The sequence below is a fragment of the Neobacillus niacini genome (genome assembly GCF_019749295.1).
Classification (GTDB): Bacteria; Bacillota; Bacilli; order Bacillales; family Cytobacillaceae; genus Neobacillus; species Neobacillus niacini_D.
Map to the genome: position 1 here is coordinate 57672 of NZ_JACWFG010000020.1, position 57671 is coordinate 115342.

Here is a 57671-nt window from a genome sequence, read left to right on the forward strand (position 1 = left end):
AATGTGAAATTTTCATACTTCATTTCTAAAGAACACCGAAATTAGAACTCTTACGATATTAATCCCCAGTCCCTTTTCTTCGCAAAGAAGGTATTTATGAACCAATTCGAGAAATATTTCAAATACCCTTCGAACGGAGTTGATAGAAATGTATATTCCCAAACATTTTAATATTGATAATGCTGAAGAAATGTATGAATTTATTGAAAAGAATAGCTTTGCTATATTGTTTTCTCAGCACAATGGTGAACCATACGCTACACATCTGCCGCTGCTTTTGAACAAAGAAGAAGGATTTTTGTATGGACATTTTGCCCGTCCAAACGAGCAGTGGAAGGATATTGCGAATCAGGAAGTACTTGTTATTTTTCAAGGTCCACATTGTTATATTTCACCCTCCTGGTACGAGACTAATCTAGCAGTGCCCACTTGGAATTATGCTGCTATTCATGTATATGGACAGTTGGAGATTGCCCGAGATGAGCAGGAAGTTTTTGAAGCATTGTCAGACATGGTGAAAAAATATGAAAGACCAGATAGTCCCTATCAATTAGAGAATGTTGATGGAAACTTTATTAAGGGGATGAGTAAAGGTATTGTAGGTTTTAAAATTAAGATTAACAAAATAGAGTGAAAAGCCAAACTAAGTCAAAATCATCCTATAGCTAGGCAAGAATTAATCATTAAGCAATTAGAAAATAGTGTCGATCAAAATAATGTACATATAGCTGAACTGATGAAGAAAAATCTCCCTAAAGGTTCATAATGGAACTATTAAAAAGTAATAGTTGACTCTGTGGTGCACCCCACAGTTTATTATGTAAGTGGGAGGGAGAGAACCTGTACAAAATTAGCGATTTTTCGAAGATGACTGGATTAAGTAAAGAAACGCTGCGTTACTATGCTGAAGTAAAGTTACTAGAACCTGCTTATATTAATCCAGAAAACAATTACCGCTATTATGATGATGGGAGCTACTTTTTAGCGATTCTCTTAGTAAAGCTAAGAAGATTTGGTTTTACGATACAGGAGATGATTTCTGTAATGGAGGATGAGTCCTTCGCTCATTTAGAAGATTTATTAGTACAAAAAAGAAAAAACATCCAAGTGCAAATCGAAGACCTTCGTCTTCAGCTAGAAGAAATAGATGAATTTATCGAATCTGGGAGGGAGGAACAAAATTGATTCAGTGGAAGGCAGAAACAATCATTGAGGTTAATATTGAAAAGGTGTGGAGCTTATTTTTTGATAAAAATATTAAAAAAATAATGCCTAAGGTAGAGGAACATATAATCATTGAAAAAACGGAAGTCGAAGCGGGTGCAAAGCATCAGCAAAAATACCGCGAAGGTAAGCGTGTGGAAACCTACATTGTGGAAACATTAGCATTTGAAGACTTACCAGATAAAAAGCATAAGCAAATAAGCTTTGTTCTAGGTAAGGCATTTAAGATTTCGTTAGGATTTACATTACTAAAAATCGATGAGCAGCAAACAAAATTTATTTACGAAGGGAAAAACGAAGGCGTAAATTTTGTTGGACGTGCCATGCTGAAGCTTGGCAGCGAGAAAAGCAACAATATTGTCGTGAAGGAATTTATGGATAAGGTGGAACAGGAAGCGTTAAAAGTTTATAAGTAGAATTTTGGCGAACAGTGGCATCACTGTTCGCCATATTTATTTTAATGTAAAGATAGGAGTGATTTTCTTTACAACCTAAATTCCATACATAGAAAAACGAAAACATAAATATTAATAGGAAGGATAAGAACCATTCATGAATAAAGGGTGTGAAAAATGTTGGGGATTAGTGAAGGTGAACGATCCTTGAATCGTTATATCAGGTCCACTTTTCAGGCACTAGTTCATGCAATCATTCCACCCCATTATAGAAATAAAGATTTGTTTGGAACTGTTCAAGTGGCTGGAGCACAGGAATTACACGTTTATGAATATGTCATTTGGATATTAGAACATTCAATTTCCCTCCCGGTAAAAGAGCAGCTAAATTTAGTTAATGGTTCCATGTCTAAAGCGACTGCTGAATTACTGGACGCGGGAGCTGTTCAATTAATCCAGACGGGCCAGATTCTGTATCCTCTAAATGTAACTGAATTTTCTAGCGGGGGTCCATTTACTACGCTTTCTAAGGTGGATCGGTTAAGGGCTATAACCCTAATAGAACGACTTAATATTAATCTTGAAAACTTGAGCATTCCTTACAAAAGTAATCCGGAACTTGTTCGGGATATGATGGATGTACTAAATGAACTCACTTTGTTTGGTCATTATTCGGAGTGGACGGCGTATGGAACCACACGACTATTTTCTCCTGAATATAGAAGAGTGGAACATTTTCCACATGGATGGTACCAGACAGGATATCCCGGTCCATCATTTGGATATCGGGATTTTCGCGGATTCTTAGCAACATATAAGCACAAGAAGGTGGATGACTAAATGGCCAATCTGGACGTAATTGTAATTGGTGCAGGCGGCGGCGGTGCCGTTATTGCTAAAGAACTGGGAGAAAAGGGGTTAAATGTTTTGGTTTTAGAAGCTGGCCCCTGGTACGGGAATAAAAAGTGGCCAAATCCAAATTCACAGCAAGGAGCCCAATCTAGTTCAACATCAGAAGACTTGGACGTCATACTCTATAAACAATTGTTGAACAAGTTTGAAATGAATATGAATGATTTAGTTTCAGGAAGATTCCGTTGGGGCCCGGCAGATCGAAGTCGTTCTCAATGGTTTCGGAATGCTAAACAAAAAGGAATAATTTGGCAGTGTTCCGGTGTTGGAGGAACCACCCAAACCTATACGGCCAATTGTCCCCGGGCATATCCAGCGGCAATAGATCAGGTCTGGCCGCTTTCTTACTGCGAACTTGTACCATATTATGAAAAGGTGGAAACGACATTACCGGTGAACTTCGCGGCCACGACGGCAAAGGAAGAATTATTTTATTACGGTGCAAAGAAGGCAGGATGGAATTTGATTCCTACACTAGATGTAACAGTTCCAGGGTATAGACCGCAGCCGAATGCAATTTTGCCTCCCAATGAGAATATCACAAATCTAAACATCACGGTCGAACAATTGTCTTGGATGGAAGGTTGCACGCTTGCGGGCCACTGTATCAACGGTTGTCCGCATGGTCCATCTATAGATAAAATAGCAAAACGTTCCACAAATGTCAGCTATGTGCCTCTTGCCCTAAAGACAGGAAATGTCTGTATAAGACCAAATGCATTTGTTATAAAAATAATAACAGAAAATACCGTTTCAAAAGGGCTGCATGCAGTTGGAGTGAAAATAAGGGATACTTGGACAGGTGAGCAGGAAGAGCTTAGGGCTGAAATTATAGTCATGGCCTCCGGAAGTATTGAAAGTCCACGACTTTGGTTAAATTCGGGGCTTCCTGTAAATCCATGGGTAGGAAGAGGTTTGGTTAATCATTATATGGACTGGGTATCCGGGATATTTGATGAAAAGAATTTGATTCAAATATTGGGGACACCAGATGTTAATCCCTTTGTCGGGAATACATGCGGAGCAAGATTGGATTATCCCGGACTGGGTACCTTGCAGACGGTTGGGATGAGTCCGGGATTAACAGCTTCTTTTTATGGGCTGAGTGAGTCTGGATACTCTTTCCTGAACAAACCTAGCATGAATGATCCATGGGATATAAAGGGCCGTCTTTCAGGTTATGAATTAAAAGAAGCAATGGACTCCTACCGCAGAACTTTAAATATATTAGTAAGTACCGATGATGAGGTAGACCAGCGAAACGGGATTACTCTCGACCCTGTAATTAGTGATGAAAATGGATTTGTCCCAGTTGTAACGTATCGGCCAACTAAAAAATCCATTAGGAAACGAAGCGAACTGACTAAAATGGCAGCAGACCTATTACGAAAAGCAGGGGCAAAAAAAGTGATTTGGACAAATTGGCCAGCTGGAATGATGATTCATTTGGAAAGTACCATGCGGATGGGCTTTGTTGTTAATCAGGATTGCGAATCGTTTCAAGTAAAACGGTTATATATCGCTGACAATAGTGTTCATTATAATAGTTTGGGCGGAGTCAATCCTACCCTTACGACTCAGGCATTGGCTACCCGTACAGCGGAAAAAGTGGTTGAAAAGTATTTTAATTAGCATGCTTTATTAAATAAATGGAAAAGCTACCATCATAACATTTCTAAGTCTGGTGGGATTTTCTAAGATGAAAGTATTCGAAGTAATTCAAGATATATTTCAACCCTTTATGGATGGTGAGAAAAGACCTTTAAATGTCATGGAGGTTTCTAACCTATGGTTTTTCCTTTTAGGTACTGAAATTACCATGAGAAATGAGGAAATTGGGTACAATCTTGTCCAAGACCCGGAATTAAGACAAATTTTAAAGGATATAAAGGAAACTGTTCATATACCGATTAGAGACGAGCTTAAAGAGTTTCTGATGAAAGAAGGGGTTCCTTTTCCGCAATCAACCCCGGAAAAACCGGTAGGAGATTTTAAGAGTATTCCTGAGGGTGCGAAATTGAATGATGAAGAAATGGCGAATTTAATGTCCTATAATCTTGCTATGGGTGTTAATACTGCAGCCAAGGGGCTTACTGAGTCTATTCGAGCGGATGTGGGCTTGATTTTTTCAAAAATAATCCTGAAGAAAACAACAGCCGGCTTAATTGTAAAACAGTACTTGGATAAACATGAGTGGCTGAGAATTCCTCCATATTACAAAGCATAACTTGATTGAGAAATATGATTAAAACAAAAGGTCACAAAAATTTGTGGCTTTTGTTTTCCAAACAATAAATTGGGATTTAGACTTTTGCCCTTGACAATATTGTTGGATTTGCATAATATTTATTTATTAATCAATAAATAAATTAGGATGGTAGCAAACATGGCAGTCCGAGAAGATAAAAAGGAAATCATAATAGAAAATGCAGTAGGAGTATTTGCAGAAAGGGGGTATTATAAAGCAACCACTGCAATGGTTGCAAAGGCTGCTGGAGTGACACAGCCATATGTGTTTCATTTTTTTGAAAACAAAGAAGAACTTTTCAAAGCAGTTATAGATCGAGCATTTAGCCGTATTTATGATACTTTTGCACAAGTGAATGCACCTGCAGATCAATTAATCGAAACCATGGGGCATGCTTTTGAACAAATTATCCAAACCCACCGTGATGAAGTATTGATGGTTATGCAGGCACATGCCATTTCTGAATCGGGTATTCGAGAACATGTAAGCAGTATGTTTCTCAAAATTTTTGAATCGCTAACTTTGAAATTTGAAAATGCAGGCATTCCAAATGCAAGGGAAACAGCCTCCCAGTTTATTGGCAATGGACTATTAATTACGTTAGCAGAAGTACTGAAATTACCTCAGTTAATCGCTGGCATAGATAACTGTTAAAAAGGAGCAATTTGCGCTCTTTTTTATAGTATTATTTATTGATTAATAAATAAATTAAACTGTAATTTTTTTTTTTTTTTTTTTTTTTTTTTTTTTGAACTATTATTTATTGATTGATAAATAAATAAACTGGAAGAGGGTCCTTATATGTCAAAGTTTGCGAAGGCTAGTCAAATTGAAAATGAACCAACTGTTAAGCTGTTTGAAGGAGAAAGAGCACTAGTTATTATAGGTATATTCGGATTTATACTTTCGGCTGGAATAGCCATTTATATGTTTTTTCGAAGTTCGATTATCTTACCAGAAGGAAATGTGAAGGATGCCTTTTCTTTTAATGCAGCTATCGGAACTTATATTTTATCAATCGCTGCCATTCTGCCTTTAACTAGGTTTAATACAGCCAGAAGGAAAGTGGTGCGAGGGCTATTTATTTTTACAAGCTTATATTCTTATACCATAGAAACAGTTCAAAACTTTAGAGGAATAAGTCCGAGGTTTTCTCGTGAAGGAACAGTTGTTGATATGGCTGCTGGGATCCTATTTGGAGTTGTTTCACTGGTATTAGTTGGCTTGGCGGTAGTACTTACAGTCCATTTCTTTCGATTGAAAAAGCCTTCTCAACGCCCTTTGTTAATAATGGGGATCCGATATGCATTTATCTCGGTCTTAACAGCGAATATTGCGGGTCTATGGATGATTCTTCTCCAGGACCGGCTTACGGGAGTGACAGGAAATATAATTGTTTTACATGGAATTGGATTTCATGCACTGCAAACATTGATTCTGCCTGCTTGGCTATTGGAAAAGGCCGTGATAAATGAAAGGTTTAAACGAAGACTGATTCATGCTGGCTGTATTGCATGGCTGTTAATGATTTTTATGATAGGTATCCAAACTGCATTAGGGGAATCAGTTTTCGAGTTAACGCCATTACCAATTATTGCATGCCTATTCTTTCTAATCTGGTTTGGGACAGTAGTAGTTGCATGTATGTTGTCTATAAAAAAAAGAAAAGAGCTTACTGTTACTGCAAAGGTGCTGGAGTGACCGAAGTTGAAAAAGAAGAGGATACTCGGACACTGCAGAGGTGCTGGAGTGACCGAGAGTAAAAAAGAAAAGGGTACCCGGTCAATGCAGGGGTGCTGGAGTGACCGAAGGTAAAAAAGAAGAGGGTACTCGGTCAATGCAGAGGAGCTGGAGTGACCGAAGGTAAAAAGAAAAGTGTGCTCGGTCAATGTAGAGGGCTCGCAGTCACTATTTTTCCAACCATTTAAGCTTCTTTCAAAAAAAATAAATCTCCTAGTTCAAATATTGCTACAATAGTAGATAGAGAAGTTAAAGGTTCCAATTGCGGAGGTTTTTCGATGCGAACTCAACGTTTTAAGTTAAGTACAATCATTATTTTCTTCGTATGTTTGGTTGTACTGGTATCATTAATGATTACGGACTTATTGATCAGTAATACGGTAAGTGAAAATATTAGAAAACATCAAGATGAGAAAGCGAGGATGGTGGCGAGAACTGTTGCAACCTCTCAGATTATAATAGATGCCTTGGAGGACGACCAGAAAACTAAGGTGATTCAGGACTATACAAAGGAGATTCAATCTGCCACCGACATGATGTTTATTGTGGTCATGGACATGAATGGGATTCGGCGATCACACCCTAATCCAGAACAAATTGGCAAACACTTTGTTGGCGGAGATGAAAAGGAAGCACTTAAGGGGAAAGAGTACGTATCAAGCTCCCGCGGGACATTAGGAGAATCTTTACGAGCCTTTACACCAATCTATAACAAGACTGGTGAACAGATTGGTGTGGCTGCTGTAGGCATATCTCTAACTAGTGTAGAAGAAGCACTTGGAAGAAGCCATCGAAGTATTCTTACTGTCACGATATTAGGTTTACTTGTTGGGGTCCTTGGTGCTATTTTACTGGCTAGATATATTAAAAGAATCTTATTTGGACTTGAACCCTTTGCGATTGCCAAGATTTTTGAAGAGCGGAGCACGATGCTTCAATCTGTACATGAGGGAATTATTGCCGTCGATCATGAACAAAGGATTACACTGGTCAATCAATCTGCACGGCATATCTTTCATAAGGCAGGACTATCTCAAGACCCGATTGGCATGAAAATTCATGAATATTTGCCATCAACCAGACTTGATCAAGTTCTTGAGACAGGTAAACCTGAATTGGATGAAGAACAAATGATTAACGGCATTTCCATACTCGTTAATCGAGTTCCGCTAGTTGTGAATGGTGAGGTGGTCGGAGCCATTTCAACTTTCCGGGACAAGAGTGATGTCAAGCAATTGGCAGAGCAATTAACAGGCGTGAAAACCTATGCGGAAGCGCTTCGTGCACAGTCCCATGAATTTATGAATCGCCTGCATGTTATTCTTGGAATGGTGCAAATGAAATACTACAATGATTTGTCAGATTATATTCGTACGTTAGTTGGGCACCAAAATCAGGAGATTGGAAATCTTGCTCAGCAAATTAAAGATCCTGCACTGGCCGGGTTTCTTATGGGGAAATTAAGCTATGCAAGGGAAGAAAATGTTCAGTTAATGATTGAAGTTAATTCGGTAATTCCTGAGCCGGCGGACCCTAAGATTGTTCATGAGTTAATCACGATACTTGGTAATTTGATAGATAATGCCATTGAAGCGATGGCTGATTCTAGTGATAAAATACTTGATGTTACTCTTCAGTATTGTGATAAATTCTTAACAATGGAAGTTTTGGATTCTGGACCTGGAATTTCAGAAGAGTATCAAAAAAGTGTACTTGAAAAGGGTTATTCCACAAAAGGGGAAAATCGTGGCTATGGCCTTTATCTCGTTAAAAAAAGCATTGAAAGCTTAAGCGGGGAATGGACCATTGATTCTAAATTATTGCTAGGAACAGAGATTCATATACGCATTCCATACGAAGCAAAGGGGTGGAATCATGATTAAGGTTCTAATAGTCGAAGATGATCCAATGGTAGCGGAGTTTAATAAACGGTATCTTAAAGAATTGAGTGGATTTTGTTTATCTGGCATTGTCCATAACGTAAAGGATGCAAAAGAGTTTCTTAACGATGAACAGGTAGATCTGATTTTACTTGATGTCTATATGCCAGGGGGTAATGGTCTAGAACTGCTTCATTTTATTAGAGAACAGAATATTGCAGTCGATGTTATTTTAATTACAGCCGCAGCCGACACAGAAAAAGTTCAAACTGCACTTAGACTTGGCGCAGTCGATTATTTAATCAAGCCCTTTGAGTTTGAAAGGTTTAGCCAGGCATTAGTCCATTACCAAGAAAAAAATGCCCTTTTTGGCAGTAAAAAAGTTTTGAACCAAGAGGATTTAGACAATAGGTTACTACACTCGGAACAGAGACAATCTGGGGAATCAATAGAAGAATTGCCTAAAGGTTTAACCAGCAGTACGCTGCAAATCATCATGACCGTAATACAGTCAAAAGAAGGAAGCTTATTTTCAACCGATGAGATTGCTGAGAGTACTTTAATATCAAGAGTATCGGTCCGGAAATACTTGAAATATCTAACCCAGCTGGGTGTGCTCGAAGAATCGTTAACGTATGGGATTGGAAGACCCGTTTATTATTACATATTGAAAAAGGATAAGCTTAATCAAGTTTCTAATTATTTGTGAAAAAGTGGCTGCTGCCACTTTTTTTATGCAGATTTTTTAAGAATAGAGAGCTACACCTACTAAGCCAGAAAGAATAATCACATAGACCGGATTCCAACGGAGTTTAAATAAGGCAAATAAAGATAGCCCAAAGATGAGGATTAAACTTATCGAACGGAATGATACCTCTAGGATAATCATGTTACTAGCCAGAGCAAATTTAATAGCTGCGAAAATAATTAGGCTCGTAACGATAGGTTTTAATCCGTAAAACATTCTTTCAACGATTGGATTATGGTGGAGTTTAGTAAAACAGGCTGCCACCGCGATGACTAAGATTAGGGAGGGAAGCAAAATAGCAAATGCAGATACAAGTGCTCCGTTTATGCCTGCAGCTGAATATCCTATTAAAATAGCACTATTGGCTGCAACAGGCCCAGGAGACATTCCTGCAATCGCGATGATATTCGTCAACTTCTCTGCAGACATCCACCCGTATTGTGTTACTCCTGTTTCCATAATGGGTAACATCGCGTAGCCGCCGCCAAAGGAGACAAAGCCCATTAAAAAAAACGTATGAAAAAGTTCCCACAGTACCATTTGAGATACACCTCCTTGCACTTAAATACCAGCACCCATGTAATAATCAGGATTATTGGTGGGATCATCTTCCTTGTTTTTCTTCATCTCAGTGTCATATCCTAATTTTTTCTTTATATAAATGGCGATTATTCCAGTTATGGCTCCTAGAAAAATCACTAAAATCGGATGGATGAAAAATAGAAGAGGGACCCCGGCAGCCATGATAAAGAATGTAGTCTTATCTGTAATCGCTGTTTTTGCAATTTTAATAGCTGCGTACACAATAATCGCAACAATGGTGACCCGTATGGATATAAATGCCGCTTCTAATTTTGGATTGTCATGAATGTGAAAATAGGAAATCCCAAAAGCGAGAACAATCAAAAAGGTAGGCAGCGAAACACCAAACATAGCAGCTAATGCTCCTCTTATTCCTCCTATTCGGTGTCCGATAAATGTGGCAGAATTCACTGCAACCGCACCTGGAACCGTTTGAGATAAAGCAATGACATCAGTAATTTCCTCAGTTGTTAACCATTTCTTCTTATCAACAATTTCTTTTATGATTAAAGGGACCATCGCAAAACCCCCGCCAAACGTAACAGGGCTAATCCTAAAAAATGTCCAAAAAATCTGAAACAACAATCTCGTATCAGCCTTCATACATATCCTTCTTTCCACAAGGTCAAAAGAAAACAAAGTCCCAATCAACCTATGAGTCTAACAACATATATAAAGGTACCAAAAGAGAGACGTTGGGTAAATAGAAACAAATGTAAATTGTAATAGTTATTAATTGGTGACAGGCACCAAGGTGACACCCAAAGGGTGTTCACCGCCCGTGGACACTGTCCGCCTCAGGTGGACAGTGGAGAAAAGGGGGGAAGGGAATGAAAAAATGTGAGCCGGAGGGGCTCACATTTTTGCTCTTATGCTGTGATTTGTTTTTTGTCAGGGACTTCTTGGACTGGCTTGAATTCGCCTTCTGTTTTGGAGATGACGACGGTTGCTACTCCGTTTCCGATGAGGTTTGTGATGGCACGTGCTTCTGACATGAATCGGTCAACCCCTAGGATAAGTGCCATTCCTTCGACTGGTATGGAAGGGAAAACGGCTAGTGTTGCGGCTAGTGTAACAAATCCTGATCCTGTGACGCCTGCTGCACCCTTTGATGTAAACATTAATACTGTAAGTAGAGTAATTTGCTGCCAAATACTTAGGTCCACACCATATGCCTGAGCGATGAATAATGCGGCCATCGAGAGGTAAATGGAGGTTCCGTCAAGGTTAAAGGAATATCCTGTTGGAAGAACTAACCCAACAACGGGCTTTGAACAGCCGTAGTTTTCAAGCTTTTCCATCATTTTTGGCAACGCTGCTTCAGAGGATGAAGTTCCTACTACTAGGAGGATTTCCTCTTTTATATAGGCGATGAATTTAAAAATACTAAAACCGAACATTTTTGCAATTCCACCAAGTACGAGGACAATGAATAGAGTCATTGTCAGATAAACAGATCCCATTAATTTTCCAAGATACAATAGTGATCCAATGCCAAATTCTCCGATTGTATAAGCCATCGCACCAAATGCAGCGAATGGAGAAACTTTCATGATGATATTCACGATACCGAAGAAAACATCTGCACATTTTTCAAAAAACTCAATTACAGGTTTTCCTTTATTACCAAGGTGGGCCAAAGAAATTCCAAATAAGATAGCCAAGAGGAGTACAGGCAACAGTTCACCTTTAGCAAAGGCACCGATAAAGCTGTCAGGAATGATCGATAAGATAAAATCCATAAACCCGTGACTAGTTTCAGCAGCCTTTTCTGTATATTGCGAGATATCTCCTTTGCCAGCTTCCGCGTCAATCCCTTTCCCTGCCTTAATGACATTCCCTACAATAATACCAATGGCAAGAGCGATGGTGGAGACGATTTCAAAATAGAGCAGTGCCTTCCCGCCGATTTTACCAACCTTCTTTAAATCTCCCATACCAGCAATTCCAATTACGATTGTCAGGAATATAATTGGAGCAATCACCATTTTTACTAGTTTAATAAAAATATCTGCAATGACCTTTAGTTGTGAGCCAATCTCAGGAAAAACTAAACCGACTGATATACCAAGTAATATCCCTAGAATTACTTGAGTAGTGAGACTCTTAAAATTAATTTTCATTCTTCACCCTCCTAAATTGTACTTTTTGAAAACGATAACAATTTATTGAATTATCAATATATTACGATTTTGTGAACACTAAAAATAGTTTATATTACTTTAAAAATTGTTTTGTAATTAAAGTAAGTGAGGGAATGGAAAATATTTTTTGGGAGTTGTTTAAACCATTTAGGAGGGCTGCTGCCAAAGAAAAAAGCTGCCTTATTGACAGCAATCTAGAATATTATTTGTCTTGTGGTGAATAGGTCTTATACATCTAACATTAAGAATATAGAGTAATTCCAACCAAACCAGACAGTATTATAACATAAACTGGATTCCATTGAAGTTTTAATAAGGCAAATAAAGATAGTCCGAAGATTATTACCGTGCTGATATAGCGGAATGAAACTTGAAAGGTAATAAGGTTATTGGCAAGTGCAAACTTAAGTGCAGCAAAAATGATTAAACTTGTGACGATTGGTTTTAATCCGTAAAACATTCTTTCAACCACAGGATTATGGTGCAGTTTAATAAAAAAGGAAGCTGCCGTGATTACTAAGAATAGAGATGGTAGCAAAATGGCAACGGCGGATACGATGGCACCGCTTAGGCCAGCAGTGGTATATCCTATTAGAATCGCACTATTGGCTGCAATTGGTCCTGGAGACATTCCTGCAATGGCAATCATATCGGTAAACTGTTCTGTCGACATCCATCCGTATTTTGTCACAGCTGCTTCAATGATAGGAATCATGGCATAGCCCCCTCCAAAAGAGACAAACCCCATAATGAAAAATGTTTGGAAAAGATTCCACAAAACCAATCTGAGACACCTCCGCTTCTTAGATACCAGAACCCATGAAATAATCAGGGTTAGTGGTTAGATCCTCTTCCTTGTTATTATTCAATTCAATGCAATGGTTGAGCTTTCTTCCAAACGAGGTAACAATTATTCCAGTTATGGCTCCAAGAAAAATCACAATAATGGGATGAATGAAAAACAGAAGAGGCACCCCTGCTATCATAATGAAGAAAGTAGTTTTGTCATATATGGCCGTTTTTGCTACTTTAATTGCGGCAAATACAATAATTGCGACAATGGAAACAGTTATCGAAGTGAACGCCGCTTCTAACTTTTGATTATCCTGGATGTTAAAATAGAAAATTCCAAAGGAAATGACAATAAAAAAAGCAGGCAGGGAAACGCCAATCATAGCGGCAACTGCACCTCGTATTCCGCCAATCCTATGCCCAATAAATGTGGCTGAATTTACCGCAACGGCTCCAGGGACGGTTTGAGATAAGGCAATCACATCGGTAAATTCATCATTTGTCAGCCATTTTCTTTTTTCTACAATCTCTTTTATGATCAATGGGACCATGGCAAAGCCCCCGCCAAACGTAACAGGACTAATCTTGAAAAAAGTCCAAAAAATTTGTAACACCAACAAGCCTTTCACCTTCATAAAAATCCTTCTTTCCTTTAGGTTTTAAAAAGTACCCAAACCTTGTTAGAAATTTCATATGCATAGTTGGATATATTCCACCCTTAATTTAAGTTTCACTCTACTTATAAGGTACTAAAAAACGGCAGGATAATAAATTGCAACAAATTTATAGGGTATAACAAAATCTTATAGTTAACTGATTTTTTTATAGTTTTGGTATGTTACTATTTAAAATAATTACCTTATTTAAGGTTTGGAGGGAAGAAGTTGAACATAGAAAGCTTGAAAATGTTTTGTTTGGTCGTGGAGGAGGGCAGTATCAGTCAAGCAGCGCGATTAAGTTTTGTATCACAGCCTGCTGTAACGAGACAGATTCATCAATTGGAAGATTCATATGGCACTTTGTTATTTGACCGTACGGAGGGAAAACTAAGGGTAACAGAAGCCGGGAAAATATTATATCCTTTTGCGAAAGCAATAGTTGGTGATTTTAGCCGTTCAAAGGAAGTCATTAAACAGGCGATTGGCGAAAAAAATTTTAGTCTTAATGTTGGTGCTACCTTTACAATTGGGGAGTATTTATTGCCAAGTTTGTTAGGAAAGTTTAAAAAGAAAAGGCCAGAAATAAGAGTAGCCTTAACAATAAAAAATACTCCTGGTGTGTTGGAGGACTTAGCCAATGATGTGATTGACATGGCATTGGTCGAAGGAATTGTTGAAAGCAGTGACTTTATTGTTGAGGAATATGCAGATGATGAGCTCATTCTCGTATGTGCATCTGAACACATTTGGGGCAAGTCAATTCAGATTGAAGAGTTGTTAAATGAGAGATTGATATTGAGGGAGTCAGGTTCAGGAACACGTCTAATTGTTGAGAACATGTTAAGAGAAAATGGGGTTCTAGATAAAATTGACAGTTATATGGAATTAGGCAGTACTCAGGCAATCAAAAGTGCTGTAGAAGCAGGACTGGGAATTAGTATACTTCCAAGATTAACGGTAGAAAGAGAACTACAATTAAATCTGCTCCGTAAAATCGATATAGATGGTTTCACAATCGTGAGGAAATTATGGCTGGTAAAAAAGCGCCAGCGCTTTAACAAAACCGGGGTTTCCTATTTCGTTGAATTCATTCAAAATGAATCTGAAAAAATAACCAATCAAACGTTTGATTAAATCGTTAGAAGCGTTGGTATTTAGGGATTTAAACAACTAATCAAACGTTTGATTAAAAAGTTTACTGGTTTCCTTTTCCGTTTGAATCCTGAATTGAAACATTCTTCGGTCGTTCTGGATAGCCGTTCTTACCCGGATCATCTGGACCCGTTAGTTGGTTTCTTTGATTAAGAACCTTACCTGTGAATTCTATTGGATTATTTTTTGGCATTTTTGACACCTCCAAGAATAGTATGGTTGAAAAGTAAATGACAAATACAAAGATGTCGAGTAGATTATATTTAGAAGCCTTGGGGGGAGACAAAATGACAGCACCAAAACATATCGTTTCTGCAGCAGCCATTGTTTTAAATGAAAAGAATGAGTTATTACTGATTAAAGGACCGCGCAGAGGATGGGAAATGCCTGGCGGTCAGGTGGAAGAGGGGGAATCTTTGACGGATGCCGTGATCAGGGAAACAAAAGAAGAATCTGGGATAGACATAGAGGTAATAAAGTTTTGTGGAATTTTTCAAAATATCGATAATTCCATTTGCAATACCTTATTTTTAGGAAAGCCCGTCGGCGGGGAATTAACAACCAGTCCGGAGAGTCTAGAAGTAGGTTTTTACAAACTAGAAGAAGCTTTAGAAATGGTCACCTGGAGCAACTTTAGGCAAAGAATTGAATACTGTTTAGATGAGAAACAGCATCCTTTTTATATTGGTTTTTAGATACATAAAAAAAGTGGCTCCAAGTTGTGGAGCCGCATTTCTACGTTGAGGTTATCTTGCATTTTTTTCCCGATGTTTTATTTTATAAACAATCGTTGCTAAAATATTCGCGAGGAAGAAAATCATACTCCCCTGCACATTTGCATGTAATACTTGCTCTTCAAATTTCATATTTTCCATCATTTCACCCTGACTAACACCCTTTTTCTCATTCTCTTTCCGCATCTTTTCCATTTGCTCAACATATCGATACTGAAAAGGTATTAAAATCAAAGATAATAGAATGTAACCACCAACAAATATCATTAAAACCTCGCTCACCTGCATTTCCCCCTTTTTACTATTTATCCGCCAAAGAATAAATCTAAAATATTGGAGGAAGTGGATGATTTCTTATTATAGAATTCAGAGTACCCGCATTTTTTACAGAAGATAACAATAAAGGTGTTGTGTTGAACATCAAATAGTTTCGATAATCCGGTTCCGGTCATGGCCACTTCCTTTTGACCTGCATCTCTAGATCCGCATTTAATACAACCTTTTTCGCTCATTGCGATCCCTCCAATATTGAACCTTTCCATTTATTTACGTAAGAGATATTCAAAATGTTTCATAATAATCAAATATTTTAGCTTGTACCCTTACCTGAAAAAAGGTAAAATGCAATAAAACTAGAAAAGAGGGATGAACGTGGCATTTGATGTATCATTGTTAGGAATGGGGTATTTTAGCCTAGACGCTGCAGCCGTTGATAAAAGTCCAAGTGAAATGGTAATCACTGACGATAAAAAGGAAACTTATTACATTGTTTCAAGAGAAGTTTATGAAGATGGGCCGCAGCAAGAGGGATATAAAATTATCGTTAATGAAGGAGAGTAAGAACCTTCCTGGAAAATAGAAGATAGATTAATTTCTATCAACGATGATAAAGCCGTACCTATTATCGTAAAGGGTTCGGTTTTCGATGTTTCAAAATAATTAACACAAGAAAGGGCGTATGAATATGGCATACGTCTTTTTCGCATTTATTAACAAAACTACTTTCAATTTCAGTACGGTTTTAGTTCTAATATTGGTAGAATGATACGAGGTTCAAGGATTAACATCTGGTAGAGAGATTTTAAATTTTGGTTTAGTGAGTTAGTTGGGCAAAATCGATGAAAATACCCATTTGAACATATACTACTTATAGCAATAAGGAGATGAAAAAATGGAAGAAGATTTTTATTTTTCAAAAAAACAATTTGTAAAGGGCTTGATGATGCCGAAAAATATTGGCGGTTTAATGATGAGAAGAGGTGATATTTCGCTGGCTAAGGTTGATGGGGTTTGGAAAAAATACACCGAATCTGTACCTAGAGGAAGAAAACCTTTATCAAGTTATGATGATGTAGTTTTAATCGGTAGTGGAAAAGATGTTGAGATTGTACGTGAACAACTTTTACAAGAGCAAATAGAAGAGTTGATTAAAGAAACAGGCAGTGTATAAAACAAATAAATAAATGCAAAAGGGGCTAATAAAATGTAAAATTAGTCCCTTTTTCGTATCGTGAGGATGCTTGATATTCGAGATGTTCCTAATTTTTAATTAGTACCTAGAATTTAAATTAGCTCATTAATTTACCACACTAAACTTCTTTTGCAATTTCTTTTCTGTTAGGTGCAAGTGGCGGCTGTTCAAGCCATTTATTTTGTACCATAAGATTAAACCACTTTTTTGTAACCATAAGATTTTTTAAAATCACACTTTCATAGGTAGTGACTAAGTCTGTTCGCATAGCTGAAGCTAATCCTGCCCCATGATAGTTTTGCGAAGCTTGAGCCAAGAATCCAATGTGATACAACATTAACTTATCGGAAAACGGAGATTCAGTCGAGGTTGTTACCTCTGTTTCCCACGATTTTGGAACTGGTAAATTATCTGCTTGCATTATTTTTGAGAAAGTTTTAATCTGTCCATCTGATACCTTTTCGGAATCTGTTAAAAACTTTCTCACTTCTTTTGTTTGAGCGACTTGACTGAAAGCAATAGAAAGGGTTTTTGCCATGATGCTTTTTTTAAGGTTGAAGGAAATACTAATGATCTCGGTCGCTGCTAATTTTCTACCCTTTCCGAAAAATCCATCTATGAAATCTTGACTGGAAACATATTCAGGGTTTTTAGCTGGATAAAATAAAGGGTCTCTCTGAAAATTCCCTTTCTCCAGCAATAGCTCAATCGTTTGGTGATACATCTTTTTAGCATCGTTATCGCATTCGTCGTAAAAATCTCTTAAGTCTTTTCTAACAGAAACACCTAAAGATGTGCTATGCCCTAGCAAACCATGTAAGGTCATGACATGTAAATAATTTAGGCAAAATATATCTGTGAACAATCTTGGTTTGCCTTCAAAGAGATCAGAATCCGTAAATCCAATTGGAACCGGAAACCCCTCATTCTCCATAGAATCTACGATTTGTTGCTTTTGTTTTTCGAAAGTTTTAATAGCAACCTCAAAGATAGCTTTAATCAGCTCGTCCTCAATAATAGAGAACATATATCTATTTACTACATCTGTCATTGTACCATTAACGAACTCTCCCCACAGTGTTCCGATTTCGGAAGATGTGAGTTTTAATTTATTCCCATCCACTTGACCACCTCAATTGTATTTCAAATTTTTCTTTTGGAATCGTAAATATACTTAATTATTGTATCCAAATTAAAAATTTCAATGTGCTGCTTTTGTGCAAAAGTGAACTGCAAAGGTAAGCACTTCTAACTTTCCATTTCTAGTTAACAACGTTTTTAGTAAAGGTTTGTGAAATGTCTCACTTTAACTAACGCTTTAGTTAAATAAGGTTTAAGTACTCCTAATAAAAAAACCCGCCAATTGTGCTATGGCGAGTTTTGCATGTATATATACATTTCGGTACTTATTTTTTAGAAAAGCACCTCAAAACGGTATCCTTTCCCATTATCGATACGGCTTCTTATTTCTTTTTTAAGAAAGGATAAGACAATACTAATCCTAAAAAATATAAAAGGATTAAAAGGTAAACAGGAAGCAGATGAATAAAGGTTGTGTAGCCAATATAAAAGTGCGTACCAATCCCCGCGATAAGCGCAGGTAAAGCTCCTATAGCAAGGGTATTCCAAATCCAGCTTTCCCCTTTTCTGAAACCCCACAGTGATAGCATGAGAACAAGCATACCAACACTTACAAGGGCACTGCCAAACCCTGCACGATCATGTGCGATAACAGGAATCAAATTATCACTAATAGCTTCTAACATTTGAGGTGACATACACAAGAAATTCAAGTCTGTTGAAACAAATACTTTGGATACTCCTATTGTGGAAATAACAATACCGCCTGCAATAATCAGAAATCCTAGGATTATAAACATGAGCTGTCCATAAAGTCCAATTTTCCACGCTCTTTCATTGCTGCCATGATTAGAAAAGGGGGCACCTATAACTCTTTTTCCTTCCCTAAAGCTAAAATAGTATATAGGCAATAAGATTAGCCAAAATAATCCGTGCAGCCAGTCAAAGTAACCGTAACCAATCGATAGGACAATACCTATAAATCCTGTGATTGCTGCATTATGAAAAGCAATCTTAGCCCAATGCAGGTTATTCCTTATTCCATAGCGTGCAAGCTGGATATACAATATACCTCCTGAAATCATGGTTCCAGCCAGCGCCATTCTATCATGTGACATAAAAGCTAGAATGAGTGGATTTACTTGTAAAATATCGTCTCTTGTCAAACCAATAAAGGATTCATCATAAGGAAGGATGATACTCGTAAAGGCAAAATATAAGGCAATGATTCCTCCAATAAGGATGGATAGCCCAAATAGAAATGACCAATACCAGTTTTGATTGAGATTAGGTCGAATTTCTTCATATAATAATCGTTCATGAATCCGTTTTGGTAACCCTGGGCCGGTCTTTACATAGCCTTCTGTCAGCAGCAGTAAATCTGCACCTGCAAGAATCAACGTACAAGCTTCTTCTGGAGTCTCCACCCCTCCAGAGGTTATTACGATTAGCTCAGGATGCCGATTTTTAATCAGTTTAACTGTTTTACCCAGGTATTCATTGGCATTTGCAGCTTCATGCCAATAGCTGCCCACAGATTGACGAGGAGCATTTACGACTATTCCGCCAATACTTGTCTGCCGCTTTATTATTTCTCCCATTTCATCTTCTTTTTTGTTCATTTCATCAGCGCAAAATGATACATAAAAAGGACGCTCCATGGCAGCGGCATTTTTATCTAGAAATGAATGAATCTGTTCACTAGTTCCGATAAAAGCATCCACAAAAGGTGTTAAATGCTGCACAATTATATCCCATTCATTTTTGTTTACATGTTCATCAATTTTAGCAAATATAGGGATTTTCATATCTAATTTCGTTAATCTTTTTATGACTAGTTTGAGTGGAACCTTCTCATGATGCTCGGAAAATAGAAAAGTGTTCCTTTCCATTCTGGGTTCTATTTGTACTATAGGTTCGTTTAGCACGATGGGTCCAATTTCTAAAAAACCAAAGCCTAACTCTTGAAAGGCGTTACTGCCCGTCAAATTAGGATCTATATGGCCGCTTAATCCTACGGGAGAAGGGAAGCAAGTATGGTTTAATTCTTTTTGAAACTCCTGCGGCGGTTTCATATGTCCTAAAAAACCAATAAGTTTCCGGCCGCCAGGAATGGAGGCAATGGTGCTCATGGATTTATGAATAAACTCCCGGCTTGTTTTCGGCCTTATTTTATCAAGAATAAGCTTTTTGAGTGGGTGATAAGACCAATCGGGCATTAACAACACCTTCTATACATAAATTTTCTCGGTTTTGTATTTCAGTAGTAAAGCTCCTAACGTGGATAATAATAACAAGGATTATAAATATTGTAAAATTAAGAAAACTCCCATCTAGAAAAACTAATCAAGCGTTTGATTAAATTTTGTAATAAAAGCATAGTCCTCTAGGAGACCCTAATAATGGGAGGGATGTGCAGGTGATGTTTTCTTTAAAAGGGGATGCCCACAAGGTTTTTCTGCGATTGAAAAAAACGATCCATAATGGCGATATCATCAGAGAAACAAAGGAGTTTAAAGAAATTGAAGAGATTCAGACTCTTTATCAATCTCTGGATAGCGATACACTGCAATTAATTCATTACCGAATGATAAAAGAATACAACGGATCAGGTATAATTCCAATCTTGGTTTCCTCTGCTCCCTGGTTGTTACTGCTATTCTCAAAGCAATTAGCAAATTATCTATTCAAAGATGGATCCTGGCTTTGGGCTGGTTTTTGTATCGTCTACCTGCTTACATTAGGGATAAGTGTAATGATCCATTTTCGTGAAAAAGCATGGGCAGCTTTTCATATGGAAATCATTCAAGATATATTAAAGGAAAGAAAAAATAAAAAGGATCAGGGGCAATCCACCAACTAAGGCCCCTCATCTTCGTGTGTCTTCCAAAATTAAACTTTTTTTAATCGTTCAAAATCTGATATAGTAGTCTTTGAGATAGATAGGGAGGACTACTATATGAAATGTTTCTCAATCGATTTAGACGGCACGTTATTAAATTCTGACCATGAGATAACTGAAGCTAACCTGCAAACGATAAATGAATTACAAGAACAAGGTCATGCTGTTATTTTGAACACAGGCCGTGCTTATGGTGATGTTATTAAAATAGATGCATTACAAAATTTAGAGATTCCTATTTTTTGTGTGAACGGATCTGTATTATTCTCTGATAAAAGAGAGCTTCTATATGAGGCGACTATATCGATTGAAACGTACAAAGAACTGTTTCCAATCTTAAAGGAATTAGGTGTTGGTATTTTAGTCTATACCAATTATGGCGGCTTTCCATCTACCTTACCGCCGCTGCATAAAAAAAGCAAAGAAGAGCTCAATACTCTATTTGAAGAATTTAATTACGATGAGATTCTTGAAAAAGACCAGTTGAAAATTTATAAATTAATTGCTTTAACACATCATGATGAATTAGAAAAAGTCGAAGAGGTTAAAAAGGCCCTTGAGGGTAAATTTGCTATTTCAATGGCTTCTTCCTTCCCAAATAATGTAGAAATCACTTCAAACGAAGCGCATAAAGGAAAAGCATTATTGCGTTACCAGAGCATGTTGAATCTTGACTTTGAAGAGATTATTGCATTTGGTGATGGCGGCAATGACCTTGCAATGTTCGAAGCAGCAACGACTTCTGTTGCAATGGCAAATGCACCGCTTCATGTACAGCAGGCAGCAGACATTGTGACAAAATCAAATGATGAAGATGGATTTGCCTATGCAGTCCGTCAATTGCTTAATCTTCAAACTGAAGCAATCGTAAAATAGTAAAAAGCCCAATTTCCCATAAATAAAGGGAAATTGGGCTTTTCGTTTTTAATTGGATACGGGCTTCTTTAAGAATCCCATTAATAATGCGGACACAATTGATCCAATTACCACTGCTAATAAATACAACAACCAATTGCCATCAACAAGCGGCATAACGAACACTCCGCCGTGCGGGGCACGAAGTCCAATACTGAACATCATCGATAAAGCACCGGCAATAGCCGAACCAACCATTACAGAAGGAATGACACGTAGTGGGTCAGCTGCGGCAAATGGAATCGCTCCTTCAGTGATAAAAGAAAGTCCCATGATATAGTTTACTTTTCCTGCTTCTTGATCTTGTTTGCTAAACTTCTTTTTAAACAATGTTGTAGCAATCGCTATGGCTAATGGAGGAACCATACCAGCAGCAATAATTGCGGCCATTGGTTCATAGACACCATTTGCTAACAATCCTGTACCAAACACATAAGCAGCCTTATTGACTGGACCACCCATATCAAATGACATCATCAATCCTAAAATAATTCCAAGTAAGACAGCATTTCCTGTACCTAAACCAGATAACCACTCAGAAATGGCAGTATTTAACGCTCCGACAGGCTTATTTACAACAAACAACATAATGAATCCAGTTAAAGCGATACCTAGCAATGGATATAAAAGAATCGTTTTAATTCCTTCTAAGGAAGCAGGCATACCAGACAATACCTTTTTCAAACCGACAACTAGATAACCAGCTAAGAAACCTGCAACCAATCCGCCTAAAAAGCCAGCGCCGCCGCTCGTAGCCAGCATACCGCCGACCATACCTGCTGCAAAACCTGGACGGTCCGCAATACTCATGGCAATAAATCCTGCTAAAATAGGAACCATTAAAGCAAATGCATTTCCTCCGCCAATCGTCATTAATGCTTCAGCAATAGGATGATAGGTTGGATCATCTGGATTTGCTGCATTTATTCCGAACATAAAGCTGATTGCGATTAAGATACCGCCGCCGACAACGAACGGTAGCATATTCGAAACACCGTTCATTAAGTGCTTATAAATAGTCGAACCGACACCTCTGCCAGTTTGTTCATTCTCTCGACTAGATTTTCCGCTGCCGCTATAAATAGGAGCATCCTGCTTTAACGCTCTTTCGATTAGTTCCTTTGGTTTACGAATTCCATCAGCGACCGCTGTTTCAATTACATGTTTGCCATTGAATCGATTCATTTCCACTTTTGTATCTGCTGCAACAATTACGGCAACAGCATTTTCAATTTCTTCTGCAGTTAAAACGTTTTTAGCACCGCCGGAACCGTTTGTTTCGACCTTAATATCAACACCCATTTCCGCTGCTTTTGCTTTTAGCGAATCCGCAGACATATAGGTGTGGGCAATTCCTGTTGGACAAGCTGTAACAGCAACAATAAATTGTTTCTTGCCAGCCATAGATTGTTCTTCTTCTTTTTCTTCTTGATCATAAGAATTAATAATCGTTATGACCTCATCAGCACTTTTAGCTTCTAAAAGCTGTTTGCGTACTTCATCTTTTAATAAAATGGTTGAAAGACGAGAAAGTGCTTCTAAATGTGTATTATTTGCTCCTTCTGTAGCTGCAATCATAAAGAACAGGTGAGAAGGCTGGCCATCGAGAGATTCATAGTTTACACCAGCTTTTGATCTTCCGAACGCAATAGCTGCATGTTTAACCGCATTAGTTTTGGCATGGGGGATGGCAATCCCTTCACCAATCCCAGTTGTGCTCTGCTCTTCTCTTTTAATAATAGCCTTTTTATATTCTGAACGATCGTTTAACTTTCCTGCAATATCTAAAACACTTACTAACTCTTCAATTGCACCGGTCTTTGTTGAACTTGTTAATGAAAGATTAATGGTTTCTTTTGTTAATAGCTCTGTAATCCTCATCGTGATTCTCCTCTTAGGTTTGACTTTTCTACTATTACTTGAGGGAGCAAGCCTTCCATTTTCTCACGTGTGCATAAACCGATTGAAAAGGCAGTCGCACTGCCAGCGGCCACACTAAAACGAAAAGCTTCTTCTACCGATTTTGTTTTTTCATAGGTTGCAATGAAGCCCGCTACCATGGAATCTCCCGCACCAACAGAGCTTTTTACATCACCTTTTGGGGTAGTGGCGATTAAGGCGAGGTCCTTATTAATAAGAACAGCTCCCTTTTCAGCAAGAGAAACAATTACATTTTGTGCACCTTGTTTGACAAGCTCTCTGCCATAAGGAATGACCTCTTCACAAGAGTTGATCACTGTATTGAACAAATCACCGAGCTCATGGTGATTTGGTTTTATTAGGAAGGGCCCTAATGGAAGTACTTTCTTAAGCAATTCGCCCTCGGCGTCGACAACAAACCTTGTACCATTTTCATTACATAGTTTGACAAGCTCTTCATACGTACTTTTTGGCATAGTGGATGGGATACTGCCGGCAAGTACAAGTATATCTTCGCTTGTAAGTTCGCGAATTTGTGCTTTCAGGGCTTCAAGGTTTTCTGATGTAATATTTGGACCTTTAGCATTGATTTCTGTTTCTTTGTCGGACTTAATTTTTACATTTATTCTTGTATCTTCATCGACTTTCACAAAGTCGGATTGTATACCCTGTGAAGTTAAGAAACCTTCTATATAGCTTCCGGTAAAACCGCCTAAGAATCCAAGAGCATGGCTATCAACATCTAATCGTTTTAATACTTGAGAGACATTGATTCCTTTGCCGCCTGGAAATTTGGTTTCATTTTTTGTTCGGTTTAATTCACCAAGTGTTACTGTATCTGCTTCTACGATGTAATCAAGTGATGGGTTTAACGTAACGGTATAAATCATGATGTAACCACCTTAATGTTAGTCTTACTATGGTATTGCTCCTTTGTATCAGGGTCTAATTCATTGGTAATAATCGTTGCCTGATGCAGGTCGGTAATTTTTGAAAAAGCAACTTCTGAGAACTTGGATTCATCTGCAACTACATAGGCTTCACTCGATAAAGAAATCGCCAGCTGCTTAACCATTGCCTCTTCAGGGTCAGGAGTAGTATATCCGAATTGTGAATGAATTCCGTTCACTCCCATAAAACATTTATCGAATCGGTAGTGTTCAAGACTATCTAATGCTCCGCGTCCAATCAAGGCTTTCGTGGTGGGTTTCGCAAATCCGCCTATTAAAAATGTTTTTATATTTTTTTCTAGAAGTTCACTTGCATGTGATAATCCGTTGGTTACAACGACGATATTATCTGGAAGAAAAGGAATCATTTCAACGATCGTTGAACCTGCATCTAAATAAATACAGTCACCTTCGCTCACCAACCCTGCAGCATATTGAGCGATTCGACGTTTTGATTGAAGGTTTTTGGAGGATTTCTCCGTCATGCTTGGTTCCTGAAGCTTTCCTTGGAGCCGAGCAGCACCTCCGTGAACCCGTTTTAAAAGTTTTCCTTGTTCTAACTGTATAAGATCTCTTCGGATCGTTGATTCTGAGGAATTCGTTAGTTCGACGAGTTCTTGAAGTTTAACAGAACTCTTTGTTTTTAATGCATCTAAAATGATTTGATGGCGTTCTGGCTCTAACATTATCATCGCTCCCTAAAACGCTTTCATGTTTTGTGCTACTTTCATATTACTACTAAAAACAATTAAAATCAATCATAAAAATTCAAAAGAATTCTTTTCCGTTCAAAATACGCCAAATAAAAAAGGATGCCTTTAAGCATCCTTGTAAAAAGTAGTATTCCCAAAATGAATTTAATATTGCTTTTGCTATTAGACAATTCCCCCTAAAAAATAGTAATACCAAAACATATTTCATAGTTTAATAATACTAATACTAATTGAAGAGAGTGGAGGTGGTGAACATTTATTGAACATTTTAGATTCCTCTTATTTTTATGAAAAAAACAGATTTAATTAAAAATATAGATATATTTGAAACCTAATTGAGTATAATACGTATATGTAGAGGTATCGGTATCGAAAAAAATTTATAGATAGGAAGAATAAATTTGGGCACAACTATTTTAGTAATTGCAGATTATATCTATGATATTTATTATTGGTTAATTTTGATTAATATTTTTGGTTCTTGGTTTCCGCAATTTCAAACATCTAAAATTGGAACACTGGTTGGTAAACTAGTGAATCCTTACTTGTCTGTCTTTAGAAAATTTATCCCGCCATTAGGTATGATTGACTTTTCTCCAATCATCGCGATTCTAGCCTACAGCTTTATCGGAAGATTTGCTCTTGAAGGTCTTCGTCAGCTGTTAATGATGATCGGTGCCTTTTAATTGAATGATGAAATTTAAAAAGGGCTTTGCTTACATTTAGTTGTAAGTATTGCCCTTTTTCTTTCATGAATTTTTCTATTAACTAGGTACTCCTAATAGTATTACTTAACTGGGAAAATGAGGTATTCTAAAAAGTAGAATGGTAAAAAGGGGAGATTTACATGAAATCTGCTTTAATACTTGGAGGAACGCAATTTGTTGGTAAGAGGCTGGTGCAGCTATTATTAGATGAGGGTGTCGAGGTGACGATCGCGACAAGAGGGATGACGTTGGATCCCTTTGGAAACCAAATTTCTAGATTGAAAATAAATCGAGAAAATGCTGAAACTTTGAAATCGGCTTTTAAGGATAAAAAATGGGATGTTGTATTTGATCAAACCTGTTATTCCTCACAAGAAGCCCTTGATTCGCTGGAAGCACTGACGGGGAAAGTAAAGAAGTATGTATTTACCTCTAGTCAGGCAGTTTATGATTTTGGTGCCAACCATTCCGAGGAGAGTTTCAATCCCTTAGATTTTGAACCTATAGTAAAAACTAGAAGAGATTACATAGGATATGTTGGTTATCAGGAGGCCAAACGTGCCGCCGAAGCCATTCTTTTTCAGAATGCTGCTATTCCAGTGACAGCCGTACGCTTTCCTATTATTATCGGAAAAGACGATTATACCAATCGTTTAAGATTCCATGTTGAGCATGTAAAAGAAGGAAAGCCGATGTTCATTGAACATCCTAACTATAGATATAGTTTTATCGACTCAGGAGAAGCAGCTTCATTTTTATACAGCATAGCGAAGTCGGATTATCAGGGTCCAATTAATCCGGGCTCCGCAGAAGATATCAGTTTGAGTGAATTGATTGGACTAGTGGAGGATCACCTGGGCACTAAAGCAAAATTAAGCACAGATGGTGATACATCTCCTTATAACTTGCCAGGATCGTGGTCTGTGAATACAGATTTAGTTCAATCATTAGGCTGCACTTTTACATCGCTAGATAGACTATTAAAAAACTTAATAATGCACTATTCATAAATAACAAGGGGGATATCATGAGTATTAAAAAGGCGGAAATAGATGACCTTGATTCTTTAGCAGAACTATTTGATTCCTATCGAGTGTTTTATAAACAGGAATCTAATCTTGAAGGGGCAAGAGCTTTTCTAAAAGAAAGATTCCTAAATGAGGATTCAGTCGTTTTCATTGCCTATGATGATGAAAGTAAGCCGGCTGGCTTTGTTCAGCTATATCCGACTTTTTCATCTGTTAGTATGAAAAAATCATGGATTCTTAACGACTTATATGTAAATGCGTCAGTACGTAAAAAGGGTTTTGGGGAGAAGTTAATTCAAAAAGCAATGGGGCTTGCAGAAGAGACAGGCGCAAAAGGTTTATCATTAGAAACCGGACAGGATAATGTAACAGCACAGAGACTATATGAGAAAATTGGTTTTAAAAAGGAATCAAATTATTTTTATTACTTATCAATATAAAGGATAGGGTTTGAAAAGAAGGAAATAACACAAACTACCTCCTGAGGGAAAATTCATCCATCGGAAATGGGAGGTTATCATAATGAATAATAATGAACAAAATAAAACGATTATTTCTAATGATGCACTGCGCGGTAAACCTTATCTAGATATTGACCGAGTCATACCAGAAGGGGAATCTAAGAGCTCCAGTCACCATAGAAACGAACCGGGTAAGACAGATAAATAATTTTTTAGTAAAAGAGGCGGCTGGCCTCTTTTTTGTGACTTCTTCTCAAACTATTTTCTATCTTTTTTGAATTTTAGTAATATAGTAGATATATCACTTAACAATTAGGGGGGAGTGTCCCAATGTATATTAGACAACTAACTGGATCAGATGCAGAAAAATACTGGGAGTTACGGTTAGAAGCATTAAAGCAGGCTCCAGAAGCCTTTTTAACCAGTTATGAAGATGCGGTTAAAAGAGAAAATCCAATTGCTCAGGTAGTGAGTAATCTGACAACAGAAGGAAACTATACGTTCGGGGCGTTCGAAGGTGATGAGCTAATTGGTGTTGTAACACTTTTACAAGAAAAGGCCGAAAAAATACAACATCGTGCAAATATCTTTGCAATGTATGTGACTCCAAAGAAACAAGGAGCAGGTATAGGGGAAGCATTGCTTACGGAAGCGATTAAGAAAGCAAAATCCATAGAAGCAATTGAAAAAATCAATTTATCCGTTGTTGCAAGTAATGAACCAGCTAAGAAGCTATATTCTAAACTCGGCTTTAAAGTGTTTGGAATAGAGGAAAAAGCCATGAAACTGAATGGAGTATACTTGGATGATGAACATAGGGTGCTGCATTTAAAATGACAAAACTTTCCGTTATGATCTTTTTGGCTCTGCTATTAGTCATTCATTGTTGATTTTCGTGCAGGGTTGAGAATTCATAGGCGGAGAATTTCCGGTTATTGTTTATAGTGCAACCCTTAGAAGCAGATATAAGCGGAGATATTCCGCTTAACTGCTATAAATAATACAAATTACAAGGATTTGGATACAATAAGCGGAAAAACTCCGCCTATTTTTAAAAAAATAATAAGATTTCCCAATTTAAACGGAAATTCTCCGCTTATTTTCCAAACACAGTGAAATCAACATCAGTATTAACAGAGCCATTTTTTTAAGCTATTAAAAAGAGGTGTATTTATATGGCAGAAAAAGAGCAGGGCAACCTTGCTGCTGAAATTAGCGGGGATGGGTCGTTTAAACGGCAAAAAAATAGATTTAATATACCGTTTGGATTTGGAGAAGGCGAGCTTCCTGTTGAAGCAGGACGATATCGCCTATTATGGTCAGCAGTCTGTCCATGGGCACATCGCTCAGTGATTGTCAGAAGAATTCTGGGTTTAGAGGAGATAATTAGTTTAGGTACTGCAAGCCCTATGCGTCCTAAGCTTCAACATGTAGATTGGGAGTTTTCTTTAGATGAAGGCGGGGTAGACCCTGTATTAGGCATTCGTTATATGAGTGAAATTTATAAGAAGACTGAGCCTGATTACGCTGGCAGGCCCACAGTTCCTGTGATGGTAGATGTGAAGGAACAAAAGGTTGTGAACAATGATTATTTCAAGCTAACAAACTATTTAGAAACAGTCTGGTCTGACTTTCATAAAGAAAATGCCCCCAATCTATACCCGGAGTCTTTGCGTGGAGAGATTGACGATTTAAACGATGTTATCTTCCATGAAGTGAACAATGGAGTATATAAGTGTGGCTTTGCGCAGTCTCAGGAGGCATATGAACAGGCGTATGATACTTTATTTGCAAGATTAGATGAATTAGATAATCGTTTATCGAAACAACGTTTCTTATTCGGAGACTATATTACTGACTCAGATGTAAGGCTATATGCAACATTAATTCGCTTCGATGCAGCTTATTACTCGGCATTTAAGACTAATCGAAATCGAATTATTGATTTTCCACATCTTTGGGGTTATTTACGAGACTTATATCAAACCCCTGGTTTTGGTGACACTACTGATTTTGACGCAATCAAGAGGCATTATCATCTTTCAAATCATATAGCTGGCAATGATCAGAAGAGTCATAATGGTATTCTGCCAAAAGGACCGGACCTATCTGGGCTTTATTCCGAACACAATCGTCAGTATTTAAGCAGCAATGAAGAAAAATTTTTAATTGATTAGGAGGTCAGCTATGATCATTCGAGAAGCTATGGAAAAGGAATTACCTTATATACGAGAGCAAAGAGTCAGCGCTTATGTTGAACATAAAGCAAAGATTCCTGAAGGGCATTGGCTGGCTCTAAAACGGGCCATTTTATCAGAGGGCGATACACTTCCTGGTGTGGAGAGAATAGTAGCTGAAATTGATGGTGAAATTGCAGGAAGTGTGGTTCTATTTCCAGCTAACATTGATGCATATGAAGGAAATGTGGATGTGCTGAATTATCCGGAAATCAGGATGCTGGCGGTTTCACCAGAAATGCGAGGCAAGGGTGTTGCGTCCGCTTTAGTGGCTGAATGCATTCAGCGAGCTAAGGCGAAGGGCTGTCAGGCGATTGGGCTGCATACTGGAGAATTCATGGAAACTGCAATGAAATTATATGAAACAATGGGATTTGAACGTCTGCCGCAATACGACTTTGAACCTGCTAACGATGGAATTATAGTAAAAGCCTATCGACTTTCTCTTGGGTAAAGGAGTCATATCGTGATTAAAATATGCAAAGCAAATGCTGCTCATGTTGAAGGTATAGCCAAAGTATGTTCTGATGGATACCGTGCTGCCTACGGTGAAAGCCATTCAAATGAATATATTGAGAGAGTCATAAGCGAGTTCTACAACCCTGAAAGAATAATAGATGAAGTAACCAACACCAGCAGGTATTGGGGAGGCTACTTTGTTGCTGTCGAGAATGATGAAGTAGTTGGTGCGGGCGGCGGAGGAATGATCAATGATACAGCTGGAGAAGTTTTTGTGTTGTATCTAAATCCTGCCCGGCGCAATGAAGGGATTGGAACCATGCTGCTAGAGAGTATTACGAAACAGCAGATAGAAGAATTTAGTGCTAGTGAGCAGTGGGTTTCCGTACAAAAAGGAAATCAGAAGGGTATCCCTTTTTATGAGGCAAGAGGCTTTATTTACCAACATGAACAAAATGGGTATGGAAATGCAGAGGGTGAAGACTATATATCACTGAGATATTGCCGTCAACTATAAATAACCGAGAGCTTGGAGTGTATTCCCAGCTCTCGGTTATTTTGGTTCTGAGACCGTTTTTATTTTATAGATAAAGTAATAATATTTATAAAAAACAATCAGTACAAGCATGAGCCGGACGAATAAGCTTTCTAGGATAAAGAAGGGAATGGCGATCATCACATCAGCAAATAACAAAATCGTCAATTTTTGTTTTAACGTCATGGCCCTCTCTTTTACAAAAGTCTCTAAATGACGTTTATAAAGAGTTGTCCCTTTAAACCAGTGCTCAAATCGTTCAGATCCCTTTACGAAGCAGTAGGATGCTAAAAGAAGTAAAGGAGTTGTCGGTAACACTGGTAAAACAAGACCCAAAACGCCTAAACCCAGGGCAATAAAACCGACGATGATATACAGGAATTTAATAATTTTACTCATGTTGACTGCCCCTTCTGTCTAATTTACCTATATTATATCATTAAAAAAAAGAAAGTTTTTTGACAGAATAAGGACATAAAAACTGTTTCAACCACCATTATGTTAAAATAGTGAAGTCAAGATAATGGGGGTTGATCAAATGACTTTCTATAAAATTATAGTAGTTTTACATATTTTTTCGGCAATTATAGGGATGGGTCCGGGTTTTATTTTAACCACAGTGGTAAAGTCGGGAAAAACAATGACAGAATTAAGGCATTCCTATGCCATTCGACATAAGCTGCATATCTTTGTAATGGTGGGCGGTACGCTTTTACTCGTAACTGGATTAATAATGGGCTTTATGAATCCAAGTCTATTTCGAATGGGCTGGTATGTAACAAGTCTTATTCTCTTTTTAGCTGCACTGGCAATCGGTCCGCTAGTCTTATCGCCAAGGTCTAAACCCGTAAAGGCATTATTAGCTTCACATAAGGGTGAGGAAATCCCTGAAGAGTACTATCGCATATCAAAAATTCTTTTCCGCTATGAACACCTGGAAAATGCCATTTTCATAGTGATTATTGCCTTAATGATCTTAAAACCTTTTTAGATAAATTCGTAAATGAGGGGTGCCTTAGTTACAAAGAAATTCATAGTGACCGAAAAGAGAAAAGGCCAGGAGTTTGGGGAACTAAAAGAGGTTTATAGTGACCGAAAAGTGGAAAGGTCCGGGGTTTGGGGAACTAAAAGAGGTTTATAGTGACCGAAAAGTGAAAAGGCCAGGAGTTTGGGGAACTAAAAGAGGTTTATAGTGACCCAAAAATGAAAAGAGCAGTATTTTCGGTCATTATACCCACTGAATAGATAGAACATTAAAAGGTATGGTCATCCTCGACCATACCTTCTTAAAGCTCACAAATCTGAATAAAGATAAGAGATTACTTCCCCAATTCTCTTTTTAAAAGAAGTATAGTTGTGCTCACCATTTTGAATAGTTTCATAGCGGGTATCAGCGATTTTACTGCTCACCATTTCATAAATGGATTGAATCATCTCGGTAAACTGGTTATTAAGTTCTTGATCGTCACTAATTTCATGAGTTCCAAAATCTACATAAAATCTATCAACTCCTGAAAATTCGGCATTCTTAACGAATACCTCGAGTTCCTCTTGGTTGCGGTAATAGCCTGGTGATAACGCAGCAATTCTTTTAAAAATTTGCGGATAACGGCCGGCTGCATATGTAGAAATAAGACCGCCCAATGAAATTCCTGCCATTGAGGTATGATCCTTAAGCGTTCGGTATTTATCGTCTATTAAAGGTTTAAGTTCCTTTACGATAAAGTCTAAATATAATTCGCCTTTCCCTCCTGATAGGCAGGGGCGGCCAATGACTTTTTCTGCTATAGCACCATTTATCCATGGACAATATTCATTAATTCTTTCTTCACCTTCAGCATTTAAGTCAATGGCTACTACGATTATTTCTAAATTGGTTTGATCTAAATAATCTTTTAATCCTAAGGACACCCCTTTAATGGCACCTTCATCTTCAAAAACATTTTGCCCATCGTGCATATACAAGACTGGGTAACGCCTGTTTGATTCTTGATAACTCTTAGGCAGATACACTCTGATCATTCTTTCTTGATCGAATGAGGACATATAAACAGTAAACTTTTCTAACACGATTCCACCTCTAATTCTGTATTATCTTTTACATAAATTTACCATATCTATTGATATTTAGGGTAAACAAAAACAGGCTGGTGAGAAATTTTTTCTCACCAGCCTGAGGGAAGTTATTTATTCCCTGGAAGAATCAATTATACCCACCAGAATGGATCTCTTCTATCGCCTCTTCTGCGATTGCAGCCGCATCTGTGGTCGTCTCTTCTATCGTCTCTTCTATCATCTCTTCTTCTTCTGTTTTCTTCATCAACAACGATAACTCTATCAGCGCGAATAACAACTTCATCAGCATTAATCACAACTCTTCTATCATCGTTGCGGTCTTGTGCACCGCCAACATTGCCATTGTCACGGCAGCCTCTGTTGCGATCTTCAGCTCCGCCAACATTGCCATTGCCACGACAGCCTCTGTTACGGTCTTCAGTTCCAGCAACATCTTCGTCACGACGTCTTCTTCTTGACATTCAAATCCCTCCTTTCACTTGTACTATAAAATATGCTTGTACAAAAAAATGTGATTGGACAAAATGTACATATTTTCTATCGAAATAATAATAAAAAAAGCATTAGAAGGAGATTTGGTTTACCATGTGGAAATTAGGTGAAAATGGGACTGTAGAAGTTACCAGGATTAGGAGATGGTCAAAATGAAGGTAATCGAAAAAGCGCTGCAGTTAGCTAGTAAGAATCATGAAGGGCAATATCGGAAAAATACCGATATCCCTTATATCACCCACCCTGTCGCAGTGGGAATGTTGTTGTTGAAAAATGGGTATAGTGAGGAAATCGTTGCAGCAGGAATCTTACATGACACTGTTGAGGACACAGCATTAACCATTGAAGATATAAAAAGAGAATTTGGGGCAGAAATTGCTAAAATCGTCGAGGGAAGTTCTGAACCTGATAAATCACTACCTTGGAAAGATAGAAAAGAATATACCATTGCATTTTTAAAAACAGCTTCAGAGGATATCCGAGCTGTTGTTTGTGCAGATAAACTTCATAATATCACTTCAATCATTCGAGATTATGAACTAGTTGGGGAAGAGGTTTGGGATAGATTTAATGCAGGAAAAGAGCAGCAAAAGTGGTATTATACCAATGTTGTTGAGAGTTTGGCTGCACAATCCACTTTTGAGTTATTAAAAGAGTTAAAAAATGAAGTTGAGAAATTATTTGGTTTATAGAGGGAGTCTTGATGACTTCCTCTTTTTGATGGCTCAATGAGAACCGTACGCAACTCATCATCGCCCTATTTTTTTAATAGTCCGTGATACGAGCATGTCCCCATTTTTCTATATCATCATATTTTATATAAAAGGAGATGAAAAAATATGAGTTGTAGAAAAAGTCCGTTTTCACTCTGTATTTTTCCAGGGTATAGATGGTGCGGGCCGGGATGCAGCGGACCAGGAGCACCTATAAATGATGTAGATTCCTGCTGTTACAAACATGACCTTTGTCTTGAACGTGGAAACTCCCCTTGTTACTGTGATAAGAGATTTATGGATTGCTTGCGGTCCAAAATAAATCCTTGTACAAGAAAGGGAAGACACGCGAATGTTATGTATAAGTTCATGAAACTAAAAACAGAATTTACCTGTAACCGTCACCGGCATGATAGATGTTAAAAGCATTTTCGGTTTAACAACAAGCTCTTTTTTCAAGATGACAAATCCACTTATAGAATCCTAATAAGATAAGCAGCAGAATGGGATCAAGGATAGCGGCATGCCATAGTTTCCACCAGCCATAATGAAAATATCCCCATGGCTCAGGAAGCAGGGTGATGACCTCGTATATTAATATGGCAATAACAAAAACTGCTAAATAAGAGAGTTGTTTGACCCATCCTCTCTTATGAGGATACCAATTAAAAAAAACATATTTACCGGTGGAAGTAGAAACACATGAGGGAGTATGCCCCGCCAATCTAAGTCTTTGTCAAAGTACCAGTAGGCATGATATTTAAATTCAATAAAAAGATCGAATAGCACTTGAAAGGCAATCGTAAATAACCAAATATGAAGAATTTGATTGCCTGATAGCAATTTATTCGTTTTAAAACCCAAGTAGTTAAAGGCGAAAATTGCGATTAAAAGACCTACCATAACATTTCCCTTTTTTAATTAATGTATCCATAAAGGAAGGGACTATACAAAGGTAAATAGGTAATTTAGTAATATCAATTTTTACAATTAGTACTATATAGTTTTCCTTATAATATGTCTGATATAATAGTAACTAGAAGTAGTGTCCTCTGTATGGTCACTACTTTTTCTATAATATGAATACATGTAGATACTACTTAAAATAATGGAGAAAATGAAAGGAGACAGGGAAACGGCTGGCACATAGGGATTAAGCGATTTAGAGTAGTTGGAGGATGAATTTCTTTGATAAAAAACTTTGATTCACTTAAAGAGCTTAAGATACGCATTTATCTGTGGGTATTACCTTGTATAATCATTGCTCTCATTTCTAATACACTTTTACAAAATATTGACGGAGTAAATAAATTTGATTTAACCATCAATAACACTCTAGCAATTTGGTTCACCATTAGTTGGTTTTTTCTATACAAGAGAGTTTTTGTCCGATTTTCCGAATACTCCAATTTAGCTTTAGTCAGTTTTTATCATATAACCACGTTCTTTGATGCTGTTCGTAACTACATGGTGGTATCAGGCGGTTCGTTGGGAGATTTTATCATCTGGATGCCGATTATTACCTTGTTCTTTTTCTTAACTTTAGGAACTAAACGGGGATTATATTATTCCATTATCATATTTCTCACAACTTTTGTTTCGGGAATCTTGTATCTAAATAGTCTTTCCTCAGAATCAATCGATTCGCTAGGACAGTATTACTTTGCGAATCTTGTTTACATTATCGTTCTTTACTATGCCCAGCATGTGTTTAGGACTTTTGCCGATCTTGAAATGTTTAAAAAGCATGCCTACTATGACTCCTTAACTGGAATTGCAAATCGTTTGCTGATTGATGAATGGCTTGAAAAGAAGCTCAAGGTATTTAAAGATAAAAAAGTGGGATTCTCTATTATTTTCTTTGATATAGACCATTTTAAATCAGTCAATGATAACTATGGCCATAAAATCGGTGACGAAGTCCTTGTAGAGTTAGCTGAACTTATCCAAATACAGCTTACTAATCGAGAGCTTTTTGGACGTTGGGGCGGAGAAGAGTTCATCATCATTTCTAATACAGTTGGTGAAGTTACCGTTAACCTTGCCGAGAAATTAAGGAAGGCAGTCGCGGAATATAGTTTCAAAGGGGCCGGAAACCTTACTGCAAGTTTTGGAGTAACCAACTCAAAAACAGGAGACAGTATTGATTCTTTATTAAATCGTGCGGATAAAGGGTTATACCAGTGTAAAAACAGTGGGAGAAATCAGGTTAGCTATATTAAGTAAGTAAAGGGTTGGTGCCTGTCACCAACCCTTTGTTTTGAAAAATATTAAAAATGGCAAAAAAAGAGCTTGGTACACGAGTACCAAGCTAAATTATGGGAAGTTTTAAGAATAAGGTTCCTTAAACCTTAAGACTCAAATAAGTTATCTTTATAATAAGATAAACTTTTGAAGAACTTATAGAGAAGCTATGTGGAATTTATGAAGATGAATTTTAGGCAAAAAAAGGGATTGGCACATGAGTACCAATCAAATTATGGGAAGTTTTTAAGAAATAAGGTTCCAAAAACCTAAGTCCTAAATAAGTTATCTTTATAATAAGATAAACATTTGTAGAAGTTATAGAGAAGTTATGTGGAAATTATGAAGATGAAAAAAATTTTTTCCACTGAGTGAAAATGGATAAAAAATCTAATAATAAATTTGCCAGAATCAATTTATTATTAGGAGATGATTTTTTGAACAAACAGAAATTCATGCTTTTGTTTCTTTCATTTGTATTAATCTTCCCGGCATTCGCTAATGCGGAAGGGAACAAAAAGGACCAGCGACAATCGCCAACGCAAACACGGCCGCTAAGTCAAAAAGCTGTCCAACTTAGGGTTGATATGAGGCATCTTTGGAATGAACACGCTTTTTGGACAGAAAAGTTTGTAGTAAGTTCACTTGCAGGGCTAGAGGATCAGGAGCAGGTGCTTACAAGACTATTGAAAAACCAGGACGATTTAGGAAATGCTATTAAACCTTTTTATGGAGAGGAAGCTGGCAATAAACTTGGTCAATTGTTAAGAGAGCATATTCAAATTGCGGGTAATGTGGTGGCTGCAGCGAAAAGCGGGAATCAGGCAGATTTCAAAAGATACAATGCAGAATGGTTTAAAAATGCAGATGATATTACGAACTTATTAACTGCTGCCAATCCAAATTACAATAAAAAAGAATTAAATGACATGATGTATATGCATTTAAAGCTGATTGCGGATGGTGTGGCAGCTAAACTCAATAAGGACTGGAATGCGAATATTACGGCCTTAGACAAAAATCAAGAACATCTAATGCATATGTCAGATTTCCTTGCTGAAGGAATAATGAAGCAGTTCCCAAATAAGTTTTAAAGCCCATCTTAGTAGTTGTGACCACTCATAAGAGGGATAAGAGCCCTTAGCCTTAAAAAAGTGAGGTAGCGGTCATCCATAATAGGGATGAGAACCCTTAACCTTATAAAAAGTGAAGAAGCGGTCACTTATAAGAGGGATGAGAGCCCGCAGCCTTAAAAAAAGCGAAGAAGCGGTCACTCATAAGAGGGATGAGAGCCCGCAGCCTTAAAAAAAGCGAAGAAGCGGTCACTCATAAGTGTGATGAGAACCCGTAATCTTATAAAAAAGGTAGAAGCGGTCACTCATAAGTGTAATTTTGACTTAACATAATGAAATGGAGCCCAACCTAGTAGTTGGGCCCCATTTTTTAATGTGGTAAGAATGCAAGCTGATAAAAGAATAATACGGCGAAAATATATAGAAGCGGGTGAACCTCACGCCATTTTCCTTTTGCAATTTTCAAAAGCGGATAGCTGATGAAACCCATTGCAATTCCGGTCGCGATACTGGATGTTAACGGCATACTCAGTATTACAAGGAATGCAGGAAAAGCCTCATCTAACTCGTCCCATTTAATTTTTGCAATACTTCCCATCATCATACTGCCGACAATAATAAGGGCAGGAGCAGTAATTGCAGAAATCCCTGATACAGCACTAACGAGAGGACCAAAGAATGCCGAAAGAATAAATAAGACAGCAACCGTAAGGGAGGTTAAACCTGTACGTCCACCTGCAGCAACTCCAGATGTTGATTCAATATAGGCAGTTGTTGGGCTTGTACCAAACATGGCTCCGATTGATGTTGCAACCGAGTCAGAAAGCAAGGCTTGACGGGCACGCGGAAATTTTCCATTTTTCATTAATCCGGCCTGGTTTGCAACACCAATCATTGTTCCGGTAGTATCAAAAATTGTTACCAGAATAAACGAAAAGACAACTGCATATAAACTGTGCTCAATGACATCAGTTAAAGCTGTTAAAGGATTGCCTACTATTAAACCTTCAGGAAGAGAAGGTAATGAAACAAAGCCTTGATCAAACGAAAGTTGATTGGTAAAAAAGGCAATGAGTCCGGTAATGACCATTCCAAAAAATAAAGCTCCATTGATTCGAAGCACCATAAGGATCAATGTTATGGCCAATCCGACGATTGCCAGCAGGGCAGAAGGAGATTGCAGGTCACCCAATCCTACAAGATTGGTAGGATGAGCCGTAATAATCCCAGTCATGCGCAACCCGATAAATGCAATAAACAAGCCAATCCCAGCAGAAATTCCATACTTCAGGTTTTCTGGAATAGCATCAATTAATTTTTCTCTAAAGGGTGTTAATGACAAGATAACAAAAATAATTCCGGCAATAAACACAGCTGCAAAAGCTGTTTCGTAGTTAATATTTTGTCCCCCGCCAACAACAGAATAGGCGAAGTATGCATTAAGCCCCATACCTGGTGCAATGGCGATTGGATAATTTGCGAATAATGCCATCCAAAGTGTCCCAACAACTGCAGAGATAATCGTTGCTGTGAAGACTTGTTCAAATGGAACACCTGCGTCTGCAAGGATTACAGGGTTAACCACGACGATATAAACCATAGTAAAAAAGGTTGTGATACCTGCAAGCAGTTCCGTTTTTGTATTTGTGCGATTTTCTTTAAGCTTAAACATAGGATTCCTCCAAAACACGAACATTTTTTAATAACCTATATATAATATTCGTTTTTAATGAGAATTTCAATCCTTCTTAAAATAAAACAAAATTTTCCCTAAAAAAATAAAACCTTTTTCCTGCTTAGTAGTCTAATATTTAGTTCACAGGGACTCGAGGGGCGGGAGCGTACATGAATGATGAAAAAACAGTACAGCGTGCTATAGAAGGTGATGATACAGCATTTTTAAACTTAATACAGCTGTACAAGATAGATTTATATAAAACCGGATACTCCTTTTTGAAAAATGAAGAAGATGTACTGGAGGCTATTCAAGAAGTTACCTACCGTGCTTATAAAAATATACGCAGCGTTCGGGAAGCCTCTTATTTTAAGACATGGCTTATTCGCATTATGATTAATTATTGCAATGATCAGTTGAAGAAGAAAAATCGTGTAGTACTGGGTGATGAGGTTTTGACTTTCCAGGGCAGTACGGATGATTATGTAACTTTGGAGATTGAAGACGCTATGCTTGCTTTGGACGAACGGTCACGAGAAATTCTGACTCTAAAATACTTTCATGATATGAAGATAAAGGACATTGCCGATTCCATGCAGCGTCCGGAAGGAACAGTAAAGACGTGGTTGAATAAAGCTTTAAAGTCACTTCGCGAAAAGTTAGAAGAGAAGGGTGGAAATGTAAATGTATAAGAGGGAGGAAGAAAAATTAACAGAATATAAGAATTCCTATGATGATATCAAAGTGCCGCTAGATTTATTAGATGAAGCCATACTAACCGGTTTTCAAAAAGCCAAAGCAGAAAAAGGTAAGAAACCGCGAAATAGAAAAATGCTCTTCAGCTTTATGGCAGCGGCTATTCTTTTCTTTGGATTTTTCACATCTATTAAGCTTTCCCCAGCATTCGCAGCTTATGTTGCAGACATCCCAGGCATGGAAAAGGTAATAGAATTATTTCGTGGTGACAAGGGTCGTATGCTGGCCATTGAAAATGAGTATTATCAGGAAATTGGTGTTTCACAAGAAAAAAACGGCCTTAAAATTACAATAGATGGAGCTATTGCCGATGAGAATGGATTGGTCCTATTCTATTCTATTGAATCTGCTGAAAAGCAAAAGGAGGTAATCCTTGAAGAAGTGGGATTACTTGATCAGAATGGTCAGAAGCTGAACTGGAGCTCTGCATCAATGGAAACCCACCATGCTTCTGAAGAAGGAGAAACTTCTTATAACGGTTCGCTTGAATACTTCTTTGACAGCCTGCCTGTCCAAAAAGATTTTGAAATCAAAATAAAGGTGAAAAGTGATCAACAAACGGAAGACTATAAACTCTCTTTCTCATTAGAAAAAGAAATAATGACGAAAAAAACATACAAAATAAATAAAAGTGTGATGATTGAAGGACAAAAAATAACGTTTGTTGAAGCAGATATCTATCCTTTACGAGTTGCTGTTCATGTAAAAATGGACCCAGCTAATTCTAAAAAACTGCTTAACTTCGATGATATTATGCTGGTAGATGAAAATGGTGAAGTATGGAATAAAATAAATAATGGAGTATCTGCAAGCAGAATTTCTGAAAATGAAGCGATACTATATTTGCAAAGCAACTACTTTAACAATCCAGAGAGGCTGTACTTAGAAATAAATAAGATTCAGGCGGTGGATAAGAGTGAAGCCTTCGTAGTGGTAGATACAGATAAGGAACAACTTTTAAAGAAACCATCGGGAAATCAATTGTATGATTTCAAGGTAGAAGAAGATTATCTTATGTTTAAGCTTCAAACTGAAGAGGAGTTTAATGCGTTTCCATTTGGAGGAATTACAGATGGGAATGGAGAAGAAATTACACCTAAACAAACAGAAATGCTGGATCATGAAGGTGAAGTTGAACTGCGTGTAAATATCCCTAATCTGAAGGAGTTTACAAGTCCAATTAGCCTAGAAGTTAGCTTTTTCCCGACTTGGATCACAGGTAATGAGAAGGTGAGGATAAAATAAGAGCCATTGGCTCTTTTTTTATCCCCAAACCTCATCAAGTGTATCTCGAAATAACTGATTTAAAAGTTCGGTTGGGTTGGGTTTATCAGCTGATATTTCCTGTACATATTGCTCTAAATGCTCAATCTCAGCTTCTACGTATGGATTAATCATCTGTGTTCTGGGAGTATGGTCAAGAACTTCACCAGCCATCTTGCGCTTGATTATGTCATCTAAAATATCTCTAATCGCCCCAGTTGGAAGGATATCTTCAAGGAGTTCAGTAAATTTTATTGGGGGAAATACACCGTGCTTTTCAATCCATTTCGCAGCCAAAAGCGGACGGAATATGTTGAAATATCTTTTTATCTTAACTTCCTCTCGGTTTAAATAATCCCGGTAATTACCTTTTGCCATTTTTAAATAATGATGAATACCTGAAACGGGAGAAAAAACCTGGCTTTCCAACTCATTCATCCTCTTAATGGCAGTGGACGTTTGGTAATAAACGATGCTCGAGTGAAGCCACTCCAGCAGAGGAGGATTGGATTTGCGAAATAATCGTAACGCCTTGGTCAGCTCCCAGCCATTTAAGTCTAGGAGCTTGTCTACATGAATGGAAAGCTTATCATGTTTTGGAACCTCCAGCACATCCCGCCGCTGATCGATGGAGAGATACCATTCTTTTTTATGGACATAGATAAAGCGTACATCATAGTCACTGTCAGTAGAAGGAAAACCCCATGCCCGGCTTCCTGATTCACAAGCATATAGGATACTGATTTCATAGTCTTTTTCTATTTGTTTAAGTACCGTTAAGATGTGATTTCTCAACTGCAATACCTCATTCACTTAATTTTTTATTGATAGATAAGGGTAAGTTTCTCCTAACCTCTGTACAGCTAAGGGAATAACGCTTTTTTTGTTGAATATATAATCAATAGGGCATTTTCATTATGAATTTAATTAATAGGGGGGATAGGATGTTATCCAGACAATTAATTATATACTTCCTGCTATGTTTAATTGCAATTTTAATGGTAAAGGAATTTTCATATAGCCCTGAGATCTTTAGCGGCAGCGGTAATCCTGCCATTCTCCTTTATCCATTTGTTCTGCTGACATTTTCCCTTTTTGGGTATGAATTATTTCTAAATCTTAAGGAGGCTGCTTTTAAAAAGGCTGTTTGGCGTAATTTGATCGTCTGTTCCTTACTTATCTTTTTTGCTGCATGTGCATTAGAGTATGATTATTATAACGAACTCATTCAAAAGTTAGGCGGTTCCCCCACTAATGAGCAATCTCGAATTTATCATTTCCCTTGGCTGAATCTATACACAAATCCGATTTTTGTTAACTTTTATACATTCCTCATTTATACTTCTTTATTAACTTTCCTAACATCGTTATATCGTTGGAAGAGAAATTAAATAAATAGAGATTCTTTGTAAAAAATTAATGTTCGTAATGGTGTTTCCTCGTATTTTGCCATATAATAGGGTTATAAGTGTTCACAGAATTGTCAAAAATGTAATTTTAAAATATGGGAAATAAGATAAACCTAATGGGTAGAGACGGAGGGAACGGAAATGATTAGAATGGCTGTTGCGGGTGTTTTGGGTTTTGTTCTAATTTTTATTGAAAGCTTGATTGTCATGAAACTAAAGGGATATCATGGTATTGAGTTCGGAGGTTTAGCACCGTTCATTAACGTATGGGCCATGAATTTCTTCCTCGTATTTGCGATACTCACCCAAATAACAAATTGGTATCAAGAACGAGTAGGTTTTGAAAGTGGAGAAGAAGATAATAGCTATTAAAAAAAAGGTCACCTCAATCATTATGATTAAGGCGACCTTTTTTGTTAGGCGTGCTGTCTAGCTGTTTCTTTTCCGTTTCCTTTTAAAACAGTTTTACGGATGAACGGAACCACCCAGCGGTCAAGACCAATGCGGCCAGCGTTGTAGCCTGCAGTTAAGATGATGAAGCCTAATAAAATATCAGTTGGGTTATGAGATACAGTTCCTGCTAAGAAGAAAGAGAAGTTCATCACTAATCCAAAGAACATCGCTGCTGTTGTTAAACAACCTAACAATAGTCCTAAACCAATTAATGTTTCACCCCAAGGAACAATGAAGTTGAACACATCAATGTTTGGCAGTGCAAAGCTGTCTAAAAAGTTAACGTACCAGCCATAAACCATATTGCCGTCTGGACCTGTAACTGGTTTCGCAATTGCTCCTTTTAAGAAGCCAGAAGCATCGAATCCGCCTGTGATTTTATGAAAACCAGCTGTGAACCATGAATAGCCAAGGTATAAACGTAAGACTGTCAATATTCCAGCTGCAATTTTATTTTCCCTTAAAAAGTTCATAAACATTTATGAAGCATCTCCTTGTTAAATAAGTTTTATATAATTACTACATTGCTAATATAACAAATTTATCTTGATATGAGTGTAGATTGTTCACTATTTCACATATCTGTAAAAAAGTTTTGAACAAATTGTTAACACCTGCTTGCTGGAGTTCATTATAGGGTAAAAAATGAGGATGGCTTTATCAAAAGGCTCTCTATAATTATTCCTTGCTGATTTTCGTGGAGGGTTGAGAATTCATAGGCGGAGAATTTCCGTCTATTGTTTAGAGAGGAACCTTAAGAAGCAGTAATAAGCGGAGATTTTCCGCTTAACAGCTTGAAATAAGGCAAATTACAAGGGTTTAGAAACAATAAGCGGAAAAACTCCGCTTATCTTTAAGGAAATATGTGTATTTCCTAATTTAAACGGAAATTCTCCGCTTATGTTCCAAACACAGTGAAAACATTTAACAGTTCCTATCAATAATAAAGGAATATTACTTGATAAAACTAATATAATTAGTTAATATAAAACTAATGTTAATAGTTAAGGGAGAGAGCTGAAAATGAGAGTGATAAAGAACGGTTATTTATACCAGGTGACGTTTTTAGCGAATATGTTTCCAGTCAATTGTTATTTAGTGGAGGAAGACAGGGAGTTAACCTTGATTGATGCAGCGCTGCCTTATAGTATGAAGGGGATAGTAAAAGCAGCGAAAGAAGTTGGAAAACCGATTACTAAAATAATATTAACGCATGCCCATGAAGATCATGTAGGTGCACTTGATAAGATAAAAGAGGAACTTCGTGACGTGCCTGTCTATATTTCTATAAGAGATAACAGATTAATGAATGGTGATATTTCACTAGATCGGCATGAACACCAAACAGCGATAAAAGGCGGAGTTCCTAAAAAGATGAAAACGAGAGCGAATGTACTATTGAAGGAAGGCGACCTTGTTGGATCCTTAGCAGCAATTGAAACACCTGGACATACACCAGGGTCAATGTCCTTTTTTGATACAAGAACGAAGGCACTAATTGCAGGGGACGCATTTCAAACTCGAGGCGGGATGGCGGTGGCAGGAGACATTAAACCATGGTTTCCGTTTCCTGCATTTGGTACATGGAGCAAGGAAACTGCACTGACTAGTGCGAAGAAATTAGCAGACTATCAACCAAGTGTCCTTGCTGTTGGACATGGAGAAATGGTCGAGAATCCAAGCGGGGCAATGGAACAGGCCATTCGAAATTTAGAGCAGAAATTGAAATAAAGGGAGTTTATAGAAATGTCACCGAGACCTAAAGTCGGACTTGAAATAACTGCCATACTAGATGTGGCAGGGAAAATTGCAGATGTGCAAGGAATGCAGGAAGTTACATTGGCTAACTTGGCGAAACAACTAGGGATTAGACCTCCTTCATTATATAACCACTTTGATGGGCTGGCCGGATTACGAAAAAAAATGGCCATATACGGAATTAATCTGCTATATGAGGAATTAGCGCATGCAGCAATTGGAGTAGCTGGAGACGAGGCAGTGCTTGCTATTAGTAAAGCCTATGTAAATTTTGCTCGGAGACACCCAGGGATTTATGAAGCAACATTAATGGCGCCTAAAATGGGGGATGAAGAGGTTCAGCAGGCTGGTGCTAAAGTTGTTGAATTAACTGTCACTGTTTTACGGTACTATGATTTAAATGATGATCGGGCATTACATGCGGTAAGAGGGCTGAGGAGCATTTTACATGGGTTTTCCTCATTAGAGCAGCGGGGCGGTTTTAAAATGGAGTTGGATTTAAATGAAAGTTTGGTAATGATTATTAAAGCATTTATTCATGGAATGCGTGATATCTAAATTTTAGTCGGGATACAGGGAAGCGGATAATCTGACTTAACGCCGATATAATACGATAATCGCTGATATCCAATAAAATAGGGAGCTCAGCATCTCAATGAGTTGACCAAAAGTTACCAGGATTGCAGAAACCTTAGAAAACAATACGATTTTTTATAAACTCAGGGAGGCTTGCCAATTGGCAAGTCTTCTTTTTTAAATAAGATGTTATAATGTTAGTAATATACTTGATTAAAGGAATGAAATGAATGCGAAAACTAGAGAAGTTAGGATTAGTATTGGACGTTGAAACAACAGGCTTAGGGCCGACTACTGATGAAGTGATTGAACTTGCACTGAAATTGTTCTCCTATCGAACAGATACAGGGGAAATCCAGGATATCATTGAAGAAGATTCTTTCTTACGAGAACCTCTTACCAGTACAGCTAGAAGGAACTATGACCGTGCGTACCAAGTTCATGGGATTCCCTATGAATTAGTAGCAGGGAAGAGCTTCTTCGATAGTAAGATTAAAACGTACTTTCATCGTGCAGATTCCGTTTTTGCTCATAATGCTTCCTTTGACCGCAGTTTTCTCTTTCATATGTACCCAGAAGTGAATGATTTAAAGTGGTATTGCACCATGCGCGGTGTTAAATGGAAGAACTATGGTTTTCCTAATGGCAAGTTGCTGACACTATTGCAAGCACACGAAATAACAAATTACCAAACACATAGAGCACTCGATGATATTACATACCTGATGGATCTGCTCAAAAAAACAAGTCCAAACGGAAACCTCTATCTTCAAGAAGTACTCGAAAATGGTCCAATGAGAAAATATCAGCCAGCAGCAGCCCGAACCAAAATGGGATAAACCAAAAGCCATACAGTCCACTTGACTGTATGGCTTTTAATGTCTGCCAGAGGGGTGAACTGTCCACCCCAGGTGGACAGTGTCCACGAGTGGTGACAGGCACCGAGGTAGATGCACCTTCACCATTACTATTTTAAGTATCTCTCTTCGACGATTTTGCGGTGGTGCATTTCGTGTCCGGCGATGATGTAGGCGATGGCTCTTGTGGTGATTTCCATGCCGTTTGCGTTTCCTTTGTTTGCCCATGCATCTATAGGGATGTTTTGGATTAGCGTGATGGATGCGTTTCTTGTTGCTTTGAAATCTTCAAGGATTGCTTCCATTGATAGACTGTTGGTTTGTGCCGCTTGAACATAATCATTTTCGTTAAATCCAGCCAGAGGTGTTTGATCGCCGCGGGCTGCACGCATTAGACGGTAACTCATAATTCTTTCCGTATCAATGATATGTCCGAGAACTTCTTTCACACTCCATTTTCCTGGAGCGTACCGTTGGAGGCCATCTTCTTCTGATATTCCCTCAAAAAGTTTAACCACCGCTAAGAGATTTTCCTGTAAAGTCTGTACAATACCGCCATCTGGAACCAATTTAATATATGGCTGATAATAATTTGGATATTCGCTTTCTGTTGGACGCTGAAGCATCGAATTTCACTCCTCTCCATTTTCGTAAAACTATTTGGAAGTATATTCATTACTAAATTTATCCTATCACAGTTTAAAAGGTGTTTGAATTGATAAACTCAGATGCTCAATTGTTTTAATTGGAAACTTCCAAAAATAATGAAAAAAATTTGTATTGCGCTTACAAAATATTGTTGACGAATTTTGTCGACGGTGATATTCTATGTATACAGTTAGTTTGTTAGTTCATTAAACAAATTAATTGGTAATTTTAAACACTCTCGAGAAGTCAAAATTTATTATTGAGTATTTTTGTAAAGGGATTCATAAAATAGGTTCAATTCATTTAAGCAATTATTTAGGGATTACATTTTATTAGTTTAGAACGATTTACTAGGAGGGTTAATAATGGCACGAGCACTACAACAAAAAGTAGAAGCCCCGCAGAATGGCGGTAAAGAAGTACGTCCATTCGGCATGAAGGATAAATTAGGATATTTGTTTGGTGATTTTGGAAACGATTTCTTCTTTATTTTAGTTGCATCATTCTTGATGGTGTTTTATACGGATATTTTCCATATCAATCCGGCTCAAGTAGGTCTATTATTTATGATTGCACGCCTTTGGGATGCTTTTGCTGACGTAACATGGGGACGTTTCATTGATACAAGAAAAGCTTCACCTCAAGGTAAGTTTAGACCCTGGATTTTCAGGATGTCATTCCCGCTTGTAATCCTTGGTATCTTGATGTTCGTAAAAATTCCTGGAATGTCTGATGGATTCTACCTTGCTTATGCATATGTAACATATATTATCTGGGGAACATTATATTCTACTGTTAATATTCCTTATGGCTCAATGGCTTCTGTAATCACAGCTGATCCTGTTGAACGTACAGCTTTATCCAGCTGGAGAACATTAGGTGGTAACCTGGCAGGTTTAATTATAAACGTTGCTGGCCCAATGATTTTATTTGTAAACAATAAACCAGATGCGAATCGCTTCCTTTATGCTGCATTACTTTTCGGCGCACTAGCGATTGCTTGTTATATGGCTTGCTATAAGTTATCTATTGAACGTATTACCATGGATGAAACGAATAAACAAAAGGTTAACATGGGCAAAACAATGAAAGGGCTTGTTAAGAACAAACCATTAATGGTTTTCCTTGTTGCAGCTTTAACATTCATGATCGTGTTTATGTTGATTGGTACAGTTAACGTATATCTATTTAAGGATTATTTTGGAAATGCAAAAGCGTTAAGTATGGTTGGTTTACTTCAATCCGTTGCAGTATTTGTGGCTATGCCATTTGTGCAGCCATTAGTAAAGAAATTTGGTAAAAAAGAAGTAGCTTCAGGCGGTTTATTATTAGCGACTCTTGTATATGTAGTTTTATATTTCCTTCCAAATCTAACAGCAACGCAATTCATTGGTGTTTTAACCATTGCAATGGTTGGTTATGGTGTATTCAACCTTGTTGTTTGGGCGTTCGTAACAGATGTAATTGATTATCATGAATATTTAACTGGTTTGCGTGAGGATGGTACCGTTTACTCAATCTATTCAATGGCTCGTAAAATTGGTCAAGCGGTTGCCGGTGGTGTTGGTGGTGCAGTGATTGCTGCAGTTGGTTACACTGCAGGTGCACAAACTCAAACAGAGGAAACGTTAAAAGGAATTCATACACTTGGTACTTTAGTACCTGCAGTTGTCCTTGGTGCAGTATTCCTAATGATTGTATTCTTATACCCATTAAACAAAAAGCGCACAGAACAACTTGCAATTGATTTAGCTGCAAAAAGAAAAGCTTAATATTTGGATAAGGTTGATATGTCAAAGACATATCAGCCTTATTTTTATTTTGAGGATTAGATCTGCCGTCGCAAAAGCCCCTTTCAGAAGTTGAAAGGGGCTTTTGTTATGTGAATCATAAATTCATAATCTAGATGTTAACGCTTGCAATACTATTTGATTGAGTATCATATTTGAAGTTCAACATAGGAACGTCTAAGAAATGTTTTATTGCAAAAGCGCAGGCTCCAAGAAGAACCGAATTTCTGCCAATTGTAGATATTTGAAGCTCGCGGTAATGGCTAATGGAAGAATTTAAATTTCCTCTTATCTTATCGAGAGAATTCGGGTACATTCGCAGTAATTCACTATCAAGTACAAGCATGTCAGGATTGTACATGTTGATCATGTTGTTTAACCCAATTGAGAGGTAGTAAATAAATTCTTCCATCAATTGATGTACTTCTTCATCACCTTCAGCAAGCCATTTTTGAATATCTTCGTACGTAATAGATTTCATTTTCCTTGTGTTTGATAAATGCTTGAATAGTGCATTTTCAGATGCATATCTTTCCCAGCAGCCTTTATTTCCGCAATTACATTGTATTCCGTTTGGAACAACAATCATGTGGCCAATCTCACCAGCAAAACCATCATGGCCGCGGAAAAAATCGTTGTTCATCATCATTCCCAGACCAATACCGGAATAAAGAGTGGCAGATAATAAGTTATCTGTTTCATGATGTACATATACCCGTTCCGCAAAAGCACTTAGATTCGCATTGTTTTCAATAAATACGTTGATATCGATATGTCGTTCAATATCATTCTTAAGGGTAATGTTATTCCATCGCAGGCGTGGTACATAATGAATGGTTTCATCTTTTCCAACTAGACCGTGAATGGCAATAACAATTCCGATAATTCCATACCGACTGTAAGCGTATTCAGATTTGTACACTTTTATATTCTCAATTAAGAGATTTAATATCTCACTGTAGTCTGTCGTATTTGTATCAATCCTTTTAGAGATGACCGGAGTTCCCTTAAGATCAGAAACTGTGAAAGTAATATGGTCATAATCAAGATCAATTCCAAGAGCATAACCTGCCTCACCGTTTAAAGAAAGCATGATTGGCTTTCTTCCAACTGAATAATGCTCAAGCTGCGTTTCTATAATTAGTCCTTCTTCTATTAAATCGGCAACCTGTGCGGAGATGGTCGCACGTGTAAGAGCTGTAACCTTTGATAAGTCTGCTCTAGAAATTAAACCTTCTTTAACAATCTCTCTGAGAATAATCGAGCGATTGATTTTTTTTATATATGATGCGTCACCGGTAATCATTTGTGTCCTCCATTCAAGCAGCTTTTCTACTATAACAATAGTATAACAGGTTATCTCATATAGGTCTCTGAAGAATAGCAAAAAAATATTAACTGTCAATTGACTAAACAAATTAAACATGATAAGTTAGTAATGTAATTAATTTGTTTACTAAACAAATTAAGAGAATCTTTTTTATGATATTATCTAATAAATTTGTAAGGGTTTACAGAAAATACTAGTAATTGGAGGGTTTCGAATGAAAAATTTTTTAGACAAAGACTTCCTGTTAGATACAGAAACATCCATAAAATTATATGAAAATGCAGCAGAGGGTTTACCGATTTTTGACTTTCACTGCCACTTAGATCCAAAGGAGGTCTGGGAAAACAAGTCCTATGAAAATATTACTCAATTATGGCTGGGTGGAGACCATTATAAATGGCGTACGATGCGTATGAACGGTATTGGCGAGAAATATATCACCGGTGATGCATCGGATTGGGAGAAATTTGCTGCATGGGCAGAAACTGTCCCCAATTTGATTGGCAACCCGCTTTATCATTGGACTCACATGGAGTTGAAAATGTTCTTTGGAATTGAAAAGTTACTAAGCCCTTCCACTGCACGTGAAATTTACGATGAATGTAATGAAAAGTTAAAAAGTGCAGATTACACAGCAAGAGCTTTTATTGCGAAATCAAATGTTAAATTTATAGGGACAACGGATGATCCTAATTCAACATTAGAATACCATCGTTTATTAAAAAATGACGAAACTTTTACTCCTATTATTGCACCAACTTTCCGTCCAGATGGAGCGCTTTTCATTGAGCGTCCAACATTTATCAGCTGGACTGAGAAATTAGAAGAGGTTTCTGGAATTAAAGTAGATTCACTCGATGGTTTCTTAAATGCGCTGCAGCAGCGTGTTGATTTCTTCCATGAAAATGGCGGCCGTGCATCCGATCATGATATTCAAAGAATGGAATATGTAGAAACCACTAAGGAAGAAATTGAAGTTATTTTCAAAAAAGGTTTGAACGATGAACAGCTTTCTAATGATGAACTGATTGCTTATCGCTGGTTCCTATTAACTGAGCTTGGAAAAATGTATGCTGGAAAACAGTGGGTCATGCAGCTTCACATGGGTGCACTAAGAAATAACAATACAAAAATGAAAGAGCTAATTGGTCCAGACACAGGCTTTGATTCTGTGGGTGAGTCTAATTTTGCTGAAGGTGTATCTCGATTCCTTGATACTCTTGAACAACAAAATGCTTTACCAAGAACGGTATTATTTAACCTGAATTCTAAAGACAATCCTGTCCTTGCAGGGATGATGGGGAATTTCTACGAAGAAGGCGTTCCTGGAAAAGTTCAATTTGGTTCTGGGTGGTGGTTCAACGACCATATCGATGGAATGGAAAGACAAATGAAGGACCTCGCAAATGTAGGTTTGTTAAGCCACTTTATTGGTATGTTAACAGATTCCCGCAGTTTCCTTTCTTATGCGCGTCATGAATACTTCCGTCGTATACTCTGCAACCTTTTAGGTGAATGGGTAGAAAGAGGACTAGCTCCGAATGATAGTGAATATCTTGAGCAAATGGTTAGAAATATTGGTTACAATAATGCAGAGAAGTACTTTTTACAACGCTAATAAGATATAGGGGTGCCTCTAAAAGGGCTTACCCCCTTATTACATAGAATAAAGTGTTAATTCTATTTATTTGAGCAAGCTATAGTTGGAGAAGCTATTATGTACTCATGAATGCAGGGTCAAATAGCCGAATTAATTGATGTTCTAATCGTTAGAAGTTATTATGTATGGTATGAGTTACTGAAGTGCGGTAAAGCATTCCAGACCTCACCTACATGTGATAGGTTTATAAGTATCTAACTAGATCAAGGAGAAAGAGGGATAATAATGTCTAAACAACAAATTGGTGTCGTTGGGTTGGCAGTCATGGGGAAGAACCTTGCTTTAAATATCGAAAGCCGTGGTTATTCAGTTGCTGTTTTCAACCGTTCTTATGACAAAACAGAAGAATTTTTAAAGAATGAAGCAGAAGGTAAAAACTTTGTTGGTGCACGTACAGTTGAAGAATTCGTAAATTCTTTAGAAAAACCCCGCAAAATTTTACTAATGGTAAAAGCAGGTACTGCAACCGATGCAACGATCGATTCTTTAAAGCCATTTCTTGAAGAAGGCGATATCCTAATCGATGGAGGAAATACATTCTTCCAGGATACAATTAGACGTAATCAAGAACTAGCAACTGCAGGATTCCATTTCATCGGAACGGGAGTTTCAGGTGGAGAGGAAGGCGCGTTAAAAGGTCCATCTATTATGCCTGGCGGTAAAAAGGAAGCTTATGAGCTTGTTCAGCCAATCCTTGAGGCAATCTCTGCTAAAGTTGAAGGCGATCCTTGCTGTACATATATCGGTCCAAATGGTGCTGGTCACTATGTGAAAATGGTTCACAACGGTATTGAATATGGCGACATGCAATTGATCTGTGAAGCTTATTTTATTTTGAAAAACGTTCTTGGTTTAGATGCACAGGAACTTCACGAGGTCTTCGCTGAATGGAACAAAGGCGAATTAGACAGCTATTTAATCGAAATCACTGCAGATATCTTTACAAAAGTAGATGAAGAAACAGGTAAGCCAATGGTTGACCTTATCCTCGATACAGCTGGTCAAAAGGGTACTGGCAAGTGGACAAGCCAAAATGCTTTAGACTTAGGAGTTCCACTTCCAATTATCACTGAATCCGTATTTGCCCGCTTTATTTCAGCGATGAAGGATGAGCGTATAAAGGCAAGCAAGGTTCTTAATGGACCTGAAGTTAAGGCATTCGAAGGAAATAAAGAAGAATTAATTGAAGCTGTTCGTAAAGCATTGTATATGAGTAAAATTGTTTCTTATGCACAAGGATTCGCTCAAATGCGTGCAGCGTCTGAAGAATACGATTGGAATCTTCGTTACGGCGATATCGCGATGATTTTCCGCGGCGGATGTATCATTCGTGCACAATTCTTACAAAAAATTAAGGACGCGTATGATCGCGATCCAGAATTAAGAAACCTATTATTAGATCCTTATTTCAAAGAAATCGCTGAAAACTATCAACAGCCATTACGTCAAGTACTTGCTGTAGCAATTGAACGCGGTATCCCAGTTCCATCATTCTCAAGTGCAATTGCATATTATGACAGCTACCGTACAGAAACGCTTCCAGCGAATCTGCTGCAAGCACAACGTGACTACTTTGGAGCACATACGTACCAACGTATTGATAAAGAGGGAGTATTCCATACAAATTGGATGGAATAATCTTTCCATAATACCAACTGACCATTACTAGCGCATAACGCTGTAATGGTCTTTTTTTATTGCCTGAGAATTATGGATAAAAAGCAATATTAGTCAAATAATAACCGTTATTGAGCAGTTTTAGAGAATGTTTTTTACAATTACCTGCAATATAATATAAATATAGTCAGTTAACAAACTATGATGTTAACGCTTACTTCTAAGGGTGTGAAAGCAATGGAAAAGTTAACAGGCTCTTCAATTAGTAAAAGAATAATGGATGAGTGGATATACGGTTTCTACCGACTTCAAGGTGTTGACTCTTACAACTTTAATTTCCATTCACATCAGGAATATGAGATTTATTTTTTCCACTCGGGTGATTGTAAATATTTAATAAACAACCGGATTTACGAGCTGCAGCCTGGTGATATCATCCTATTGGACGGTATGACTTTGCATAAAGCGAATCCAGGAACAGACAGTACGTATACAAGAAGTATGCTTCACTTTTCACCTATATGGCTGCAAGAATCATTGAATGGACTAGGAATGCCGAATTTGTTAGATCCTTTTAGAAAACTAAATAATTGCCTGCTTCGTACAGGTTACGATGAATTTGGCCAATTTGTTGACGGCAGGATAAAGGCTATAGCGCTCTCACTTACTCAAATTGATGAAGAAATGCAGCGGACAGGTAAGAAAAATGATTTCCTTGAGGCGGAAGTAAAACTTGAGTTGATACAATTATTGATGGGAATATACAAAATGAGTCAAAAGGAATTAGCTCAAGTAAGCAGCAAAAGATCGGAAAAAGAACTTCATTCAGAGGCAATTGCCTCATGGATTAATGACCATTATGCTGAGAAAATCAGTTTAGACAGAATTGCAGAGGAGTTAAGTTTGAGTAAGTATTATGCTTCACATGTTTTTAAGGAAGTTACTGGCTTTACGGTAATGGAGTATGTGATGGCTTGCCGGCTTAACCAAGTAAAGTATTTGTTAGAGATGGAGCCTGATCAATCACTAACAGATGTGTCTCGTTCAACAGGATTTGAGAGTGTTGCCCATTTCAGCCGCTTTTTTAAAGAAAAGGTTGGCACTACTCCCTCACAGTATCGTAAAGCGAAACTGAATAATCATATTCCTGGGAAAAAGGAGGAAGAGAATAAATGAATCAAGATTTACTGATTTCAGGATTTTCAGATGAAATTTCATCTGATTTTGATACCCAGCTTGAGGTTGTCTCTAATTTAGGTATGAAATATATATCGTTACGCGGCATTGATGGAAAAAATATTGGTGATTTTACCGTGGATGAAATCAAAGAAAGTGTACAGCCAAGACTGCAAAAAGCTGGAATTGGTGTTTCATCGATCGGCTCGCCGATTGGTAAGGTATTCATCAATGATGAAGAAGGCTTTGCGAAACAAAAGCAGATGTTGGACACGCTTTGCCAAATCAGCAACCTTCTTGACTGCAAATACATGCGAATCTTTAGTTTCTATATTCCTAAGGGTGAAGACGCAGACCAATATCGCAGTCAAGTTGTAAGTAAGCTGAAAGAATTTGCTGCTATTGCAGAAAAATACAATGTCATTTTACTTCATGAAAATGAAAAGGATATCTTTGGGGATATCGGAAGACGCTGTCACGAGATATTAACAGAGGTCGGTTCTCCATACTTTAAAGGAATTTTCGACTTTGCTAATTTCGTACAGTGCGGTGAGGACACTGGGGAGTGTTACGATCTCTTAAAGGATGAGATTGTTTATATACACATTAAGGATGCTGTAACAACTGACAGCCAAAATGTTGTTTGTGGAACTGGTGATGGTAAAATTCCAGAACTCTTAGCTGAGTTCATTAAGAACGGCTACAAAGGATTCTTAACACTAGAGCCACATCTTGTCCTCTTTGATTCTCTAAAGGACTTGGAGCTTGAGGATGCAGCTGAAATTATTAAAGACAACAAAGGGCTGGACGGTGCCAGCGGTTACAGACTTCAATATGAAGCACTTATAGAAATTCTAAACAAAATTGAAAGCGAGGAAAATTAATTATGGCTGATGTAAGATTAGGGATTATTGGATTAGGTGCAGAAGGCGGTATGTACGCAAATTTTATTTCTGAAGGCAAAGTTAAAAACATGGTGATTGGTGCGATCTGTGATAATGATCCTGCTAAAAAACAAGTAGCAGAAGAGAAGTATCCTGGTGTTCCTTTCTACGATAATTATATCGATATGCTTGAAAGCGGTGATGTTAACGCAGTTGTTACAACTGTACCGCATTATCTGCACCCTGAAATGGGAATTGAAGCACTAAAAAGAGACATTCATGCATTAGTGGAAAAACCAGCTGGTGTATATACAAAACAAGTTCAAGAGTTAAACGACTATGCAGCATCAAAGCCTGAAGTTAAGTTTGCAATTTTCTTTAACCAGCGTACAAATCCACTTTATAAAAAAGTGAAAGAAATTATTGATAATGGTGAGATTGGCAGCATCCGCAGCACTAACTGGATTATTACTACTTGGTGGAGACCACAAGGGTACTACAATCAAAGTGAATGGAGAGCAACTTGGGGCGGAGAAGGCGGCGGTGTCCTTGTAAACCAAGCACCGCACCAAATTGACTTGCTTCAATGGATTTGCGGCATGCCGAAAAAGGTTTATGCAAAATTAAACTATGGCTATCAAAGAGATATTGTGGTTGAAGACGATGTAACAGCCGTATTTGACTATGGAAATGGTGCAACTGGTGTATTCGTTACGAAGACACATGATGTAATGGGGACAGACCGTTTAGAAATCCATGGTGATAAAGGAAAAATCGTTGTAGACGATAGTAAGAAAGTTACCATCAAGCGCTTAAAACAATCTGAGAGAGAAATGAGCGATTCTATGGATATGTCAGATGTTATGAAGCTTTTTATGGGCGGAGGCGCAGGTGATATTTTCACGGAAGAAGTACTTGATTTCGGTAATGTTTGGGGCGAACAACATATTGCAGTATTAGAAGACTTTGCTTCAGCAATCGTAGAAGGTACACCACTATTAGCTCCTGGCAGCGACGGTATTAATGGTGTTAGACTTGCAAATGCAATGCACTTGTCAAGCTGGTTAGGAAAAGAAATTGAAGTGCCATTTGATGAAGATTTATTCCTAGAAGAATTAAATAAACGAATTGCTGAAGAAGGTAAATATCCAGTTAGAAAGTAATCGACCACATGAAACGAACTCGGGGCGCTGTAGAGCTCCCGGGTTTGTTTCAAAAGTTTGCTTTCATAAATATAGTTGTTAAAATCTTAAAGCCGATTTTAACGCGGAATTATCAATTTTGCGCTTTAGAATTTAGTTTGCAGGCTCTTTTCTTATTAAATTTTTGTACTGAAAAGCAACAAAGTTTAAGAAAAGAGCCTTTAAAAAGGGGAGAAGCAAATGCTAAAAGTAGCAGTAATAGGGCTGGGTACGATCTCACATATTCATATTCCAGCGATAAAAGCGAACCCAAATGCTGAGTTAGTGGCTGTCTGTGATAATGACGAAACATTATCAAATTCAGTACCAGGAGCAAACTTTTACAGTAACTTTGAAGTAATGCTAGAAAAAGAAGAATTAGATTGTGTTCATATCTGTCTGCCTCATTATCTGCATTACCCAGTTACAAAGGCTTGTGTGGAAAAAGGTGTTCATGTTTTTCTAGAAAAACCATTGGGCTTGAACAGTGAAGAAGGGCTTGCCCTGGTGAAACTAGAGGAAGAAAATAAGGACTTTAAAATCGGTGTCTGTCTGCAAAATCGAAACAATGAATCATTTGAAAAGCTTCAAGAGATTATTAGCTCTGGAGAATATGGTCCTATCAAAGGGGTCAAGGGCCTCGTAGCATGGTTTAGACCAAAACAATACTATGATGTCCAACCGTGGCGCGGGCAGTGGAAGTATGCCGGCGGGGGAGTGATGATCAATCAAGCACTGCATACCTTAGACCTCATGCAGCTGGTTGGCGGTGAAATCGAATCTATTAGAGGTTCAGTTGATCAACTATTGGATTATAACATCGAAGTAGAAGATACAGCTTCCGCCCGTATCCAGTTTAAAAATGGTGCTAAGGGATTATTCTTTGCTACCAATGCAAATGCAGATAATTCTAGTGTTGAACTTGAGGTTCTTTTTGAAAAGGTTAGGTTTATCATCAAAGATAGCATCCTAACTAGCGTAAATGAGGCAGGGGAAAAAGAAGAATTGATGGAGGATGCCAAGCTTCCAGGTTCGAAACATTATTATGGAGCCAGCCATGCTAAAACCATCAATCAATTCTATAGCGCTCTTATCGAAAACACTCAAGATTATATTCATGCAAAAGATGCACTGGCTTCAATTGCGATCATTGATGCCATTCACTTGTCATCAGAAAAAAAACAGACAATAAAAATGGAGGGGTAATAATGAAAAAAGGTAAAATCGGCGTTCAAATGATGATGCTTAAAGGTAAAGTCGAAGAGTTAGGTGCCTATGAAACAATGAGAAAAATTAGTGAGCTAGGTTACCATGCTGTTGAGGTTTCTCAAATCCCTATGACACCTGAGAACGTTGCGGAGATAAAAAGGGCGAGTCAAGATTTTGATATTAAGATTGCGGCTCTTTCTGCTGCGGTAGAGCCAATGCTTCCTGGAATGCCTGGTGAAACTT

Annotated in this window: 64 protein-coding genes and 1 pseudogene (1 of these 65 only partly in view); 43 read left to right on the forward strand and 22 right to left on the reverse strand. The window is 37.7% G+C overall.

The window, feature by feature from the left end:
• The first annotated feature begins 148 nt into the window (after positions 1-148).
• The 10 genes and pseudogenes from H0184_RS23150 (at position 149) to H0184_RS23195 (ending at position 9108) form a co-directional block, all read left to right on the forward strand.
• Positions 149-766: pseudogene (locus tag H0184_RS23150) on the forward strand (FMN-binding negative transcriptional regulator).
• Positions 767-849: 83 nt separating this feature from the next.
• Positions 850-1185, forward strand: a complete 336-nt coding sequence (locus H0184_RS23155; RefSeq protein ID WP_313771821.1) for a MerR family transcriptional regulator — start codon at positions 850-852, stop codon at positions 1183-1185.
• Positions 1182-1640 carry an SRPBCC family protein gene (locus H0184_RS23160; protein ID WP_221828908.1) on the forward strand — a complete coding sequence of 153 codons (459 nt, stop codon included), beginning with the start codon at positions 1182-1184 and terminating at the stop codon, positions 1638-1640. Before H0184_RS23155 ends, H0184_RS23160 begins: the two co-directional genes overlap by 4 nt.
• 156 nt (positions 1641-1796) lie before the next feature.
• On the forward strand, positions 1797-2459 hold the full coding sequence (locus tag H0184_RS23165) for a hypothetical protein (protein WP_221828910.1): 663 nt from the start codon (positions 1797-1799) through the stop codon (positions 2457-2459).
• Positions 2460-4163, forward strand: a complete 1704-nt coding sequence (locus H0184_RS23170) for a GMC family oxidoreductase N-terminal domain-containing protein (RefSeq protein WP_221828912.1) — start codon at positions 2460-2462, stop codon at positions 4161-4163.
• Positions 4164-4230: 67 nt separating this feature from the next.
• Positions 4231-4758 (forward strand): DUF3231 family protein, encoded by a 528-nt coding sequence (locus H0184_RS23175; protein WP_221828913.1) that lies wholly within the window; start codon positions 4231-4233, stop codon positions 4756-4758.
• Between the two features lie 159 nt (positions 4759-4917).
• Entirely contained in the window at positions 4918-5433 is a 516-nt protein-coding gene (locus tag H0184_RS23180) for a TetR/AcrR family transcriptional regulator (RefSeq protein ID WP_221828915.1), read from the forward strand.
• 147 nt (positions 5434-5580) lie between these two features.
• On the forward strand, positions 5581-6480 hold the full coding sequence (locus H0184_RS23185; protein ID WP_221828917.1) for a hypothetical protein: 900 nt from the start codon (positions 5581-5583) through the stop codon (positions 6478-6480).
• Between the two features lie 317 nt (positions 6481-6797).
• Complete coding sequence (dcuS, locus tag H0184_RS23190; RefSeq protein WP_221828919.1) at positions 6798-8402, forward strand: DcuS/MalK family sensor histidine kinase; 1605 nt, start codon at positions 6798-6800, stop codon at positions 8400-8402.
• A complete protein-coding gene (locus H0184_RS23195; protein WP_221828921.1) occupies positions 8395-9108 on the forward strand; it encodes a response regulator in 714 nt (237 codons plus the stop codon). The genes dcuS and H0184_RS23195 overlap by 8 nt, the downstream gene beginning before the upstream one ends.
• Before the next feature lie 36 nt (positions 9109-9144).
• Here H0184_RS23195 and H0184_RS23200 read toward each other — a convergent pair whose 3' ends face one another.
• From H0184_RS23200 to H0184_RS23220, 5 genes are all read right to left on the reverse strand, one after another.
• Entirely contained in the window at positions 9145-9687 is a 543-nt protein-coding gene (locus tag H0184_RS23200; RefSeq protein WP_221828923.1) for a chromate transporter, read from the reverse strand.
• 21 nt (positions 9688-9708) lie between these two features.
• Positions 9709-10332, reverse strand: coding sequence for a chromate transporter (locus tag H0184_RS23205; protein ID WP_221828925.1), 624 nt, complete (start codon positions 10330-10332; stop codon positions 9709-9711).
• A gap of 266 nt (positions 10333-10598) precedes the next feature.
• Positions 10599-11852, reverse strand: coding sequence for a dicarboxylate/amino acid:cation symporter (locus H0184_RS23210; RefSeq protein ID WP_221828927.1), 1254 nt, complete (start codon positions 11850-11852; stop codon positions 10599-10601).
• 262 nt (positions 11853-12114) lie between these two features.
• On the reverse strand, positions 12115-12657 hold the full coding sequence (locus H0184_RS23215) for a chromate transporter (protein WP_221828930.1): 543 nt from the start codon (positions 12655-12657) through the stop codon (positions 12115-12117).
• Between the two features lie 19 nt (positions 12658-12676).
• Positions 12677-13300 carry a chromate transporter gene (locus H0184_RS23220; RefSeq protein ID WP_221828932.1) on the reverse strand — a complete coding sequence of 208 codons (624 nt, stop codon included), beginning with the start codon at positions 13298-13300 and terminating at the stop codon, positions 12677-12679.
• Positions 13301-13549: 249 nt separating this feature from the next.
• On the opposite strand from H0184_RS23220, the gene H0184_RS23225 reads away from it, so the two are divergent.
• Positions 13550-14458 (forward strand): LysR family transcriptional regulator, encoded by a 909-nt coding sequence (locus tag H0184_RS23225; RefSeq protein ID WP_221828934.1) that lies wholly within the window; start codon positions 13550-13552, stop codon positions 14456-14458.
• 61 nt (positions 14459-14519) lie between these two features.
• Here the strand turns inward: H0184_RS23225 and H0184_RS23230 are convergent, their stop codons facing one another.
• Positions 14520-14669 carry a hypothetical protein gene (locus H0184_RS23230; RefSeq protein WP_221828936.1) on the reverse strand — a complete coding sequence of 50 codons (150 nt, stop codon included), beginning with the start codon at positions 14667-14669 and terminating at the stop codon, positions 14520-14522.
• A gap of 94 nt (positions 14670-14763) precedes the next feature.
• Here H0184_RS23230 and H0184_RS23235 point away from each other — a divergent pair, with 94 nt between their 5' ends.
• Entirely contained in the window at positions 14764-15171 is a 408-nt protein-coding gene (locus H0184_RS23235; RefSeq protein WP_221828938.1) for an NUDIX hydrolase, read from the forward strand.
• Positions 15172-15222: 51 nt separating this feature from the next.
• Here the strand turns inward: H0184_RS23235 and H0184_RS23240 are convergent, their stop codons facing one another.
• Positions 15223-15492: a DUF3949 domain-containing protein gene (locus H0184_RS23240; RefSeq protein WP_313771819.1), complete on the reverse strand. Its 270-nt coding sequence runs from the start codon at positions 15490-15492 to the stop codon at positions 15223-15225.
• 23 nt (positions 15493-15515) lie between these two features.
• Positions 15516-15722: a zinc ribbon domain-containing protein gene (locus H0184_RS23245; RefSeq protein ID WP_221828941.1), complete on the reverse strand. Its 207-nt coding sequence runs from the start codon at positions 15720-15722 to the stop codon at positions 15516-15518.
• 139 nt (positions 15723-15861) lie between these two features.
• On the opposite strand from H0184_RS23245, the gene H0184_RS23250 reads away from it, so the two are divergent.
• Both H0184_RS23250 and H0184_RS23255 read left to right on the forward strand, forming a co-directional pair.
• Positions 15862-16050, forward strand: a complete 189-nt coding sequence (locus tag H0184_RS23250) for a hypothetical protein (RefSeq protein WP_221828943.1) — start codon at positions 15862-15864, stop codon at positions 16048-16050.
• Between the two features lie 331 nt (positions 16051-16381).
• Positions 16382-16660, forward strand: coding sequence for a hypothetical protein (locus H0184_RS23255; RefSeq protein ID WP_221828945.1), 279 nt, complete (start codon positions 16382-16384; stop codon positions 16658-16660).
• 139 nt (positions 16661-16799) lie between these two features.
• Here the strand turns inward: H0184_RS23255 and H0184_RS23260 are convergent, their stop codons facing one another.
• Both H0184_RS23260 and H0184_RS23265 read right to left on the reverse strand, forming a co-directional pair.
• Positions 16800-17804, reverse strand: a complete 1005-nt coding sequence (locus tag H0184_RS23260; RefSeq protein ID WP_221828948.1) for a DUF3231 family protein — start codon at positions 17802-17804, stop codon at positions 16800-16802.
• A 340-nt stretch (positions 17805-18144) separates the two neighbouring features.
• Positions 18145-19980: a beta/alpha barrel domain-containing protein gene (locus H0184_RS23265; RefSeq protein WP_221828950.1), complete on the reverse strand. Its 1836-nt coding sequence runs from the start codon at positions 19978-19980 to the stop codon at positions 18145-18147.
• Positions 19981-20183: 203 nt separating this feature from the next.
• Here H0184_RS23265 and H0184_RS23270 point away from each other — a divergent pair, with 203 nt between their 5' ends.
• Together H0184_RS23270 and H0184_RS23275 are read left to right on the forward strand one after the other, a co-directional pair.
• Entirely contained in the window at positions 20184-20624 is a 441-nt protein-coding gene (locus H0184_RS23270; RefSeq protein ID WP_221829042.1) for a hypothetical protein, read from the forward strand.
• A gap of 96 nt (positions 20625-20720) precedes the next feature.
• Positions 20721-21539, forward strand: coding sequence for an HAD family hydrolase (locus H0184_RS23275; RefSeq protein WP_221828952.1), 819 nt, complete (start codon positions 20721-20723; stop codon positions 21537-21539).
• A gap of 48 nt (positions 21540-21587) precedes the next feature.
• Here the strand turns inward: H0184_RS23275 and H0184_RS23280 are convergent, their stop codons facing one another.
• Genes H0184_RS23280 through H0184_RS23290 form a run of 3 tightly spaced genes read right to left on the reverse strand, consistent with a single transcriptional unit; the run spans position 21588 to position 25134 of the window.
• Positions 21588-23459: a PTS fructose transporter subunit IIABC gene (locus H0184_RS23280; protein WP_221828954.1), complete on the reverse strand. Its 1872-nt coding sequence runs from the start codon at positions 23457-23459 to the stop codon at positions 21588-21590.
• Complete coding sequence (pfkB, locus tag H0184_RS23285; RefSeq protein ID WP_221828956.1) at positions 23456-24388, reverse strand: 1-phosphofructokinase; 933 nt, start codon at positions 24386-24388, stop codon at positions 23456-23458. The genes H0184_RS23280 and pfkB overlap by 4 nt, the downstream gene beginning before the upstream one ends.
• The gene (locus tag H0184_RS23290; protein ID WP_221828958.1) at positions 24385-25134 is read right to left on the reverse strand and encodes a DeoR/GlpR family DNA-binding transcription regulator; all 750 of its coding nucleotides are present in this window, start codon (positions 25132-25134) and stop codon (positions 24385-24387) included. The genes pfkB and H0184_RS23290 overlap by 4 nt, the downstream gene beginning before the upstream one ends.
• 428 nt (positions 25135-25562) lie before the next feature.
• Between H0184_RS23290 and H0184_RS23295 the strand changes: the two genes are divergently transcribed.
• The 8 genes from H0184_RS23295 (at position 25563) to H0184_RS23330 (ending at position 30570) form a co-directional block, all read left to right on the forward strand.
• Complete coding sequence (locus tag H0184_RS23295; protein WP_260631752.1) at positions 25563-25847, forward strand: YggT family protein; 285 nt, start codon at positions 25563-25565, stop codon at positions 25845-25847.
• A gap of 161 nt (positions 25848-26008) precedes the next feature.
• Positions 26009-26878 carry an NAD-dependent epimerase/dehydratase family protein gene (locus H0184_RS23300; protein ID WP_221828961.1) on the forward strand — a complete coding sequence of 290 codons (870 nt, stop codon included), beginning with the start codon at positions 26009-26011 and terminating at the stop codon, positions 26876-26878.
• A 17-nt stretch (positions 26879-26895) separates the two neighbouring features.
• On the forward strand, positions 26896-27336 hold the full coding sequence (locus tag H0184_RS23305) for a GNAT family N-acetyltransferase (protein WP_221828964.1): 441 nt from the start codon (positions 26896-26898) through the stop codon (positions 27334-27336).
• 82 nt (positions 27337-27418) lie between these two features.
• A complete protein-coding gene (locus H0184_RS23310; RefSeq protein ID WP_221828966.1) occupies positions 27419-27565 on the forward strand; it encodes a hypothetical protein in 147 nt (48 codons plus the stop codon).
• A gap of 122 nt (positions 27566-27687) precedes the next feature.
• Positions 27688-28194: a GNAT family N-acetyltransferase gene (locus H0184_RS23315; RefSeq protein WP_221828968.1), complete on the forward strand. Its 507-nt coding sequence runs from the start codon at positions 27688-27690 to the stop codon at positions 28192-28194.
• A 338-nt stretch (positions 28195-28532) separates the two neighbouring features.
• On the forward strand, positions 28533-29534 hold the full coding sequence (locus H0184_RS23320; protein WP_221828969.1) for a glutathione S-transferase family protein: 1002 nt from the start codon (positions 28533-28535) through the stop codon (positions 29532-29534).
• A 10-nt stretch (positions 29535-29544) separates the two neighbouring features.
• Entirely contained in the window at positions 29545-30048 is a 504-nt protein-coding gene (locus H0184_RS23325) for a GNAT family N-acetyltransferase (protein WP_221828971.1), read from the forward strand.
• Positions 30049-30060: 12 nt separating this feature from the next.
• Positions 30061-30570 carry a GNAT family N-acetyltransferase gene (locus H0184_RS23330; protein WP_221828973.1) on the forward strand — a complete coding sequence of 170 codons (510 nt, stop codon included), beginning with the start codon at positions 30061-30063 and terminating at the stop codon, positions 30568-30570.
• Positions 30571-30606: 36 nt separating this feature from the next.
• Here H0184_RS23330 and H0184_RS23335 read toward each other — a convergent pair whose 3' ends face one another.
• Entirely contained in the window at positions 30607-30987 is a 381-nt protein-coding gene (locus tag H0184_RS23335; protein WP_221828975.1) for a DUF454 family protein, read from the reverse strand.
• Between the two features lie 139 nt (positions 30988-31126).
• On the opposite strand from H0184_RS23335, the gene H0184_RS23340 reads away from it, so the two are divergent.
• Positions 31127-31579, forward strand: a complete 453-nt coding sequence (locus H0184_RS23340) for a DUF2269 family protein (RefSeq protein ID WP_221828977.1) — start codon at positions 31127-31129, stop codon at positions 31577-31579.
• Between the two features lie 302 nt (positions 31580-31881).
• Here H0184_RS23340 and H0184_RS23345 read toward each other — a convergent pair whose 3' ends face one another.
• Positions 31882-32658, reverse strand: coding sequence for an alpha/beta hydrolase (locus tag H0184_RS23345; RefSeq protein ID WP_221828979.1), 777 nt, complete (start codon positions 32656-32658; stop codon positions 31882-31884).
• 137 nt (positions 32659-32795) lie between these two features.
• Positions 32796-33125: a hypothetical protein gene (locus H0184_RS23350; protein WP_221828981.1), complete on the reverse strand. Its 330-nt coding sequence runs from the start codon at positions 33123-33125 to the stop codon at positions 32796-32798.
• A 183-nt stretch (positions 33126-33308) separates the two neighbouring features.
• Between H0184_RS23350 and H0184_RS23355 the strand changes: the two genes are divergently transcribed.
• Positions 33309-33848: an HD domain-containing protein gene (locus tag H0184_RS23355; RefSeq protein WP_221828983.1), complete on the forward strand. Its 540-nt coding sequence runs from the start codon at positions 33309-33311 to the stop codon at positions 33846-33848.
• A gap of 639 nt (positions 33849-34487) precedes the next feature.
• Here the strand turns inward: H0184_RS23355 and H0184_RS28040 are convergent.
• Positions 34488-34772 carry a hypothetical protein gene (locus tag H0184_RS28040; protein ID WP_313771820.1) on the reverse strand — a complete coding sequence of 95 codons (285 nt, stop codon included), beginning with the start codon at positions 34770-34772 and terminating at the stop codon, positions 34488-34490.
• A 285-nt stretch (positions 34773-35057) separates the two neighbouring features.
• Between H0184_RS28040 and H0184_RS23365 the strand changes: the two genes are divergently transcribed.
• Both H0184_RS23365 and H0184_RS23370 read left to right on the forward strand, forming a co-directional pair.
• Complete coding sequence (locus tag H0184_RS23365; protein WP_221828985.1) at positions 35058-36095, forward strand: GGDEF domain-containing protein; 1038 nt, start codon at positions 35058-35060, stop codon at positions 36093-36095.
• Positions 36096-36550: 455 nt separating this feature from the next.
• Entirely contained in the window at positions 36551-37207 is a 657-nt protein-coding gene (locus H0184_RS23370) for a glycosyltransferase (RefSeq protein ID WP_260631754.1), read from the forward strand.
• Positions 37208-37556: 349 nt separating this feature from the next.
• Here the strand turns inward: H0184_RS23370 and H0184_RS23375 are convergent, their stop codons facing one another.
• Positions 37557-38858 carry an NCS2 family permease gene (locus tag H0184_RS23375; RefSeq protein ID WP_221828987.1) on the reverse strand — a complete coding sequence of 434 codons (1302 nt, stop codon included), beginning with the start codon at positions 38856-38858 and terminating at the stop codon, positions 37557-37559.
• Between the two features lie 173 nt (positions 38859-39031).
• On the opposite strand from H0184_RS23375, the gene H0184_RS23380 reads away from it, so the two are divergent.
• Positions 39032-39553 (forward strand): sigma-70 family RNA polymerase sigma factor, encoded by a 522-nt coding sequence (locus H0184_RS23380; RefSeq protein ID WP_221828989.1) that lies wholly within the window; start codon positions 39032-39034, stop codon positions 39551-39553.
• Positions 39546-40862, forward strand: a complete 1317-nt coding sequence (locus H0184_RS23385) for a DUF4179 domain-containing protein (RefSeq protein WP_221828991.1) — start codon at positions 39546-39548, stop codon at positions 40860-40862. The genes H0184_RS23380 and H0184_RS23385 overlap by 8 nt, the downstream gene beginning before the upstream one ends.
• Before the next feature lie 18 nt (positions 40863-40880).
• Here H0184_RS23385 and H0184_RS23390 read toward each other — a convergent pair whose 3' ends face one another.
• Positions 40881-41675: a nucleotidyltransferase domain-containing protein gene (locus tag H0184_RS23390; protein ID WP_221828993.1), complete on the reverse strand. Its 795-nt coding sequence runs from the start codon at positions 41673-41675 to the stop codon at positions 40881-40883.
• Between the two features lie 149 nt (positions 41676-41824).
• Here H0184_RS23390 and H0184_RS23395 point away from each other — a divergent pair, with 149 nt between their 5' ends.
• Both H0184_RS23395 and H0184_RS23400 read left to right on the forward strand, forming a co-directional pair.
• Complete coding sequence (locus tag H0184_RS23395; protein ID WP_221828995.1) at positions 41825-42271, forward strand: hypothetical protein; 447 nt, start codon at positions 41825-41827, stop codon at positions 42269-42271.
• A gap of 159 nt (positions 42272-42430) precedes the next feature.
• A complete protein-coding gene (locus H0184_RS23400; RefSeq protein WP_221828998.1) occupies positions 42431-42661 on the forward strand; it encodes a hypothetical protein in 231 nt (76 codons plus the stop codon).
• 44 nt (positions 42662-42705) lie between these two features.
• Here H0184_RS23400 and H0184_RS23405 read toward each other — a convergent pair whose 3' ends face one another.
• Positions 42706-43221, reverse strand: coding sequence for a DoxX family membrane protein (locus H0184_RS23405; protein ID WP_221829000.1), 516 nt, complete (start codon positions 43219-43221; stop codon positions 42706-42708).
• A gap of 544 nt (positions 43222-43765) precedes the next feature.
• On the opposite strand from H0184_RS23405, the gene H0184_RS23410 reads away from it, so the two are divergent.
• From H0184_RS23410 to H0184_RS23420, 3 genes are all read left to right on the forward strand, one after another.
• Positions 43766-44473: an MBL fold metallo-hydrolase gene (locus H0184_RS23410; protein WP_221829001.1), complete on the forward strand. Its 708-nt coding sequence runs from the start codon at positions 43766-43768 to the stop codon at positions 44471-44473.
• Positions 44474-44488: 15 nt separating this feature from the next.
• The gene (locus tag H0184_RS23415) at positions 44489-45058 is read left to right on the forward strand and encodes a TetR/AcrR family transcriptional regulator (protein WP_221829003.1); all 570 of its coding nucleotides are present in this window, start codon (positions 44489-44491) and stop codon (positions 45056-45058) included.
• Between the two features lie 248 nt (positions 45059-45306).
• Positions 45307-45915: an exonuclease domain-containing protein gene (locus tag H0184_RS23420; protein ID WP_221829005.1), complete on the forward strand. Its 609-nt coding sequence runs from the start codon at positions 45307-45309 to the stop codon at positions 45913-45915.
• 128 nt (positions 45916-46043) lie between these two features.
• On the opposite strand, the gene H0184_RS23425 is transcribed toward H0184_RS23420, so the two are convergent.
• Complete coding sequence (locus H0184_RS23425) at positions 46044-46559, reverse strand: DinB family protein (RefSeq protein WP_221829007.1); 516 nt, start codon at positions 46557-46559, stop codon at positions 46044-46046.
• Between the two features lie 387 nt (positions 46560-46946).
• Between H0184_RS23425 and H0184_RS23430 the strand changes: the two genes are divergently transcribed.
• Positions 46947-48353 carry an MFS transporter gene (locus H0184_RS23430; protein ID WP_221829009.1) on the forward strand — a complete coding sequence of 469 codons (1407 nt, stop codon included), beginning with the start codon at positions 46947-46949 and terminating at the stop codon, positions 48351-48353.
• A 130-nt stretch (positions 48354-48483) separates the two neighbouring features.
• Here H0184_RS23430 and H0184_RS23435 read toward each other — a convergent pair whose 3' ends face one another.
• Positions 48484-49677 carry an ROK family transcriptional regulator gene (locus tag H0184_RS23435; RefSeq protein WP_221829011.1) on the reverse strand — a complete coding sequence of 398 codons (1194 nt, stop codon included), beginning with the start codon at positions 49675-49677 and terminating at the stop codon, positions 48484-48486.
• 238 nt (positions 49678-49915) lie between these two features.
• On the opposite strand from H0184_RS23435, the gene uxaC reads away from it, so the two are divergent.
• From uxaC to H0184_RS23470, 7 genes are all read left to right on the forward strand, one after another.
• Entirely contained in the window at positions 49916-51319 is a 1404-nt protein-coding gene (gene uxaC, locus H0184_RS23440; RefSeq protein ID WP_221829013.1) for a glucuronate isomerase, read from the forward strand.
• Positions 51320-51586: 267 nt separating this feature from the next.
• Positions 51587-52999 carry an NADP-dependent phosphogluconate dehydrogenase gene (gndA, locus tag H0184_RS23445; protein WP_221829016.1) on the forward strand — a complete coding sequence of 471 codons (1413 nt, stop codon included), beginning with the start codon at positions 51587-51589 and terminating at the stop codon, positions 52997-52999.
• A 216-nt stretch (positions 53000-53215) separates the two neighbouring features.
• Positions 53216-54154 (forward strand): AraC family transcriptional regulator, encoded by a 939-nt coding sequence (locus H0184_RS23450; protein ID WP_221829018.1) that lies wholly within the window; start codon positions 53216-53218, stop codon positions 54152-54154.
• Complete coding sequence (locus tag H0184_RS23455) at positions 54151-55038, forward strand: sugar phosphate isomerase/epimerase family protein (RefSeq protein ID WP_221829020.1); 888 nt, start codon at positions 54151-54153, stop codon at positions 55036-55038. Before H0184_RS23450 ends, H0184_RS23455 begins: the two co-directional genes overlap by 4 nt.
• 2 nt (positions 55039-55040) lie before the next feature.
• Positions 55041-56201 (forward strand): Gfo/Idh/MocA family protein, encoded by a 1161-nt coding sequence (locus H0184_RS23460; protein WP_221829022.1) that lies wholly within the window; start codon positions 55041-55043, stop codon positions 56199-56201.
• Between the two features lie 219 nt (positions 56202-56420).
• Positions 56421-57425 (forward strand): Gfo/Idh/MocA family protein, encoded by a 1005-nt coding sequence (locus tag H0184_RS23465; RefSeq protein ID WP_221829024.1) that lies wholly within the window; start codon positions 56421-56423, stop codon positions 57423-57425.
• Between the two features lie 2 nt (positions 57426-57427).
• Positions 57428-57671 carry the 5' portion of a sugar phosphate isomerase/epimerase family protein gene (locus H0184_RS23470; RefSeq protein ID WP_221829026.1) on the forward strand. The gene runs 620 nt beyond the window's last position, so the window shows 244 of its 864 coding nt (coding positions 1-244); the start codon lies at positions 57428-57430; its stop codon lies beyond the right edge, outside the window.

Excerpts from the sequence above, each read along its gene's own strand:
- H0184_RS23220 (WP_221828932.1), bottom strand. The coding sequence starts at position 13,300 with ATGAAGGTGAAAGGCTTGTTGGTGTTACAAATTTTTTGGACTTTTTTC.
- H0184_RS23435 (WP_221829011.1), bottom strand. The coding sequence starts at position 49,677 with ATGATTACCGGTGACGCATCATATATAAAAAAAATCAATCGCTCGATT.
- H0184_RS23395 (WP_221828995.1), top strand. The coding sequence starts at position 41,825 with ATGTTATCCAGACAATTAATTATATACTTCCTGCTATGTTTAATTGCA.
- H0184_RS23200 (WP_221828923.1), bottom strand. The coding sequence starts at position 9,687 with ATGGTACTGTGGGAACTTTTTCATACGTTTTTTTTAATGGGCTTTGTC.
- H0184_RS23455 (WP_221829020.1), top strand. The coding sequence starts at position 54,151 with ATGAATCAAGATTTACTGATTTCAGGATTTTCAGATGAAATTTCATCT.
- dcuS (WP_221828919.1), top strand. The coding sequence starts at position 6,798 with ATGCGAACTCAACGTTTTAAGTTAAGTACAATCATTATTTTCTTCGTA.
- H0184_RS23425 (WP_221829007.1), bottom strand. The coding sequence starts at position 46,559 with ATGCTTCAGCGTCCAACAGAAAGCGAATATCCAAATTATTATCAGCCA.
- H0184_RS23170 (WP_221828912.1), top strand. The coding sequence starts at position 2,460 with ATGGCCAATCTGGACGTAATTGTAATTGGTGCAGGCGGCGGCGGTGCC.
- H0184_RS23270 (WP_221829042.1), top strand. The coding sequence starts at position 20,184 with ATGTTTTCTTTAAAAGGGGATGCCCACAAGGTTTTTCTGCGATTGAAA.
- H0184_RS23380 (WP_221828989.1), top strand. The coding sequence starts at position 39,032 with ATGAATGATGAAAAAACAGTACAGCGTGCTATAGAAGGTGATGATACA.
- H0184_RS23410 (WP_221829001.1), top strand. The coding sequence starts at position 43,766 with ATGAGAGTGATAAAGAACGGTTATTTATACCAGGTGACGTTTTTAGCG.
- H0184_RS23280 (WP_221828954.1), bottom strand. The coding sequence starts at position 23,459 with ATGAGGATTACAGAGCTATTAACAAAAGAAACCATTAATCTTTCATTA.
- H0184_RS23340 (WP_221828977.1), top strand. The coding sequence starts at position 31,127 with ATGACTTTCTATAAAATTATAGTAGTTTTACATATTTTTTCGGCAATT.
- H0184_RS23325 (WP_221828971.1), top strand. The coding sequence starts at position 29,545 with ATGATCATTCGAGAAGCTATGGAAAAGGAATTACCTTATATACGAGAG.
- H0184_RS23210 (WP_221828927.1), bottom strand. The coding sequence starts at position 11,852 with ATGAAAATTAATTTTAAGAGTCTCACTACTCAAGTAATTCTAGGGATA.
- H0184_RS23305 (WP_221828964.1), top strand. The coding sequence starts at position 26,896 with ATGAGTATTAAAAAGGCGGAAATAGATGACCTTGATTCTTTAGCAGAA.
- H0184_RS23450 (WP_221829018.1), top strand. The coding sequence starts at position 53,216 with ATGGAAAAGTTAACAGGCTCTTCAATTAGTAAAAGAATAATGGATGAG.
- H0184_RS23185 (WP_221828917.1), top strand. The coding sequence starts at position 5,581 with ATGTCAAAGTTTGCGAAGGCTAGTCAAATTGAAAATGAACCAACTGTT.
- H0184_RS23180 (WP_221828915.1), top strand. The coding sequence starts at position 4,918 with ATGGCAGTCCGAGAAGATAAAAAGGAAATCATAATAGAAAATGCAGTA.
- pfkB (WP_221828956.1), bottom strand. The coding sequence starts at position 24,388 with ATGATTTATACCGTTACGTTAAACCCATCACTTGATTACATCGTAGAA.
- H0184_RS23275 (WP_221828952.1), top strand. The coding sequence starts at position 20,721 with ATGAAATGTTTCTCAATCGATTTAGACGGCACGTTATTAAATTCTGAC.
- H0184_RS23420 (WP_221829005.1), top strand. The coding sequence starts at position 45,307 with ATGCGAAAACTAGAGAAGTTAGGATTAGTATTGGACGTTGAAACAACA.
- H0184_RS23265 (WP_221828950.1), bottom strand. The coding sequence starts at position 19,980 with ATGCCCGATTGGTCTTATCACCCACTCAAAAAGCTTATTCTTGATAAA.
- H0184_RS23315 (WP_221828968.1), top strand. The coding sequence starts at position 27,688 with ATGTATATTAGACAACTAACTGGATCAGATGCAGAAAAATACTGGGAG.
- H0184_RS23300 (WP_221828961.1), top strand. The coding sequence starts at position 26,009 with ATGAAATCTGCTTTAATACTTGGAGGAACGCAATTTGTTGGTAAGAGG.
- H0184_RS23460 (WP_221829022.1), top strand. The coding sequence starts at position 55,041 with ATGGCTGATGTAAGATTAGGGATTATTGGATTAGGTGCAGAAGGCGGT.
- H0184_RS23230 (WP_221828936.1), bottom strand. The coding sequence starts at position 14,669 with ATGCCAAAAAATAATCCAATAGAATTCACAGGTAAGGTTCTTAATCAA.
- uxaC (WP_221829013.1), top strand. The coding sequence starts at position 49,916 with ATGAAAAATTTTTTAGACAAAGACTTCCTGTTAGATACAGAAACATCC.
- H0184_RS23310 (WP_221828966.1), top strand. The coding sequence starts at position 27,419 with ATGAATAATAATGAACAAAATAAAACGATTATTTCTAATGATGCACTG.
- H0184_RS23175 (WP_221828913.1), top strand. The coding sequence starts at position 4,231 with ATGAAAGTATTCGAAGTAATTCAAGATATATTTCAACCCTTTATGGAT.
- H0184_RS23255 (WP_221828945.1), top strand. The coding sequence starts at position 16,382 with ATGGAAGAAGATTTTTATTTTTCAAAAAAACAATTTGTAAAGGGCTTG.
- H0184_RS23400 (WP_221828998.1), top strand. The coding sequence starts at position 42,431 with ATGATTAGAATGGCTGTTGCGGGTGTTTTGGGTTTTGTTCTAATTTTT.
- H0184_RS23385 (WP_221828991.1), top strand. The coding sequence starts at position 39,546 with ATGTATAAGAGGGAGGAAGAAAAATTAACAGAATATAAGAATTCCTAT.
- H0184_RS23375 (WP_221828987.1), bottom strand. The coding sequence starts at position 38,858 with ATGTTTAAGCTTAAAGAAAATCGCACAAATACAAAAACGGAACTGCTT.
- H0184_RS23465 (WP_221829024.1), top strand. The coding sequence starts at position 56,421 with ATGCTAAAAGTAGCAGTAATAGGGCTGGGTACGATCTCACATATTCAT.
- H0184_RS23165 (WP_221828910.1), top strand. The coding sequence starts at position 1,797 with ATGTTGGGGATTAGTGAAGGTGAACGATCCTTGAATCGTTATATCAGG.
- H0184_RS23335 (WP_221828975.1), bottom strand. The coding sequence starts at position 30,987 with ATGAGTAAAATTATTAAATTCCTGTATATCATCGTCGGTTTTATTGCC.
- H0184_RS23350 (WP_221828981.1), bottom strand. The coding sequence starts at position 33,125 with ATGTCAAGAAGAAGACGTCGTGACGAAGATGTTGCTGGAACTGAAGAC.
- gndA (WP_221829016.1), top strand. The coding sequence starts at position 51,587 with ATGTCTAAACAACAAATTGGTGTCGTTGGGTTGGCAGTCATGGGGAAG.
- H0184_RS28040 (WP_313771820.1), bottom strand. The coding sequence starts at position 34,772 with ATGGTAGGTCTTTTAATCGCAATTTTCGCCTTTAACTACTTGGGTTTT.
- H0184_RS23430 (WP_221829009.1), top strand. The coding sequence starts at position 46,947 with ATGGCACGAGCACTACAACAAAAAGTAGAAGCCCCGCAGAATGGCGGT.
- H0184_RS23205 (WP_221828925.1), bottom strand. The coding sequence starts at position 10,332 with ATGAAGGCTGATACGAGATTGTTGTTTCAGATTTTTTGGACATTTTTT.
- H0184_RS23405 (WP_221829000.1), bottom strand. The coding sequence starts at position 43,221 with ATGTTTATGAACTTTTTAAGGGAAAATAAAATTGCAGCTGGAATATTG.
- H0184_RS23245 (WP_221828941.1), bottom strand. The coding sequence starts at position 15,722 with ATGAGCGAAAAAGGTTGTATTAAATGCGGATCTAGAGATGCAGGTCAA.
- H0184_RS23235 (WP_221828938.1), top strand. The coding sequence starts at position 14,764 with ATGACAGCACCAAAACATATCGTTTCTGCAGCAGCCATTGTTTTAAAT.
- H0184_RS23290 (WP_221828958.1), bottom strand. The coding sequence starts at position 25,134 with ATGTTAGAGCCAGAACGCCATCAAATCATTTTAGATGCATTAAAAACA.
- H0184_RS23415 (WP_221829003.1), top strand. The coding sequence starts at position 44,489 with ATGTCACCGAGACCTAAAGTCGGACTTGAAATAACTGCCATACTAGAT.
- H0184_RS23355 (WP_221828983.1), top strand. The coding sequence starts at position 33,309 with ATGAAGGTAATCGAAAAAGCGCTGCAGTTAGCTAGTAAGAATCATGAA.
- H0184_RS23195 (WP_221828921.1), top strand. The coding sequence starts at position 8,395 with ATGATTAAGGTTCTAATAGTCGAAGATGATCCAATGGTAGCGGAGTTT.
- H0184_RS23320 (WP_221828969.1), top strand. The coding sequence starts at position 28,533 with ATGGCAGAAAAAGAGCAGGGCAACCTTGCTGCTGAAATTAGCGGGGAT.